General features: G+C 68.0%; 55 protein-coding genes (1 of these 55 running past the window's edge). 29 read left to right on the top strand and 26 right to left on the bottom strand.

Going from position 1 to position 56,411, the window contains the following annotated elements; translation table 11 throughout:
- Positions 1–1,353, bottom strand: partial view of an acyl-CoA dehydrogenase gene (locus tag ACWEH3_RS10515; protein WP_450025310.1) — the 5' portion only. It extends 483 nt beyond the left edge of the window; the window shows 1,353 of its 1,836 coding nt (coding positions 1–1,353); the start codon lies at positions 1,351–1,353; the stop codon falls past the left edge of the window.
- Positions 1,354–1,569: 216 nt separating this feature from the next.
- Positions 1,570–2,799: a TetR/AcrR family transcriptional regulator gene (locus ACWEH3_RS10510; protein WP_450025308.1), complete on the bottom strand. Its 1,230-nt coding sequence runs from the start codon at positions 2,797–2,799 to the stop codon at positions 1,570–1,572.
- Positions 2,800–3,018: 219 nt separating this feature from the next.
- Between ACWEH3_RS10510 and ACWEH3_RS10505 the strand changes: the two genes are divergently transcribed.
- Both ACWEH3_RS10505 and gndA read left to right on the top strand, forming a co-directional pair.
- Complete coding sequence (locus ACWEH3_RS10505) at positions 3,019–3,531, top strand: MarR family winged helix-turn-helix transcriptional regulator (protein ID WP_450025306.1); 513 nt, start codon at positions 3,019–3,021, stop codon at positions 3,529–3,531.
- A 266-nt stretch (positions 3,532–3,797) separates the two neighbouring features.
- On the top strand, positions 3,798–5,243 hold the full coding sequence (gndA, locus tag ACWEH3_RS10500) for an NADP-dependent phosphogluconate dehydrogenase (protein ID WP_450025304.1): 1,446 nt from the start codon (positions 3,798–3,800) through the stop codon (positions 5,241–5,243).
- 55 nt (positions 5,244–5,298) lie between these two features.
- Here the strand turns inward: gndA and ACWEH3_RS10495 are convergent, their stop codons facing one another.
- Positions 5,299–7,257 (bottom strand): heavy metal translocating P-type ATPase, encoded by a 1,959-nt coding sequence (locus ACWEH3_RS10495; RefSeq protein WP_450025302.1) that lies wholly within the window; start codon positions 7,255–7,257, stop codon positions 5,299–5,301.
- Positions 7,258–7,351: 94 nt separating this feature from the next.
- Here ACWEH3_RS10495 and ACWEH3_RS10490 point away from each other — a divergent pair, with 94 nt between their 5' ends.
- Both ACWEH3_RS10490 and ACWEH3_RS10485 read left to right on the top strand, forming a co-directional pair.
- Positions 7,352–7,714 carry an ArsR/SmtB family transcription factor gene (locus tag ACWEH3_RS10490; protein ID WP_450025300.1) on the top strand — a complete coding sequence of 121 codons (363 nt, stop codon included), beginning with the start codon at positions 7,352–7,354 and terminating at the stop codon, positions 7,712–7,714.
- A gap of 94 nt (positions 7,715–7,808) precedes the next feature.
- Entirely contained in the window at positions 7,809–9,200 is a 1,392-nt protein-coding gene (locus tag ACWEH3_RS10485) for a DUF1214 domain-containing protein (RefSeq protein ID WP_450025298.1), read from the top strand.
- Between the two features lie 68 nt (positions 9,201–9,268).
- Here the strand turns inward: ACWEH3_RS10485 and ACWEH3_RS10480 are convergent, their stop codons facing one another.
- The gene (locus ACWEH3_RS10480; RefSeq protein ID WP_450025296.1) at positions 9,269–9,610 is read right to left on the bottom strand and encodes an ArsR/SmtB family transcription factor; all 342 of its coding nucleotides are present in this window, start codon (positions 9,608–9,610) and stop codon (positions 9,269–9,271) included.
- Between the two features lie 61 nt (positions 9,611–9,671).
- Here ACWEH3_RS10480 and ACWEH3_RS10475 point away from each other — a divergent pair, with 61 nt between their 5' ends.
- Both ACWEH3_RS10475 and ACWEH3_RS10470 read left to right on the top strand, forming a co-directional pair.
- Positions 9,672–10,010: a putative quinol monooxygenase gene (locus ACWEH3_RS10475; protein ID WP_450025294.1), complete on the top strand. Its 339-nt coding sequence runs from the start codon at positions 9,672–9,674 to the stop codon at positions 10,008–10,010.
- Between the two features lie 89 nt (positions 10,011–10,099).
- Positions 10,100–10,975, top strand: coding sequence for an LLM class F420-dependent oxidoreductase (locus tag ACWEH3_RS10470; protein ID WP_450025292.1), 876 nt, complete (start codon positions 10,100–10,102; stop codon positions 10,973–10,975).
- Between the two features lie 96 nt (positions 10,976–11,071).
- Here the strand turns inward: ACWEH3_RS10470 and ACWEH3_RS10465 are convergent, their stop codons facing one another.
- The 3 genes from ACWEH3_RS10465 to ACWEH3_RS10455 form a co-directional block, all read right to left on the bottom strand.
- Positions 11,072–11,554 carry an adenosine-specific kinase gene (locus ACWEH3_RS10465; RefSeq protein ID WP_450025290.1) on the bottom strand — a complete coding sequence of 161 codons (483 nt, stop codon included), beginning with the start codon at positions 11,552–11,554 and terminating at the stop codon, positions 11,072–11,074.
- Between the two features lie 78 nt (positions 11,555–11,632).
- Positions 11,633–12,400: a PP2C family protein-serine/threonine phosphatase gene (locus tag ACWEH3_RS10460; protein ID WP_452358301.1), complete on the bottom strand. Its 768-nt coding sequence runs from the start codon at positions 12,398–12,400 to the stop codon at positions 11,633–11,635.
- Positions 12,401–13,057: 657 nt separating this feature from the next.
- Positions 13,058–13,348, bottom strand: coding sequence for a hypothetical protein (locus ACWEH3_RS10455; RefSeq protein ID WP_450018878.1), 291 nt, complete (start codon positions 13,346–13,348; stop codon positions 13,058–13,060).
- On the opposite strand from ACWEH3_RS10455, the gene ACWEH3_RS10450 reads away from it, so the two are divergent.
- Together ACWEH3_RS10450 and ACWEH3_RS10445 are read left to right on the top strand one after the other, a co-directional pair.
- Complete coding sequence (locus tag ACWEH3_RS10450) at positions 13,347–13,532, top strand: hypothetical protein (protein WP_450018880.1); 186 nt, start codon at positions 13,347–13,349, stop codon at positions 13,530–13,532. The genes ACWEH3_RS10455 and ACWEH3_RS10450 overlap by 2 nt on opposite strands.
- A gap of 257 nt (positions 13,533–13,789) precedes the next feature.
- On the top strand, positions 13,790–15,157 hold the full coding sequence (locus ACWEH3_RS10445; RefSeq protein WP_450018882.1) for a hypothetical protein: 1,368 nt from the start codon (positions 13,790–13,792) through the stop codon (positions 15,155–15,157).
- Positions 15,158–15,176: 19 nt separating this feature from the next.
- On the opposite strand, the gene ACWEH3_RS10440 is transcribed toward ACWEH3_RS10445, so the two are convergent.
- The gene (locus ACWEH3_RS10440) at positions 15,177–15,515 is read right to left on the bottom strand and encodes an MmcQ/YjbR family DNA-binding protein (protein WP_450018884.1); all 339 of its coding nucleotides are present in this window, start codon (positions 15,513–15,515) and stop codon (positions 15,177–15,179) included.
- A gap of 216 nt (positions 15,516–15,731) precedes the next feature.
- Between ACWEH3_RS10440 and ACWEH3_RS10435 the strand changes: the two genes are divergently transcribed.
- From ACWEH3_RS10435 to ACWEH3_RS10415, 5 genes are all read left to right on the top strand, one after another.
- Entirely contained in the window at positions 15,732–17,282 is a 1,551-nt protein-coding gene (locus tag ACWEH3_RS10435; RefSeq protein WP_450018886.1) for an acyl-CoA carboxylase subunit beta, read from the top strand.
- Between the two features lie 75 nt (positions 17,283–17,357).
- Positions 17,358–18,815: a lipase maturation factor family protein gene (locus ACWEH3_RS10430; RefSeq protein ID WP_450018888.1), complete on the top strand. Its 1,458-nt coding sequence runs from the start codon at positions 17,358–17,360 to the stop codon at positions 18,813–18,815.
- Positions 18,816–18,975: 160 nt separating this feature from the next.
- Entirely contained in the window at positions 18,976–19,119 is a 144-nt protein-coding gene (locus ACWEH3_RS10425) for a hypothetical protein (RefSeq protein ID WP_450018890.1), read from the top strand.
- Between the two features lie 84 nt (positions 19,120–19,203).
- Positions 19,204–20,280 carry a mechanosensitive ion channel family protein gene (locus ACWEH3_RS10420; protein WP_450018892.1) on the top strand — a complete coding sequence of 359 codons (1,077 nt, stop codon included), beginning with the start codon at positions 19,204–19,206 and terminating at the stop codon, positions 20,278–20,280.
- Between the two features lie 60 nt (positions 20,281–20,340).
- Positions 20,341–20,832, top strand: a complete 492-nt coding sequence (locus tag ACWEH3_RS10415) for a methyltransferase domain-containing protein (protein WP_450018894.1) — start codon at positions 20,341–20,343, stop codon at positions 20,830–20,832.
- A gap of 52 nt (positions 20,833–20,884) precedes the next feature.
- Here the strand turns inward: ACWEH3_RS10415 and ACWEH3_RS10410 are convergent, their stop codons facing one another.
- Entirely contained in the window at positions 20,885–21,385 is a 501-nt protein-coding gene (locus tag ACWEH3_RS10410) for a metallophosphoesterase family protein (RefSeq protein ID WP_450018896.1), read from the bottom strand.
- 136 nt (positions 21,386–21,521) lie between these two features.
- Between ACWEH3_RS10410 and ACWEH3_RS10405 the strand changes: the two genes are divergently transcribed.
- A complete protein-coding gene (locus ACWEH3_RS10405) occupies positions 21,522–21,746 on the top strand; it encodes a hypothetical protein (RefSeq protein ID WP_450018898.1) in 225 nt (74 codons plus the stop codon).
- Between the two features lie 37 nt (positions 21,747–21,783).
- On the opposite strand, the gene ACWEH3_RS10400 is transcribed toward ACWEH3_RS10405, so the two are convergent.
- The 4 genes from ACWEH3_RS10400 to ACWEH3_RS10385 all read right to left on the bottom strand — a co-directional run bounded on the left by ACWEH3_RS10400 (position 21,784) and on the right by ACWEH3_RS10385 (position 25,265).
- Entirely contained in the window at positions 21,784–22,140 is a 357-nt protein-coding gene (locus ACWEH3_RS10400; RefSeq protein ID WP_450018900.1) for a hypothetical protein, read from the bottom strand.
- Positions 22,137–22,991 (bottom strand): DUF692 domain-containing protein, encoded by an 855-nt coding sequence (locus ACWEH3_RS10395; RefSeq protein WP_450019025.1) that lies wholly within the window; start codon positions 22,989–22,991, stop codon positions 22,137–22,139. Before ACWEH3_RS10395 ends, ACWEH3_RS10400 begins: the two co-directional genes overlap by 4 nt.
- Positions 22,992–23,004: 13 nt before the next feature.
- Positions 23,005–23,925, bottom strand: a complete 921-nt coding sequence (locus tag ACWEH3_RS10390) for a TIGR04222 domain-containing membrane protein (protein WP_450018902.1) — start codon at positions 23,923–23,925, stop codon at positions 23,005–23,007.
- A 113-nt stretch (positions 23,926–24,038) separates the two neighbouring features.
- Positions 24,039–25,265 (bottom strand): PucR family transcriptional regulator, encoded by a 1,227-nt coding sequence (locus ACWEH3_RS10385; RefSeq protein WP_450018904.1) that lies wholly within the window; start codon positions 25,263–25,265, stop codon positions 24,039–24,041.
- A 170-nt stretch (positions 25,266–25,435) separates the two neighbouring features.
- Between ACWEH3_RS10385 and ACWEH3_RS10380 the strand changes: the two genes are divergently transcribed.
- From ACWEH3_RS10380 to ACWEH3_RS10360, 5 genes are all read left to right on the top strand, one after another.
- Entirely contained in the window at positions 25,436–26,905 is a 1,470-nt protein-coding gene (locus ACWEH3_RS10380; RefSeq protein WP_450018906.1) for a class I adenylate-forming enzyme family protein, read from the top strand.
- Positions 26,906–27,005: 100 nt separating this feature from the next.
- The gene (locus tag ACWEH3_RS10375; RefSeq protein WP_450018908.1) at positions 27,006–28,826 is read left to right on the top strand and encodes a DUF3556 domain-containing protein; all 1,821 of its coding nucleotides are present in this window, start codon (positions 27,006–27,008) and stop codon (positions 28,824–28,826) included.
- A 28-nt stretch (positions 28,827–28,854) separates the two neighbouring features.
- A complete protein-coding gene (locus ACWEH3_RS10370) occupies positions 28,855–30,285 on the top strand; it encodes a phytoene desaturase family protein (RefSeq protein WP_450018910.1) in 1,431 nt (476 codons plus the stop codon).
- 85 nt (positions 30,286–30,370) lie between these two features.
- Positions 30,371–30,691, top strand: coding sequence for a hypothetical protein (locus ACWEH3_RS10365; RefSeq protein WP_450018912.1), 321 nt, complete (start codon positions 30,371–30,373; stop codon positions 30,689–30,691).
- Positions 30,692–30,775: 84 nt separating this feature from the next.
- On the top strand, positions 30,776–31,348 hold the full coding sequence (locus tag ACWEH3_RS10360; protein WP_450018914.1) for a GNAT family N-acetyltransferase: 573 nt from the start codon (positions 30,776–30,778) through the stop codon (positions 31,346–31,348).
- Between the two features lie 16 nt (positions 31,349–31,364).
- Here the strand turns inward: ACWEH3_RS10360 and ACWEH3_RS10355 are convergent, their stop codons facing one another.
- Genes ACWEH3_RS10355 through ACWEH3_RS10330 form a run of 6 tightly spaced genes read right to left on the bottom strand, consistent with a single transcriptional unit; the run spans position 31,365 to position 37,535 of the window.
- On the bottom strand, positions 31,365–31,538 hold the full coding sequence (locus ACWEH3_RS10355) for a hypothetical protein (RefSeq protein WP_450018916.1): 174 nt from the start codon (positions 31,536–31,538) through the stop codon (positions 31,365–31,367).
- 55 nt (positions 31,539–31,593) lie between these two features.
- Positions 31,594–32,571, bottom strand: coding sequence for a short-chain dehydrogenase/reductase (locus ACWEH3_RS10350; protein ID WP_450018918.1), 978 nt, complete (start codon positions 32,569–32,571; stop codon positions 31,594–31,596).
- Positions 32,568–34,034, bottom strand: coding sequence for a flavin-containing monooxygenase (locus tag ACWEH3_RS10345; protein ID WP_450018920.1), 1,467 nt, complete (start codon positions 34,032–34,034; stop codon positions 32,568–32,570). The genes ACWEH3_RS10350 and ACWEH3_RS10345 overlap by 4 nt, the downstream gene beginning before the upstream one ends.
- Positions 34,031–35,533, bottom strand: coding sequence for an aldehyde dehydrogenase family protein (locus tag ACWEH3_RS10340; RefSeq protein ID WP_450018922.1), 1,503 nt, complete (start codon positions 35,531–35,533; stop codon positions 34,031–34,033). Before ACWEH3_RS10340 ends, ACWEH3_RS10345 begins: the two co-directional genes overlap by 4 nt.
- Positions 35,534–35,592: 59 nt before the next feature.
- Positions 35,593–36,645: a PDR/VanB family oxidoreductase gene (locus tag ACWEH3_RS10335; RefSeq protein ID WP_450018924.1), complete on the bottom strand. Its 1,053-nt coding sequence runs from the start codon at positions 36,643–36,645 to the stop codon at positions 35,593–35,595.
- Positions 36,642–37,535 (bottom strand): metal-dependent hydrolase, encoded by an 894-nt coding sequence (locus ACWEH3_RS10330; RefSeq protein WP_450018926.1) that lies wholly within the window; start codon positions 37,533–37,535, stop codon positions 36,642–36,644. The genes ACWEH3_RS10335 and ACWEH3_RS10330 overlap by 4 nt, the downstream gene beginning before the upstream one ends.
- Positions 37,536–37,631: 96 nt before the next feature.
- Between ACWEH3_RS10330 and ACWEH3_RS10325 the strand changes: the two genes are divergently transcribed.
- Entirely contained in the window at positions 37,632–38,264 is a 633-nt protein-coding gene (locus ACWEH3_RS10325) for a TetR/AcrR family transcriptional regulator (RefSeq protein ID WP_450018928.1), read from the top strand.
- A gap of 455 nt (positions 38,265–38,719) precedes the next feature.
- On the top strand, positions 38,720–40,246 hold the full coding sequence (locus ACWEH3_RS10320; RefSeq protein ID WP_450018930.1) for a flavin-containing monooxygenase: 1,527 nt from the start codon (positions 38,720–38,722) through the stop codon (positions 40,244–40,246).
- Positions 40,247–40,274: 28 nt separating this feature from the next.
- On the opposite strand, the gene ACWEH3_RS10315 is transcribed toward ACWEH3_RS10320, so the two are convergent.
- Genes ACWEH3_RS10315 through ACWEH3_RS10300 form a run of 4 tightly spaced genes read right to left on the bottom strand, consistent with a single transcriptional unit; the run spans position 40,275 to position 43,568 of the window.
- On the bottom strand, positions 40,275–40,655 hold the full coding sequence (locus ACWEH3_RS10315; RefSeq protein ID WP_450018932.1) for a VOC family protein: 381 nt from the start codon (positions 40,653–40,655) through the stop codon (positions 40,275–40,277).
- A gap of 34 nt (positions 40,656–40,689) precedes the next feature.
- Positions 40,690–41,637, bottom strand: coding sequence for an alpha/beta hydrolase (locus tag ACWEH3_RS10310; protein ID WP_450018934.1), 948 nt, complete (start codon positions 41,635–41,637; stop codon positions 40,690–40,692).
- 18 nt (positions 41,638–41,655) lie between these two features.
- A complete protein-coding gene (locus ACWEH3_RS10305) occupies positions 41,656–42,414 on the bottom strand; it encodes a glucose 1-dehydrogenase (RefSeq protein ID WP_450018936.1) in 759 nt (252 codons plus the stop codon).
- Positions 42,415–42,440: 26 nt separating this feature from the next.
- The gene (locus tag ACWEH3_RS10300; protein WP_450018938.1) at positions 42,441–43,568 is read right to left on the bottom strand and encodes an LLM class flavin-dependent oxidoreductase; all 1,128 of its coding nucleotides are present in this window, start codon (positions 43,566–43,568) and stop codon (positions 42,441–42,443) included.
- Between the two features lie 218 nt (positions 43,569–43,786).
- Here ACWEH3_RS10300 and ACWEH3_RS10295 point away from each other — a divergent pair, with 218 nt between their 5' ends.
- From ACWEH3_RS10295 to ACWEH3_RS10280, 4 genes are read left to right on the top strand one after another with little or no spacing between them, the layout of a single operon-like run.
- A complete protein-coding gene (locus tag ACWEH3_RS10295; protein ID WP_356965835.1) occupies positions 43,787–44,542 on the top strand; it encodes a glucose 1-dehydrogenase in 756 nt (251 codons plus the stop codon).
- A 14-nt stretch (positions 44,543–44,556) separates the two neighbouring features.
- Complete coding sequence (kstD, locus tag ACWEH3_RS10290; RefSeq protein WP_450018940.1) at positions 44,557–46,266, top strand: 3-oxosteroid 1-dehydrogenase; 1,710 nt, start codon at positions 44,557–44,559, stop codon at positions 46,264–46,266.
- On the top strand, positions 46,266–46,997 hold the full coding sequence (locus tag ACWEH3_RS10285; RefSeq protein WP_450018942.1) for a glucose 1-dehydrogenase: 732 nt from the start codon (positions 46,266–46,268) through the stop codon (positions 46,995–46,997). The genes kstD and ACWEH3_RS10285 overlap by 1 nt, the downstream gene beginning before the upstream one ends.
- A 58-nt stretch (positions 46,998–47,055) precedes the next feature.
- On the top strand, positions 47,056–47,874 hold the full coding sequence (locus tag ACWEH3_RS10280) for an SDR family NAD(P)-dependent oxidoreductase (protein ID WP_450018944.1): 819 nt from the start codon (positions 47,056–47,058) through the stop codon (positions 47,872–47,874).
- Between the two features lie 36 nt (positions 47,875–47,910).
- On the opposite strand, the gene ACWEH3_RS10275 is transcribed toward ACWEH3_RS10280, so the two are convergent.
- On the bottom strand, positions 47,911–48,114 hold the full coding sequence (locus ACWEH3_RS10275; RefSeq protein ID WP_450018946.1) for a hypothetical protein: 204 nt from the start codon (positions 48,112–48,114) through the stop codon (positions 47,911–47,913).
- 898 nt (positions 48,115–49,012) lie between these two features.
- Here ACWEH3_RS10275 and ACWEH3_RS10270 point away from each other — a divergent pair.
- Together ACWEH3_RS10270 and ACWEH3_RS10265 are read left to right on the top strand one after the other, a co-directional pair.
- The gene (locus tag ACWEH3_RS10270; RefSeq protein WP_450018948.1) at positions 49,013–50,461 is read left to right on the top strand and encodes a hypothetical protein; all 1,449 of its coding nucleotides are present in this window, start codon (positions 49,013–49,015) and stop codon (positions 50,459–50,461) included.
- 11 nt (positions 50,462–50,472) lie between these two features.
- Entirely contained in the window at positions 50,473–50,868 is a 396-nt protein-coding gene (locus ACWEH3_RS10265) for a hypothetical protein (protein ID WP_450018950.1), read from the top strand.
- A gap of 49 nt (positions 50,869–50,917) precedes the next feature.
- Here the strand turns inward: ACWEH3_RS10265 and ACWEH3_RS10260 are convergent, their stop codons facing one another.
- On the bottom strand, positions 50,918–52,549 hold the full coding sequence (locus tag ACWEH3_RS10260) for a FadD3 family acyl-CoA ligase (RefSeq protein ID WP_450018952.1): 1,632 nt from the start codon (positions 52,547–52,549) through the stop codon (positions 50,918–50,920).
- A 356-nt stretch (positions 52,550–52,905) separates the two neighbouring features.
- On the opposite strand from ACWEH3_RS10260, the gene ACWEH3_RS10255 reads away from it, so the two are divergent.
- On the top strand, positions 52,906–55,068 hold the full coding sequence (locus ACWEH3_RS10255; protein WP_450018954.1) for a pyruvate, phosphate dikinase: 2,163 nt from the start codon (positions 52,906–52,908) through the stop codon (positions 55,066–55,068).
- Complete coding sequence (locus ACWEH3_RS10250; protein ID WP_450018956.1) at positions 55,058–55,843, top strand: tyrosine-protein phosphatase; 786 nt, start codon at positions 55,058–55,060, stop codon at positions 55,841–55,843. Before ACWEH3_RS10255 ends, ACWEH3_RS10250 begins: the two co-directional genes overlap by 11 nt.
- A gap of 46 nt (positions 55,844–55,889) precedes the next feature.
- Here ACWEH3_RS10250 and ACWEH3_RS10245 read toward each other — a convergent pair whose 3' ends face one another.
- On the bottom strand, positions 55,890–56,090 hold the full coding sequence (locus ACWEH3_RS10245; protein ID WP_450018958.1) for a DUF7489 domain-containing protein: 201 nt from the start codon (positions 56,088–56,090) through the stop codon (positions 55,890–55,892).
- Positions 56,091–56,411 lie beyond the last annotated feature (321 nt).

Raw genomic sequence — 56,411 nt, 5'->3', positions numbered from 1 at the left:
CGCGGTGGTGCCCTCGTAGAGCGAGTCGATCTTCGCGTCGCGGATGTACTGCTCGATCGGGTAGTCCTGCAGGAAGCCCGAACCGCCCAGAGTCTGCAGCGACTCGGTCAGGTACTGGTAGGCCCGCTCCGAGCCGACGCCCTTGACGATCGGCAGCAGCAGGTCGTTGACCCGCGCGGCCAGGTCGGCGTCCGCCCCCGAGATGTGCTGCGCGACTACGGCGTTCTGGTGACCGGCGGTGTACAGGTACACCGCGCGCAGGCCTTCGGCGTAGGCCTTCTGCATCATCAGCGACCGGCGCACGTCGGGGTGCCGGGTGATGGTCACCTTCGGTGCGGACTTGTCCGCCATCTGGGTCAGATCGCTGCCCTGCACCCGGTTCTTCGCGTATTCGAGGGCATTGAGATAGCCGGTCGACAAGGTGGCGATGGCCTTGGTGCCCACCATCATCCGAGCTTCCTCGATGACGTGGAACATCTGCGCGATGCCGTTGTGCACCTCGCCGACCAGCCACCCCTTGGCCGGGATGCCGTGGCCGCCGAAGGTGAGCTCACAGGTGGCGGACGCTTTCAGGCCCATCTTGTGCTCGACGTTGGTGACGAACACGCCGTTGCGGTCGCCCAGCTCACCGGTCTCGTGGTCGAAGTGGAACTTCGGTACGAAGAACAGCGACAGGCCCTTGGTGCCCGGTCCGGCACCCTCGGGGCGAGCCAGCACCAGGTGGGCGATGTTGCCGAACAAGTCGTCGGCGTCGGCGGAGGTGATGAACCGCTTCACGCCCTCGATGTGCCAGGTGCCGTCTTCCTGCTCGATCGCCTTGGTGCGACCGGCGCCGACGTCGGAACCGGCGTCGGGCTCGGTCAGCACCATGGTGGCGCCCCAGTTGAGTTCGGTGATGAATCGCGCCCAGCGCCGCTGCTGCTCGGTGCCGATGCCGTCGATGATGTGGGCCATCATCGGCCCGGTGAGATACATGTAGGCCGCGGGCTGCGCCCCGAGCACGAATTCGCTGATGGCCCAGCTGACCATCGAGGGGGCGGGCACTCCGCCGACCGCCTCGGACTTGCCGACGCGCCACCATTCGGCGTCGTACCAGGCGCGCACCGCCTTCTTGAACGACTCCGGCAGGCTGACCGAGTGGGTGGCCGGATCGAAAACCGGCGGGTTGCGGTCGGTTTCGGCATACGGTTCGGCGACCGGCCCTTCGGCCAGGCGCGCGGCCTCCGCCAGCATCGATCGCACGGTGTCGCCGTCCAGGTCCCCGAACGCTCCGGTCCGCAGGATGTCGTCGAGTCCGTACACCTCGAACAAATTGAACTCGAGGTCACGCACGTTGCTCTTGTAATGGCTCACGAGCCAGGGCCTTTCGAGAAACGGCCGGTGTACCGGCGAGGGATTCGGCGGGCGCACGGATAGGTGCTCACCCACGGCACACTGTGCGGCACCGATGACGCGAAAGCAATCTTATGTTAATAACCACTAAGTAGATGGTCGGATGTCCAACGGCGTTCAATCCGCTGCTAGCACGTAATTGGCGCAGCTAAGTTAATGTTCGCTAAGTGGTGCAAATCACTGCGCGGGGGCGCGGCCGGGATTTCCCGCCGTTTCGATCCGCTCCCCGATGGCCACGAGGACGTCGACGAGATCGGCGCGCCGCCGGAAGCGGGGATTGCGTACGGCATCGATGACGACGGTGACGATCGCGCGGCTGAGCACCCGCGCGACGGGCGCGGATAGATCCGGCCGCACCGCCTGCAGCATGCGGGCCCACTGGGCGATGCCGTCGAGGCGCACCCTCCGGTAGCGCTGCACCCCGTCGCCAGGAAGATGCCGGGTCTCGCTGACCGTGATCGCCAGGAGGTCGGGTTCGTCGACGCCCAATTGCGCGAAGCTGCGCATGAGCGAGCGCAGGGACTCCTCGGCGCTGCGGCCCTCGGCGATCGCCCGGGCGAGCAGCAGTCGGAGCCACTCGTCCTGACGCCGGACGATCTGGTCCAGCAACTCCGCCTTGCTGGAGAAATGGTGATACAGGGCGGGTCCGGTGACGCCGACGGCCGCACCGATGTCCTCGATGCCCACCGCGGCATAACCGCGGGTGCTGAACAACCGCGCCGCCTCGGCGAGCATTCGCTCCGAGCGCAGCGCTCGGTCCAGTGCGGTGTTGCCGATCTCGGTGCGCGGTGGCCGGCTCGGCGCGTGGCCGTCCGGGTGTTCGGGCATCCGGGTCGTGATCACCGCCGCGACGGCCGCGTCGAGCACTTGCGCGGCGGCAGGCGCGGGCAACTCGGCGCGGTGATAGGAGGGGCTGACCGCGATCGACAGCACGCACCAGCTCAGCAGTTCGACATCGGCCGCGCTCAGTTCGGGTCGGCGTAGGTGGATCGTGTGTCGTAGGTAGCGGGTGAGCCGCGCGGCGCGGAGGAGCACCGCGGTCTTGTCGGCGGCGGTCAGATTGCGGAACTCCAGTTGCCACAGCCGCGGCAGGCCGCGCAACTCCAGCGCGACCCGGACCAATTCGGCCGTTACCGCGGCACCGGAGTCATCGGCGCGATAGGCGGCGTCCAGCCGGTTCAAGGTGTCGTCGAGGCCAACCAGCAGGCATTGGCCCAAAAGTTGCTGTTTGTTGCGGAAGTGTCGATACAACGCCGTCGCCGAGATGCCCACCGCCGCCGCGATGTCGGCCATCGTCGTGCCGTAATAGCCCCCGTGCGTGAAGGCGTCGACCGCGGCGTCCAGGATCATCTCGCGCCGACGAGGTGGTCTCCGCCGTGGTTGTCCGCTGTTCGCCTGTGTGCCCATCGCGGTCAGTGTCGCGCATCGGACGGTCCGCACCGGCTATCGGGTCGACCGGGGAGGCCGACCCGATAGCTGGTGCGCCGTGGCGATCGGTCGCGGCCACCGGTCCGTATGACGATTTCGTCACGGGCCACGCCGATGTCCTACTGTCGAGTAGGCTTCCCGCAGCTATCACCAGCCCGGGGATCGTTGTCCCACCAGGTAAGCAGAGGGAGCCCGCCCGTGAGCGCTGACACCGCGGACGCCACAGCACTGTCCACCATCGCGGCCCGCCTGCGCATTGCGACGACCGTCATCCTGCGGCGCGCCCGGAGAGATCCCGACGAACGGCGGCTGTCCGCGACGCAATGGGCGGTCCTGGGACGGCTGCATCGATACGGCGCCATGGCCGCGATCGACTTGGCGCGGCTGGAGATGCTGCGGCCGCAGACGATGCGCAACGTGGTCGACGGCTTGCGCGACCAGGGTCTGATTGTCGGTGTGCGCGACCCGAACGACGGACGCCGGGTGAATCTGACCCTCACCGACGAAGGTCGCGCGTGGGTGTGCGGACATCAAGCGTCCGCAAACGACGCGCTGGCGCAAGCGTTGTCGGAGAGTTTGCGGACGGGTGAGTTGCACAAGGTCGGCGAGGCGCTGGATCTGCTCGAGCGCATCGCCTACGGTGACCGGGGAGCGGATGCGCTGATCGCGGGCGGTCTCGGCGCCGGGTCACTGGTGGCCGACTCGCGATGACTCGGCCGCCGCCCGGCCGTTTCCAGCAGCGCCCGGGAGGCGTGCCGCAGGTGCCGTTCGGCGAGTGAGTAGAGCAGGGCGTCCGAGCACCTGGTCATGGCGCGGCCACCGAGTCCACATCGAGCGGGTGAGCGGCTCGTGATGCGCTCCGAGCCCGCACCGGCGGGGTGGGTAAGGTCTGAAGCGTCGTGGAACGGACGCCACGATGCCGCCGCCGAACAGCTTCGCGCGGACGCGCCGCCCTGTCGAACGAAGAGAGCTGATTGATGCCGACCTCTACAGCGCGCGCACAGATCGGGGTCACCGGTCTGGCGGTCATGGGTAGCAACATCGCACGGAACTTCGCCAGGCACGGCTATACCGTCGCGCTGCACAACCGCAGCATCGCCAAGACCGACGCACTGCTCGAGGCCCACGGCGACGACGGCGACTTCGTGCGAACCGAAACGATCGAGGAGTTCGTCGCCGCGCTGGAGAAGCCGCGCCGGGTGCTCATCATGGTGAAGGCAGGCGCCCCGACCGACGCGGTCATCGAGGAACTCGCGGACGCGATGGAGCCGGGCGACATCATCATCGATGGTGGAAATGCCCTCTACACCGACACCATTCGGCGGGAAGCCGCGATGCGCGAGCGCGGGCTGAACTTCGTCGGAGCGGGCATCTCCGGTGGCGAGGAGGGCGCCCTCAACGGCCCCGCGATCATGCCCGGCGGCCCCGAGGAGTCCTACGACTCGCTCGGGCCGCTGCTGGAATCCATCGCGGCGAAGGTCGACGGAACGCCCTGCTGCACCCACATCGGCCCGGACGGCTCCGGACATTTCGTCAAGATGGTGCACAACGGCATCGAGTACGCCGACATGCAGCTGATCGGTGAGGCCTACCACCTGTTCCGCGACGCGCTCGGTTTCGACGCCAAACAGATCGCCGACGTGTTCACCCAGTGGAACTCCGGCGACCTGGAGAGCTACCTGGTCGAGATCACCGCCGAGGTGCTGAACCAGGTCGACGCGAAGACGGGCAAGCCGCTGGTCGACGTGATCGTCGACGCGGCGGAGCAGAAGGGTACCGGGCGCTGGACGGTGAAGTCCGCGCTCGACCTCGGCGTGCCGGTGACCGGAATCGCCGAAGCGGTGTTCGCGCGGGCGCTGTCCGGTTCGCGCGAGCAGCGCAAGGCCGCGCGGGGTCTGGCTTCCGGGCGGCTGGCCGACAAGCCCACCGACGTGGAGCGGTTCACCGAGGACATCCGGCAGGCGCTCTACGCCTCGAAGGTGGTCGCCTACGCGCAGGGCTTCGACCAGATCGCCGCGGGCAGCGCCGAATACGACTGGAACCTGCGCCCGGGCGATCTCGCGACGATCTGGCGCGGCGGCTGCATCATCCGCGCCCGGTTCCTCAACCGGATCAAGGACGCCTACGACGAGAACCCGGCGCTGCCGAGCTTGATTCTCGCACCGTACTTCCGTGAGGCGATCGAGACGGCCATCGACAGCTGGCGCCGCGTTGTGGCCACCGCGACACTGCTCGGCATTCCGGTTCCCGCGTTCGCGTCGTCGCTGTCCTACTACGACGCCCTGCGCGCCGAGCGTCTCCCGGCCGCGCTCACCCAAGGGCAGCGTGATTTCTTCGGCGCGCACACCTACGAGCGGGTGGACGCCGAAGGCAAGTTCCACACGCTGTGGAGCGGGGACCGCAGCGAGGTTCGCGCCGACTAGCCGGACGCGCTGTCGCAGTGCGGGATTCGCTTCCGCACTGCGACAGCGGTCGCTGTTACTCCCGTGATCCGGCAGCTCGCTCCCACGCACCCCGGCGGAGCAGGCGTAGCCCGTTGAGCCCGACGAGGACGGTGGATCCCTCGTGCCCGGCGACGCCGAGGGGGAGCGGCAGGGTCCCGGCGAGGTCCCAGACGACCAGCACGCCGATGCAGGTGGCGGCGATGGCCAAGTTGGCGCTCACCACCCGTCGCGCCTGCCGGGACAACGCGATCACCGCCGGGATCGTGGTCAGGTCGTCGCGCACGACGACGGCGTCCGCGGTCTGCAAGGTGAGGTCGGATCCGGCGCCGCCCATAGCGATGCCGACCTCGGCCGCGGCGAGCGCCGGGGCATCGTTGATGCCGTCACCGACCACGGTCAGTTTCCGCCCGTCTGCCTGCAACTCGCGCACCGCGATCATTTTGTCGCCGGGCAGCAGCTCCGCCCGGACGTCGCTGATGCCGACCCGCGCGGCGAGCCGATCGGCGGTGGCGGTGTTGTCGCCGGTCAGCAGTATCGGCGCGCTGCCGGTCAACGCGGTCGTCGCGCGCACGGCCGCCACCGCTTCGGGCCGGAGCTGATCGGTCAGTGCGAGCACTCCGATCGGTTCGTGCTCGCAGGTCACGACCACGGCGGTGTAGCCGCTCGCGTGGAAGGCGTCGACAGTTGTGTGGGCCTCGCGGGCGGGTTCCCACGCGGCGGGGGAGCCGACGCCGATGAGACGGCCACCGACACGGGCGGTCACGCCGCGACCGGGGTGGGCCGTGAACTCGGTGACCTCGGGCAGCCGCAGCTCTCGGTTGCGGGCCGCGCGCACGATCGCCGCCGCGAGGGGGTGCTCGCTCGGGTGCTCGGCCGCCGCGGCGAGCCGAAGCACCTCGGCGTCGGTGAATCGCTGGTCCAGGCAGCGGATCTCGGCGAGTTCCGGGATGCCGCGGGTCAGGGTGCCGGTCTTGTCGAAGGCGACGTGCGTGGTGGCGCCGAGCTTTTCCATGACCACCGCGGACTTGACCAGGACACCGTGACGCCCCGCGTTGGCGACGGCCGCCAGCAGGGGCGGCATGGTGGCCAGCACCACCGCGCAGGGGGAGGCGACGATCATGAACGTCATCGCGCGCAGCAGCGCTCGCCGCACGTCGTCACCGAGCAGCAGCGGGATCGCGAACACCGCGAGGGTGACCGCGACCATGCCGACGGAGTAGCGCTGTTCCACCTTCTCGATGAAAAGCTGGGTGCGCGCTTTGGTTCGGGCCGCCTGCTCGACCAAGGCGGCGATGCGCGCTACCACCGAGTCCCGCGCGCGGCGCACGACACGGATGCGCAGGGCGCCCGTGCCGTTGAGGGTGCCCGCGTACACCTCGTCGCCCTCGGTTTTGTTCACCGGCAACGGTTCGCCGGTGATGGTGGCCTGATCGACCTCACTGCCGCCGGAGAGGACGGTCGCGTCCGCGGCGATCCGCTCGCCGGGCCGCACCACGAGGACGTCTCCGACGCGCAGTTCGGTGGCGTGGACCGTCTCTTCCTCGCCGTCGCGCCCGACCCGGGTCGCGGTGTCGGGTGTGAGGTCGAGCAGTCCGCGCACCGAGTCCTCGGTCCGGGCGGTGGCCAGGGCTTCCAGTGCGCCGGAGGTCGCGAAGATGACGATCAGCAACGCGCCGTCGGTGATCTGGCCGATGGCCGCCGCACCGATCGCCGCGGCGACCATGAGCAGGTCGACGTCGAGCGTCTTGTCGCGGAACGCCTGTAGGCCGGCCCACCCGGGTTCCCAGCCGCCTGCGGCGTAGCAGGCCAGGTACAGGCCCCAGCGCAGCCACTGGGGGCCATCGGTCAGCTGCACCGCCAGCCCGGCGCAGAAGAAGACCACGGCCACTGCGGCCCAACGCGCTTCGGGCAGGGCGAACAGCCTGGTCCGGCGCACGGGCACGCGACCGGAGGGCGGAGTCGGACGGGTCGGCGCGAGCGTCGGCGCGGCCACGGGTCACCTCCAGAACGGCAACGAACAGACGGCCCGAGCCATACCAGAACACATGAACACGTCTTCATTTGTTCCTAGAGTATGCTGTTCAGTCATGGGACACGGCGTCGATGGCAGGGACCGCCCCGCCGTGCGCTTGGATCCCGAATCGGCCACCCATGTGGCGACCACATTGCAGGCGCTGGCCACACCGAGCCGCTTGATGATCCTCACCGAACTGCGCCAAGGGCCGCTGCCGGTGAGCGCGCTGGCCGATGCCATCGGCATGGAACAGTCCGCCGTCTCCCACCAGCTTCGGCTGCTGCGCAATCTGGGTCTGGTCACGGGCACTCGCACCGGCCGCAGCATCGTCTACAGCCTCTACGACAACCACGTCGCTCAACTGCTGGACGAGGCGATATACCACAGCGAACACCTGCGCCTCGGCTTGTCCGACCGTCCTGAGGCCGCGGTCTGACCTACCCTGCGCACTGGCGATCCCGGCTGCTCGGCAAGTCTTTCACCCGCTTCGGGTGATGTCGGCCCGGTACGGCGGTGGCACCGTCCAGGAAATGACGGCCCCGGCGATGGTGGACACCCGGTACGAGTTCGCGAATGGCTATCCGATCGAGTCTTCCGCGACTCGGGCCTGGGACGACAGCGTGTTCCAGCGCGCCGTGGTCGCGTACCGGTTCTGGTATCCGACCGTGTCGATGGAAGGAATCTTCAACGGCAACAGGGAGATCGGACTGAACGACAACCGCGCGGTCGGAATCGCCTCGACCGGGCCGCGGCATATCGGGTTCACTCTGAATTCCGATACCCCGTATGGTGCCGCGGTGCTGGATCTGTCGGCGGGGCCGATGGTGGTCGAGCTGCCGCCGGGACCCTATATAGGCCTGGTCGACGATCATCATCAACGGTGGATCACCGATCTCGGCATTCCCGGGCCCGACCGAGGGCAGGGCGGCACTTACGTCATCGTTCCTCCCGGCTACGCGGGGGCGCTGCCGGATCGGGCGCACGTCGGGCGATCCGCGTCCTTCAAAGTGCTGCTCGTCGTGCGCGCGCTGCCGCTCGGTGGCGACCTGGCCGAGGCGATGGATGCGCTGCGGGCGGTCCGGGTGCGTCCGCTCGAGGAGGCGGGCGCGGTGCTGGACATCATCGACACCACCGAGGTGGCCATGGACTCCACCTGTTTGTGCTGGGAAGCCGACATCTCCTACTGGCGGGTGCTGCACGGGATTCTCGAGACGGAGCCGGTGGTGCCGGAGTTCTTACCGATGTACGGGCTGCTCGGGGCGATCGGTCTCGAGCGAGGCGCTCGGTTCGCGCCCGACCGCCGGTCCGCGGCGCTGTTGACGGCCGCGGCGCGGACCGGGCGCGGTCAATTGCTCGTCTCCGCGTTCGCCAGTGGCCGGCCGGACCGCATGGCCTGGCCGGACCGTCGCTGGGAATGGGTGGGACCGGTCACCGACAACGGCGACTTCCGGACCGCCTCCGGTCTCGACCTCGAAGCGCGCGACCGGTGGTTCGCTCAAGCGATCATCGCCTCACCGGCCATGTTCCGGCGGCAGGTGGGCGGCGGATCGCTGTATTGGCTCGCCGTGCGGGACGGGCGAGGGGATTACTTGGACGGCAGTGCCACTTACACCCTCGATATACCGCGGCCGGTGCCAGCCGGGCTGTTCTGGTCCGTGACGGTCTACGACGCGCAGACCCGCTCGCAGGTCCAGGCCGACCAGGGCAAGGCCGCCCTCCGGTCGCTGTTCGAGTTGCGCGACCTCCCGCCCGACGGCCCCGTACGGCTGCACTTCGGCCCCATTCCTCCTGACGGCGCGGAGACCCGCTGGCTGCAAACCGTCCCCGGCCGCGGATGGTTCGCCTATCTGCGCATCTACGGACCCGAGGAAGCGGCGTTCGACCAGACTTGGCGGCCCGGCGATTTCGAGCGCACGAGCTGATCGAGTGTGGGCGACGGCCTCGTCGCTCGGCCTATGGGGGCGGGAGGGCAGCGCTTGCGTCTCATCGATCAGGCCGATGTCTCCGGCGAAGATCGGCGGTCCGGGATTTCCGCGCGGAGCAACTCGATCAAGCCAGGGAATCGGTGCTGGAGTTCGGCTCTGCGTAGTTGGGCCATATTGCTGTTGCCGCGATCGACCTGACGGATCAGCCCGGCCTGGCGAAGAATCCGAAAGTGATGTGTGAGTGTCGCTTTCGACACCGGGAGGCCGAATGAACTGCAATGGCGCTCGGTGCCGTCGGGCTCGGCGAGGAGCGTGAGGATCACCTGGCGGCGATGCCGATCGGCGAGCGCGGCGAACACCGAACCGAGTTCCATCTCCTCCGGTTCGGGCTGATCGCTGCCGGGCACGGTGAACCTCCTCCATAGGTACGTCTTGCATCGTACCTCAGTGGCCGCTAGCGTCCGAGGTATGAAAAATCTCGTACCTGATGACGCGCCCTACGTCCTCGTCGGTTTCGCCCACCCCAAACCGGAGCGCGCGGCGGAGCTGCGTGAGCTGCTGCTGTCCTTCGTCGAGCCGACGCGCGCCGAAGAAGGTTCGTTGGAGTATCACTTTCACGAGGACAAGGACCGGCCGGGCACGTTCGTCTTCTACGAGGTATGGCGGTCCAAGGAGGATCTCGATCGCCATTTGGCCCTGCCGCGCATGCGGGCGTTCTGGGACAACCGCATGGACTACCTCGAACGGGATCTCGACATCCGCTGGCTGTCGATGCACAGCGCGTATCCGCGCCCGGTCGCAGGCTGACAACCTGATCGATCCGCTGCTTGACCTGGAGCGCGCTCCAGCACTTAGGGTGCGCTCATACAGGGTTGACCAGCAGAAGGGATCACTTCATGGAGCTCGGTTTTCACATACCAATCTTCGATATCGACGGTGGCACCACCGCCATCGCCGGTGAGCTGGCAAGGGTGGGCGCGGCGGCGGAGGAATCCGGCGCGACGTGGCTGTCGTTCATGGACCACTACTTCCAGATCGAGCCGACCGGCCTGCCCGCGGAGGCGAACATGCTGGAGGGGTACACGACCCTCGGCTACCTGGCCGCGCACACTTCGCGCATCGACCTCGGACTGCTCGTCACCGGCGTGACCTACCGTCATCCCGGTCTGCTCGCCAAAATCGTCACCACCCTCGACGTCCTGTCGGGCGGCCGGGCGGTCCTCGGGATCGGCGCCGCGTGGTTCGAGCGCGAGCACCGCGGGCTCGGTGTGCCGTACCCGCCGACCGCCGAACGGTTCGAGCGGCTGGAGGAGACGCTGCGCATCTGCCGCCAGATGTGGGACCCGCAGGACAACGGGCCGTTCGACGGGAAGTACTACCAGCTGGCCGAGACGCTGTGCTCGCCGCAGCCCATCAACCGGCCGAAGGTGCTCATCGGCGGCGGGGGAGAGCGCAAGACGCTGCGATTGGTCGCGCAGTACGGCGACGCCTGCAACCTGTTCGGCTCATCGCCTGCGGACGTCGAGCACAAACTCGACGTGCTGCGCGGGCATTGCGACGACGTCGGTCGCGACTATGACGAGATCCGCAAGACGATCATCGCCAACAACCCGCGGCCGAGCCCGGAAAACCGCGACGAATTCGTCCGGCAGATGGCGGACTACGCCGAACTCGGCATCGAGACCGCCATCGTCACTCCGACCACCGGCTCACCGGCGGCATGGATCGATGGCATGGCGCCTGCCGTCCCGCAACTGGCGGAACTCGGCTGAGGTATCCGGCGCGGGCCCGGATCGTTTCCGGGATTCCAGGCCCAGCCGGTGCGCCGATCATCGGTGCGCGCCGTACGAACCGGCGGGGCAGCGGTCCTACAATTTGTAGCCGATCTGACGCAACAGCTGCTTCCGGGCCGCCTGGTCGTCGGCATCTTCCACGCCGAGCGGCGCCGAACCGTCGATCACTCCGATGATTCCTCTGCCGAGTTCGGTTTCCGCGATCAGAACCTCGACGGGATTGGCTGTGGCGCAGTAGATTCCGCAGACCTCCGGGACCTGCTGCACGGCGTTCAGCACGTTGACGGGGTAGCCCTCGCGGAGAAAGACGATGAACGAGTGTCCCGCACCGATGTCGACCGCGTTCTTGGTGGCGAGCTCGACGAGTGCGTCGTCGTTGCCGGAGCGGCGGACCAGGCGCGGTCCGGAGGCCTCGCAGAACGCCAGTCCGAAGCGCAGGTGCGGACCGACTCCGACCAGCGCCTCGTGCAGGTCTTCCACGGTCTTGATGAAATGGGACTGTCCGATGACGACGTTGAGATCATCCGGTTTGTCGATGCGCACGGCTGTCAGCTCCACAGCGACATACTGCGCCCCGACGGCGTCGATTCATAGCATTTCGACATTTGTTCCGCGCGTCGCGAACGGGTCCCGTGATCACCCGCCGTGGGTGCCCCCCGGCCGGAAAGGCAGGTCCACGACCAGGGCGGTGGCGTTGTCCCTTCCACCGGCCAGGAGGGCGGCATCCACCAAAGTGTTCGCGATCGTGGGGGCCGCGTCGCCCTGCGCGAGGATGGCTTTGACCGCGGCGATGCCGAGTGGCTTGTGTACGCCGTCGGTGCTCAGCAGCAGTCTGCCCGTGCTCGACCCGGTGGCGGCGTATCCGATCGCGTCCGGCCGCACGGTGCGCGCCGAGGTGGTGACCAGATGATCCATTCGCGGGGTGGAGGCGAGCCCACGGGTGCGGTACAGCTCGGCGACGGTGTGGTCGGTCGTGATCTGGTGCAACACCCGCCCGTTCCAGCGATACGCGCGACAGTCGCCGACCCACGCCACCTCGCAGGGTCCATCGGGCTGATCGGCGGCCGGAAGCACCGCGACCACGAGCACGCTGTCGGCCGAAGGCTCCGGGACCTCGCGCAGGAGTTCCTCCTGGGCCGCGAGAATTCCCGCGCGCGCTCCGTCGGCGGCGGCGGAGCGCGCCGCCGCGGCGGCGACCGTGCGTGCCGCGCGGGCTCCGAGCAGATGATCTCCGATGCCGTCGGCGACGACGTACGCCGTCGCTCCGGTCACGGCGTCGGTCTCGATCGCCACCGCGTCGGCGTTGATCGACCGTGACGCGCGCCGACTGGCCGAAGCGCCGGTCGGGCCGCCCAGCCGCGGTGTCGGGATCCGCGGCATGCTCGCGGTGGTACCGGTAAACACGAACTGGTCTCCTCGTTGCTGGGCTCTGAGTGCTGCCGGCCAGCACCCTTCAAGGACACCGCATCAGTATTTGGACTTGGCGAGAGTCCGTTGTGTGAACGCTGAGAATTCGCTTTCGATCAGGTCACGACGGGCGTCCCGCCCGGTGGCGCCGCCCGCCTTCCGGCCGGAGCAGACGCTGCCGCCGGTGGGTGGACGAAGGGCGCATTGACCGATCACCGCTGTACCTTGTGCCGCAGTCCACAGCGCGGGATGCATTTCGCAACAGTGTTTCTGGATTCCGGCAATCGCTCGGCTCACTGTTCGTTGCTCGGCGCATTTACGTTCTCGGCTGTGCAGCAGGGGTGCGCGCAGCGCACAAATCACCGAAGCCGGTCACTTTTGTCCGGTTTGTTCGGCTCTCGCCGCGCAATTCGACGGATATCTGCGGCGACCGCAAATTCGGAGCCGTCGGCTCGTTACGTCCCAGCGCGGCTGCCGGACCGGTGCGTGTCCATGTCTGTTCGGCGCTGACGCAGCCGACAACCTTTCTGCCACAGATCAATCGACGCGCCGAGTCGGGTCGTGCAGCGGATCCGCCGGCGTCCGGCAACGCGCGCCGCCCCATGCGAAGGGGTGTTCAGGAACGGAGTACCACGTGGTCATCAGTCCGCTGGCCTACGATTCGCGCCGCGGCTGGTCCCGCCGCGCGGAGGTGTGCCCACCCCGGTGCTCGTGGTCGCCGCGATGGTCGGCATCCAGCTCGGCGCGGTCATCGCCGAGCACCTGTTCACACTCGCGTCGCCGGTAACGGTCGCGTGCGGCCGGATCATGCTCGCGGACGTGTCCGCCGTGCTGCTGTGGCGGCTTGGCGGCCGAGGCGGCGTCGGCCGTGCACTCGTCGCTGCTGCCGCATGCCGTCGAGATGGCGGCCGTGCGCCGGATCACGCCCGCGGTGTTCGGCGTCATGATGAGTTCGGAGCCCGTGGTGGCCGCGGGCGTCGGGCTGCCGTTGCTCGGCGCGCAGATGCGGGCGGCGCAGTGGTCGGGTATCGGCCTGGTGGTCGTGGCGTGCGCAGGAGTGGCGCGGGGTTCCCGTGCCGACGCCGTCGCGATCGGGCGTATGCCGAAATGGCGGTGTCCAGCGCTGTAGACAGGACAACACAGGTTTTCCGGATGTCGGCATCGTTCACGTGTTTCCGTCGCGGCTACCCACAGACATGATGACTAGGCAGAATGCATTCCGCACGCGACGATTTCGCTAGCGGGAGAAGTTGTCGGTGACGTAGACAACATCCGAAACTCGGTTGATTTCCCCGCATTACCGGCGGGTACGTGATCGAATGCTCTGCAACTGATGTCGCGAACCCATGTGATGCACCGGGTTCAGTAATCCGGGAGGTTGTGGCTGTGGCCGACGCAAGCGTGCCCACGCTGCGTCCGTCCGAGCTGGAGAGGTTGGCTCAGCTCGACGAACACAACGAACTTTCCGCCGACCAGGTGCGATCGAGTTCGCAGCGGCTGGGCGTGCCGGAGGAGGACCTGTGGCGGTGGCTGGAGGACCGCCGCAGTGCGTCCGCGCCCACCAGACGCATCGATGTCCCCGACCCTCCGACCGCCCACGTCGATGTTCCCGACCCGCCCACCACACGTGTCGATGTTCCCGACCCGCCGACCACGCGCATAGATGTCCCTGATCCGCCGACCACCCGGATCGATGGCCCTGAGCCACCGACCAGGCACGTGGGGTATGGGGAGAGCAACCACCGGCAGTCCCGCATCATCACGCTTCCCGAAGCGGCCGGAGGCGGGCTGCTTCCGCAGATCTCCGACGGGGACGTCACCACTTTCCGGGCCGATGCCTACCGGAGCCTGCCGTCGGAAGAATTCGCGCGCATCGACGCCGTCTACGCCGACGGGATCCAGCTGGCCTGCCGGTGGCTGGCCGAACACACCGGGCGACCGTGCAGGCACGACCTGAACCAGAACGGCGTCGGCAGCTGGCTGGGACCGCGCGGGGCCGGCCTGGCCGAATACATGCTCTCGGTGCTGCAACCTCGCCTCAGCGTGCCGGACCGCTTCCAGCAAGGCGCCGGTCTGGTGGACGAGTGGAACGACATTCTGAGCCTGTACCGATTCCTCGGCGGCCTCGTCGCCGACAGCCCCAGCCGCGGGCACACGATCACGCGCCTGCGCGGCGCGCAAGCGGCGTTCCTGTTGCACGGAATGCGCCTGGATCTGCCGCCGGACCTGGCCTACTCGGTCGGGCCGGGGCTGACGACGGTTCCGATCGACGACGACCTGGTCGCCCGGGTCCGGGCCAGGACCGCCGATCCGGTGGACGCGGCGGCGATCGTCACCGCGCTCTTCACCGGCGCCACCGCGATGGAACTCAACGCGATCCCCTGCGTCGCACTCGCCGCGGACGCGCTGATCTTCAACGGCCCGATCGGTTACACCCACGCTCCGGACCTGTACGTGTGGGTGATTCCGCCGTCGGCGCGCCCTCTGCTGTACGAAGCCCGCATCCACCAGGAATCACGCCCCACACCGAACACCAAGCTGTTCGCCGGCGCCATCGGCGGAGCCGGTTTCCGCCTCCGCAGGCTCGCCGCGGCGTGCGAGGTTACGCTGCCGGATCTGTACCACTGGCATCACAGCTGGATCCGCGAAGCCGGACTGCTCCGGAAGTCCGAACAATCCACACCGGTCCGGAATACCGATCTGCTCTTCGGCCTGAAACTCGCGCCACGGCCACGCCGCCGCCGCGCACGCTGACGCCGGGGCGTCGAGCAGGTCACCCGGCGTCGTCGAACAGATGCCGTGGCGCGGCCTGCCGCCACGAGTCCTGCACGATGGCTTCGAGTTCCTCCCGGTCGTCGAGGGCGGTCAGCCGCGCACGGACCCAGGCGTTGCCTGCTTCGTGCGCGGCGATCCAGAACTTGTCCGGTTCGGCGACGACGAGTTCGTCGCGGTCGGCGATGGGGCAGCGGACCGCCATCGAGGTCTCGGACTCGGGAAGGGTGAGGAACAGCTTGCCCGCGACCCGGAAGGTCGGCATCCCCCAAGTGAATTGTTCGGATGTCTCCGGTAGTGACAGCGCGAAGGCCCGGACATCGTCCCCGGTGAAACTCATGCACCGAATCCTGCCAGCTCGCAAGGGAAGTCTGGGATGCGGTCGGATCATGTGCGGAGATTGCCCACGCGATGCCGGGCCGATCCATAGGGCACCGTGCCAACGCGGCCGTCCGCGCGTTGTGAGCTACCCAGTAATCCCCTCGGCGCCACGGCGTTCGCCGTCCAGCCCCCTATCGTCTGCGCAACAGCCAGTGAGGTCGAGAGGCAGTTTCGGATGGTCGGCACGCGCGAGAAGTTGGAGCAGTTGCGGGGCACCCTCGCGATCGCCGAGGAACCTGCCGGTGCGTCCGGCATCGCGAAACGACAGAACAAAGGCATCCCCAGTGCCCGCGAGCGGGTGCGATCGCTGCTCGACCCGGGAACGTTCGTCGAGATCGGCGCACTCGCGCGCACGCCGGGAGCGCCGGACGCGAAGTACGGCGACGGAGTGGTCACCGGGCACGGTCGCATCGACGGACGGCCGGTCGTGGTCATCGCGCACGACCAGACGGTCTACGGCGGCTCGGTCGGCGAGATGTTCGGCCGGAAGGTCGCCCACATCCTGAAGTTCGCCTTCGAGAAGGCGTGCCCGGTGGTGGCGATCAACGATTCCGGTGGCGCCCGGATCCAGGACGCGGTGACTTCGCTGGCCTGGTTCGCGCACATGAGCCGGCGCCAGGAACGGCTGTCCGGGTTCGTTCCGCAGGTCTCCATCATGCTCGGCAAGTGCGCCGCCGGTTCGGTGTACGGCCCGGTGAACACCGACGTGCTCGTCGCGACCGAGAACTCCTACATGTTCGTCACCGGACCCGAGGTGATCAAAACGGTGACCGGCGAGGACGTGACCGCGGAGGAGTTGGGCGGCGCCCACGTGCAGGCGCGCAACGGCACGATCCATCACGTGACCGCCACCGAGCAGGAGGCGTTCGACTGGGCCCGCAAATACCTGAGTTACCTGCCGTCGAGCTGCCTGGAGGAGGCTCCGATCGTGAACCCGGGCCTGGAACCCGAGATCACCCCCACCGATCTCGAGCTCGAGTCGATCATCCCGGACTCCGACCGCGAGGGATACGACATGCACGAGATCCTGCTGCGCATCTTCGACGACGGCGATTTCCACGAGATCCGTTCGGCCACCGCGGCGAATCTGATCACCGGCTTCACGCGGGTGGACGGCCGCAGCGTAGGTGTCGTCGCCAACCAGCCGCTGGTTCTCGGCGGCGCGGTCGACGCGAAATGCTCCGACAAGGCAACGCATTTCATCCGGCTGTGCAATGCCTTCGGCATTCCCTTGGTGTTCGTGGTCGACACTCCCGGCGTGCTCCCCGGTGTGGAGGAGGAGCGCAACGGTGTCATCGTCCGCGGCGGTCGCGTGTTCCGCGCGATCATCGAGGCGACCGTGCCCATCATCAACGTGGTGGTGCGCAAGTCCTACGGCGGCGCGTACGGCTTCATGGCATGCAAGCAACTCGGCGCCGACATCAGCTTCGCCTGGCCCACCGCCCGCATCGCGGTGATCGGTGCGGAGAGCGCGGTCGACATCGCGGGCAGGCGTCAGCTGTCACAAGTGCCGGAGGAACAGCGCGCGGCCGTACGAGAGTTCATGATCGACCAGTACAACGCTACCGTGGCGACGCCGTGGATCGCGGCGGAACGCGGATACATCGACGCCGTCATCGAACCTTCCCGGACCCGGCTGGAAATACGGCACGCGCTGCAGCTCCTGCGGGAAAAAGAGGCGGCTGCCGAACACAACCCGCGCAAGCACAGCCTGTACCCGATGTAGTAGCGGTTTCCCTGCCGCCGGGCCGGGTATGCGCCCGGATGGGAACGAAGGTCCGCGGTCGGAGGAGTTGCGGGCATGGACTGGTTCACCGCATCCGAATATTGGTTGAGCAGGCAGCTGCTGACTCGCGGTGTCGCAGCCGTCTACCTGATCGGCTTCGTGGTCGCCGCCCGCCAATTCCGGGCGCTGATCGGGGAGCACGGCATGCTGCCCGTGCCGCGCTGGCTGGCCCGGCGCTCCTTCCGGCGCACGCCGAGCATTTTCCATGCCCACTACTCCGACCGGTTCTTCGCCGTCGTGTCCTGGTTCGGTGCGGCGTTGGCCGCGGCGATGGTGGCCGGCGCCGCCGATCTGGTGCCGCTATGGGCAGCGATGCTGATGTGGGCGCTGTTGTGGGTGCTCTACCTGTCGATCGTCAACGTGGGGCAGGACTGGTACGCGTTCGGGTGGGAGTCACTACTGCTGGAATGCGGGTTCCTGGTGATCTTCCTCGGCAACGACCGCACCGCGCCGCCGGTGCTGGTGCTGTGGCTCGCCCGCTGGTTGCTGTTCCGGGTGGAGTTCGGCGCCGGACTGATCAAACTGCGCGGTGACCGGTGCTGGCGCGATCTGACCTGCCTGTATTACCACCACGAGACGCAGCCGATGCCGGGGCCGCTGAGCTGGTTCTTCCACCATTTGCCCAAGCCGCTGCACCGGGCGGAGGTACTGGGCAACCACTTCGCGCAGCTCGTCGTGCCCTTCGGGTTGTTCGCGCCGCAGCCGGTGGCGAGTATCGCTGCGGCGGTCGTGGTAATCACCCAGCTGTGGCTGGTGCTGTCGGGCAATTTCGCCTGGCTGAACTGGCTGACGATCGTTCTCGCGTGCGGCGCCGTGAGCGGGTCCGCGGCCTCGTCGGTCCTCCCGGTGCCCACGGCGCCCTCGCTGCCGGGACCGCCGGCTTGGTTCACCGGCCTGGTCATCGCGTTCGCCGCGTTGGTGGTCTTCCTGAGTTACCGTCCCGCCCGCAATCTGATCTCGAGTCATCAGGCCATGAACCGGTCTTTCGACCCCTATCACTTGGTCAACACCTACGGAGCCTTCGGCAGTATCGGCCGCACCCGTTACGAGGTGGTCGTGGAAGGCACCGACGAGCCGGCCGTCACCGACCGGACGCGGTGGAAGGAATACGAGTTCAAGGGCAAGCCCGGTGATCCGCGCCGGCTACCGCGCCAATGGGCCCCGTACCATCTGCGGCTGGACTGGCTCATGTGGTTCGCCGCCGCCTCACCGCGTTACGCGCAGTCGTGGCTGGGCGCCTTCTTGATACGACTGCTGGAAAACGACGCGGCCACGCTGCGACTGCTACAGAACAATCCGTTCCCGCAGGCCGCCCCGCGCTTCGTCCGGGCGCAACTGTATCTCTACCGCTTCACCACACCTCGCGAATTGGCTCGCACCCGAGCGTGGTGGGACCGCACGCTGGTGACCCGGTACGTTCCGCCCCTCTCCCTGGACGACCTGCATTACGGCAGCCGTTCCGGTCGGCAATAACGCGTTGGTCGGCTCCACCGCGGGCCGAGAATCCCTGCCGGACAGCGGCTTGCGCTCGAAGCGCACGCCGCGGGTGGCATTCGCCACAACGGGCGTGGCGAAGATCGACAGAGAAACCGGGTATGCGCCCGAAAGACGCAATCGACCGAAGGAGGATGTCATGTCCATCTCGGCCTCGCGCTCGCAGTATCGCACCCGACGCGCCGGCAGCGGCTATCCCGGCACGGAGCTTCCCGTCGAATGGACCATCGCGGCATGGGTTCTGGTGCTGACGGTGCTCACCATCGCGCTGGCGCTCCTGTAAGACACCGTCTCGGCCCGGCTGAAGGGCCGCTTCACCGGAGCCGGAATCGAAGCATCGCATTGCATTCAGAAGGAGTTCGATCCGTTGGAGGAAATACTACGGCCGCTCATCGTGGTTCTCGGCACGGTGGCCATCACCGTGACGGCCGGTCTGCTGATCGATCGCTTACTGCGTTACAGCGCCCGCCGACGTCCGGGCAACCAGCTTCCCACCCTGTTGCGCCGGGTGCAGCTACCGATCCAGGTGCTGCTCGGCGCGATGGCCTTGCACGCCACCTACCCGTTGGCCCACCTGGATCTGCGCCAGGACGCGATGATCGGGACCGTCCTGGTGACGGCGGCGATCATGGCAGCGGCATGGAGCGTCATCCGTGCCGCCGACGCGGTCGCGGAGAACACCCTGCGCTCGTATGCCCGGCGCACCCAGGACATCACGCGGGTGCGGCAACTGCGCACCCAGCTCGGCCTGGTCCGCCGGATCGTCACCTCGGTGCTGGTGGTCACGACCGCCGCCGTCGTGATCCTGCTGCTGGTGCCGAGCCTGCGGACCCTGGGCACCTCGCTGCTGGCCTCGGCGGGGGTGATCGGCATCATCGCCGGTGTCGCCGCCCAGTCGACACTGAGCAACCTGATCGCCGGATTGCAGATCGCGTTCGGGGACTCGGTCAAGATCGGGGACACCGTTGTGGTGGAGGGAGAGTGGGGCATCGTAGAGGAGATCACCCTCGCGTTCCTCACCGTCCGGATCTGGGACGACCGCAGGCTGACCATGCCGGTCTCCTACTTCAACAACAAGCCGTACGAGAACTGGTCGCGTGGCGGGCCGCAGATCACCGGGACGGTTTTCCTGTACCTGGACCACAGCACACCGGTGCCGCTCTTGCGTGAGCACTTGCAGGAGTATTTGCGAACGCGCGCGGATTGGGACGGTCGCGCCTGGGGTCTGCAGGTCACCGACAGCACGCCGACGAACATCGTGGTGCGCGCGACGATGTCGGCCGCCGACGCCGACGACGTGTGGAACCTGCGCTGCGCGGTCCGCGAGGAAATGCTCGACTGGCTCGGCCGCAACCACCCCTACGCCCTGCCCAAGATCTCCACCGCGATCACCGAGACCGCCACCGATCGTCATCTGGCGCTGGCGGGCGACCGCGGCGACTGAGGTTACTATCGAGTTTCCGTGTCGGTCCCGGACGAGTTCCGGGACGAAGGGGGGCCGATCATGACCGAAACCGCCGACGGGGTCACAGACGACCTGTTCGCCGGAGCCACTTGGCACTACGCACGCTACCGGCCGGACTCTCCGCGGCGGTTCTTCGATGAGCTCGTCCGGCGCCTGCGTCTCGACGGCGCCGGACGCCTCCTCGATCTGGGCTGCGGCACAGGCCAACTCACCGTCCCGCTCGCGCGGCACATGGCCGACGCGGTGGGCATGGATCCCCGAACCCACGGTGCTCGTCGAAGCCACCCGCCGTGCGGAAGCCGCCGGGATTGCGAACGTCGCGTGGACGCAAGGCGGTTCGGCGGATCTACCCGCTGGGCTCGGCCGCTTCCGGCCCTCGTGACCATGGGCCGGTCGTTCCATCGGATGCTTCTCGGTGACCGGCGGACCGCTTTCGAACAGCTGGTCACCGACACATCGCTGGCGATCGACCCGGGCGGATGTTTCATCGAACGGGTGACCCTGGAAGTGCTGACCGCGACCAGACGCTGAGGCGAGTGCGCACCGTGGGAAGCCGGCGATCGGAGTGCGGTGCGCCGAGAGGTCAGCGGTTCGGGACGGTGTGCAGCGTTACCCTGCTCAGCCGCCCGGATTGTATTCGCGCGGTGAGATAGGTGTGTTCCGGTTGGCGGCGGCGGTCGGTCGGCGAGCCGGGATTGAGCAAGCGCAACCCGCTGTCCGCGACGCTGTCCCACGGAATGTGGCTGTGGCCGAAGACGAGTACGTCGGTATCCGGGAAGTTCCGGGCACAGCGTTCCTCCCGGCCCTTCGCGGATCCGGTTTCGTGTACCACCGCCAGCCGGAGTCCGTCGAGTTCGGCACGGGCGACCTCGGGCAGCCGCGCACGCAGCTCCGGACCGTCATTGTTGCCGTACACGCCGACGAGGCGCGCGCTACGTGCCTCCAGGCGGTCCAGCAAGGCGGCCTCCACCCAGTCGCCCGCGTGCACGACCACGTCGGCGGCGTCGACCGCGCGCCAGAGCAACTCCGGCAGATCCCGCGCACGCTTGGGCACGTGCGTATCGGAGATGATGAGCAACCGCATGGTGACCGGTCTACCACGGTTGCGGCGGAGCGCCGATTGTCCCGGTCGTTCGACAGGCGACGTGGCAGATCGCTAGTGTGATATCTATCACACCATCTCGGGCTGCCCGGTCGAGATTGGACCTCCGGTCGTGGGTATGCCGGGCGTGACGGTGACGCAGTACAGCGCACCGGTGCGCCAGTTTCCATCGCGTTGTCCGGGAGGGCTTGTGTCTTCGATGCTTTCGTTTCTCATGCTCATGCTGATGCTGCCGGGGATGGCGACCGTCGCTGCGTATGTGACGGTGGCGATCAGTGTGTGGCTCGAGGAGCGTCGCGATGCCGCCGACCCCGTGGTCGCGGTCGAAGCGCGCCGCTCGTAGGCCGGGCCGGTCCGAACTCAGGGCAGGCCTGTCCGCGTCACCGGCGCAACCAGCGCGTTATCACCGGGCGGCGAGGTGTGGGCCTCCAGTCGACACCGGTGGCGGTCGCGAAGGCGGCGGCGTCGGCGGAGGTGGTCGTCTTCGGATGATTCCGTGCCCATGCCGTGAAACGGGCGGTGAAGTCACCCTCGCACGCGTGCACCAGCAGCGGGAAACGGCGTGCCACCTCGCCGGCGCGCTTGCGCAACAGGGTCTCCGCCGCGGCGCCGACGGCCTCGGCATCGAATCCGGGCGGCACCGTGGCTCCCGCGACGAGCGCACGCACCAGCGCTGCTTGCCGCTGGGCCAGCGTCGCGTCGTCAGGCGGCCACGCCGGTCGGGACGCGGCGCTCACGCCAGTACCGCCCTGGCGCCCGCGGTGATCGGCGGCCGGTCGACGGCGGCCGCGATGGCGTCCAGCTCATCGAGCAATTCGGCCGCGCGCGGATAGTTGCCGTCGCGCTCGAGCATGATCGGCGCCGAACGATGCGCGGTGTATTCCGCAACGAGCGCGAGAACTTCGCCGGGAACCGGGTCGGTGTGCGTGTCGTGATAGCGGCCGCCGGATTCGTGCCCGCCCGCGACGTGGCAATACGCCACGCGTTCGGCGGGCAGGCGAAGGAGCTCGGCGAGCGGGTCGCGACCGCGGTTGCGGGCGTTCGCGTAGACGTTCGCGAGATCGAGCAGCAGCCATACCCCGGTGCGTTCGACGAGTTCGGACAGGAACTCCGCTTCGGTGTATTCGTCGTCGGGCCAGTCGAACAGCGTCGCGATGTTCTCCACCGCGAGCGGGACGTCGAGCGCCGCCTCGGTCCGGGCGATATTGCGGGTGAGTGCGTCCAGCGCTTCCCGGGTCCGCGGTACCGGTAGCAGGTGACCTGCCTCCAGGCCGCCCGCGCGGACGAAAGCGACATGCTCGCTCACCAGCGGAGCCGCCACCGCCGCAGCGCAGGCCGCCAAATGCTCGACGCGATGGCCCGCGACCGGCTCCGCGCCGCCGAGCGACAGCGAGATGCCGTGCGGCACCACGGCGACGCCGCGCGCCCGCAGAGCGGCCAGTTCCTCGGGGACGGCGAGCTGCCCGGCGCGGCGGGGGTCACGTGGTAACGACTCCGCGATGACCTCGCAGAATCCGAGCCCCGCCAAGGCGGCTATCACCCCGCAGATCTCGGGTCGCCAGCCGATACCGAGCGCGTCCGGTGGCAGCGGGCCGGGGCGCTCATCCACCGCAACCGCCGCAGCCGCCGCCACAGCCGCCGCCGCATCCGCCTCCGTCCCCGCCACTGTCCCCGCCGCTGTCGCCCCCGCCGTCCCCACCGCCCGACGCGCTCGGCGGCGCGACTGCCTGGGCAAGTCCGGGATCGAGCGCGACGAGCGCGCCGATGCCGAAAACAGCTGCCGCGAGTGCCGCGCTCTCGGCGCCATAGGTCGCGTAGGAAGGCGAATTGCTCGGCCGCAGATGCCGATTGCGCTCCGACGCGGTGTCGCGGGCACGCACACCCAGCGCGGTGAGCCGGGGCTTGCGTACCACCAACCAAAAGCCGAGCGCCTGCGCGATCACCAGCACCACCAGCACCCCGACCGGGTTCCCGTGCGAAGCGCCCGCGATGATCCGCACCACGCCGAGCGCGCCGGTGACGAGAAGAGGCATGCCCGCGTCACGCAGACCGTGGCGCATGCCGGGCCCGGGGAAGTACCCGAGGTCGACCATCCTCGTGCGCAGCGCGTCGAGCGACCCGCCGACGATCGCGCCGACGGTCTTGCGCTGCCCCGCCGCCAGCCGGTCGTACACCGACAGGGTGAACGGATCCAGCTGCCCACGCTCCTGCGCGGTGAGGGCGCGAACCGGCGCGGCGCCCGAATCGATCGCGTCGACGCCGCGCAACCGCGCCATCGCCGCGAGTACGGCGTTCTGGTCGCCGTAGAGCATTCCCAGCTCGGGTGAGGTCAGTTCCGCGCCCGGCGCGGCGACCGTGTCGGTTTCCGGATCCGCGCCCGTCACCCGTGACCGCAGCCAGATCCCCACGAACAGGGCCACCAGCACGAGCGGTATATAGACGGCGAGGAACTGCGGCCCGGAAATACCCCAGGTATCACCGGCCGCGACAAGTCCGTCCGAGCCCACCCCGATCACCTTCATCTCCCACCTCGGAATCGGTCCAACCTGCTCCAAGTATCGGGCCGCCGCGGCTCACACGCCACAGCGAATCGCCGTGGCGCGCATGGGCAGCGGTCGTGACTCGACGGCCCGGCTCACTTCACGCGGCCGAGGCCGAGTTGCTCGCAGAGCATCAGGGCGACTTCGGTCTCCAGCCGATTCACCGTCAACGGATGACCGAGCACCTCTTCGGCCCTGCGTATCCGGTAGTGGACGGTGTTCTTGTGGACGTGCATGCGCGCCGCGGCGTCGGTGAGGCTGCCGCGGGCCTCCAGATACGTCTGCACCGTCTCGCGCAGACGAGCGGCGGTCTCGTCGTCGCGCATGAGATCGCCGAGCACCCGATGGACCCACGCTCTCGTGTCGGGCAGATGGTCGATGAGCAGGCTCGCCAGCGCCACCCGGGAGTGCACGGTCAGCGGACGAGCGGGATCGGCGAGCAACGCGAGGCCACGAGCGCGCTGGGCATCGCGGAAGGTCTGCCGGAAGCCTGCCAGTCCGGCGCCGGGATCGCCGATCGCGACGCGAATTCCCGGGTGGCGGCGGAGGTCTCGCTCGAGCCGGTCGGCATCCAGTGCAGGTTTGCCGACCGACGATATCCACGCCCAGCAGTTCTGCTCGTCGACCAGGACCGTCAGCGGGTGCTTGCCGGTCGCGGTGGCGAGTACCGAGGTTCCGGCGCGCAACAGCTCGATCGATGACGCGACGGGTTCGCGAACCCAGAGGACGGCGGCCATATGCCACCCCCGCAGCGAGGCGGACAACATCTCCTCCGCGGAGGCCACGTCGAGATTCTCGGTGTCGAGCACCGCGCGGATCTGGGCCGCGCGGGTGGTGTCCGAGCGCGCGTCCCAGCGGCGTCGTTCGCTCTCGTAGATGTCGATGACGCCTTCGATGACCTGGTCGATGTAGCTGTTGACCAGCACGGCGACCCGGCTGGTGGTCGCCAGGGCGAGGTCGGCGGGTGTCTCGGCGCGCCGGAGTACGGCGATGGTCTGCTGCATGAACATGTGTTCGCCGAGGCGGTACGCACGCAGCAGGGCCTCCAGGGACATCCCGTGCTGAGCGAACCGGCGAGCGTACTCGGCGGCGGCGGGCGGCACGGTGATGTCGTCGCGCGAGATGCTCAGCAGGAGCATGTCGAGGATCGCGGTGAGGTTGGACGCGGTGCTGGCGATCATCAGCCGCCGGACTTCGTCGTCGTGGCGGAATTCCGGGATCACCTCGGTGAACATCGCGGTCATCTCGGTGGTCAGCCGGTCCAGATCGGCTTTGACGCTTCCGGCGACATCGCGGATGGTCGTGTCCACGTCAACGCTCATGCCGGGACCGTACCGGAACCGGTGCGGCGGCTCCGACGCATTCCGCCTTCTTTTGTGCCATCGGTACAAAGCCCGCCGAAAACTCTGGGATGCGGGCCCGTAGCCGGGGTGTCGCACCCGATCTAACTTGGACTGTAATCCCCGTCACCCCGAAATAGGTGAGGACATAAGTGCAGCACGTTGTAGAAATTCCGGAGGTCAGGGCGACATGGAATCCGTCCGGCCCCTGTATTGCGGACGACCGCGAGCAACTCGACAATCAGGCTTTCGTGAAACGGGTCCGTACGGCCGCCGCCGTCCTGTACGCGAATGGCGTTCGTGAAGGCGACGTCGTCGCGGTCGTACTGTCGAATCGACTCGAATTCGTCGTCATTCTTTTCGCGGCATGGCGGCTGGGTGCCGCGGTCAGCCCCGTGAAGCCGGATTCGACCATCGAGGAGGTGCGTTATCAGGTCGAGGACTGCCGGGCGAAGGTGGTCGTGACCGAAGGTGGACGCGGAGGTGCGACGCTGGATGTGACCGAGGTGGCCGGGCTGGGCACCGAGGTCGCCGGGCCCGAACCGGCGCAGGTGGATCCCGGCGCCGCGGCGCTGATCATCTACACCAGTGGTACCACCGGGCAGCCGAAGGGCGTGGTGCTCGACCACGCCAATATCGCCGCCATGTGCGAGATGCTGCTCGGGGCACTGGCGTTGAACGACACCGACCACAGCCTGCTGATCCTGCCGCTGTTCCACGTCAACGGGATCGTGGTGAGCGTTCTGTCGCCGCTGCTCGCCGGTGGCCGGGCCACCATCGCGGGCCGATTCTCGGCTTCGGCGTTCTTCGGCATCGTGGAACGTGTTCGCCCGACCTATTTTTCGGGCGTTCCGGCGATCTACGCGATGCTCGTCGCGCAGCCGGAGAGTTCGGCGCCGGACACGTCGTCGTTGCGCCGTGCGATCTGCGGAGCCGCGCCGATGCCCGCGGAACTGATCGCGCGGTTCGAAACGCGTTTCGGTGTTCCGATCGTCGAAGGCTATGGACTGTCCGAGGGTACCTGCGCGTCGACGCTGAATCCGCCCGGCGGACCACGGAAGCCGGGCACGGTCGGGCGACCACTGCCAGGGCAGACCGTGGCGATCATGGATGCCGACGGTCGGGTCGTGCCCGCCGGGACGAGCGGGGAAGTGGTCATCCGGGGTGCGAACGTGATGCGAGGCTATCTCGGCCGACCCGAGGCGACCGCGCACACGGTGGTCGACGGCTGGCTGCATACCGGTGACGTCGGCTATTTCGACCCGGACGGATACCTGGTGCTGGTCGACCGGATCAAGGACATGATCATCCGGGGTGGCGAGAACATCTATCCCAAGGAGATCGAGAACGTCCTGCACGCCCATCCCGCCGTTTTGGAAGCCGCGGTGGTGGGGGCGCCCGAGCCGGTCCTCGGCGAGGTCCCGGTCGCCCATGTGGTGACGATGCCCGGCGCTCGGGTCGAGGCCGCGGATCTCGTAGAGCACTGCCGGAGAAGTCTCGCCCGCGCGAAGGTTCCGGTGTCGATCGAACTCACCGAAGCGCTGCCGCGGAATCCGGTCGGCAAAATCGACAAACGAAAGCTCCGCGCGCTGGTCGCCGACGCGATCGCCACTACCGCATAGAAACAGTCCGCTCGGCGGTGAGCGGAAACTTCGTGATCCGAACCGCATTCGGCCGGGTCCTCGCATGCGCTTTATTCATCGGATAAGAAAGGTCCGAACAATGGGATTCAAAACAGCGGATTTCCCGCCCGTCGACGTGACGACTTTCCTCGATCAGCCGTTGCGGGAGCGGATGAGAACTTTGGCCCTGCATTGGGTCGAATTCGGTTTCGGCTCGCCGAGGATGATTCACACCATCTATCTGCTCAAGGTTCTGCTGGTCTCGGCGCTGGGCGGTGTCGCCGTGGCGACCTGGAGTTCCGGGGTCGGCCCGTTCTGGGATGTCGCGGCCTGGTGGAACGAGCCGATCGTCTACCAGAAGTTGGTGCTGTGGACCGTCTTGATCGAGGCGCTCGGCATCGCCGGGTCGTGGGGGCCGCTCGCGGGCAAGTTCAAGCCGATGACCGGCGGAATCATGTTCTACGCCCGCCCCGGCTCGATTCGCCTGCGGCCGTGGCGACGGGTGCCGTTCACCGGCGGTGACACCCGCACGGTGGCAGATGTGCTGCTGTATCTGGCGTTCCTCGGGAGCCTCCTGGCGGCGATCGTGCTGCCAGGCGTGCCGAGCGCCTCGCTCAGCGCGGCGCTGCCGGACAACACCTCCGGCCTGGTGAATCCCGCGCTGCTCGTCGCTCCGATCGTGCTGTACGTACTGTGCGGCTTGCGGGACAAGACGATCTTCTTGACCGCGCGCGGCGAGCAGTACCTGCCCGCACTGGTGTTCTTCGCGGCGCTGCCGTTCGTCGACATGATCATCGCCGCCAAGTTGCTGATCTGCGCGGTCTGGATCGGAGCGGGCGTGTCCAAGTTCGGGCAGCACTTCACCAACGTGGTACCGCCGATGATCTCCAACAGCCCGGGCGTGCCCGCGAAGTGGATCAAGCGGCTGCACTACCGTGACTTCCCCAGGGACATCCGGCCGTCGAAGATCGCCTCGTTCATGGCCCATGTCGGAGGCACGACCGTCGAGATCGTCACGCCGCTGGTGTTGCTGTTCTCCACCAACCACTGGCTGACCCTGGCCGGAGTGGTGCTGATGGTGGTCTTCCACGCGTTCATCATCTCGACGTTCCCGCTGGCGGTGCCGCTGGAGTGGAACGTCCTGTTCGCCTACCTGAGCATCTTCCTGTTCCTGGGCTTCCCCAACGGGGGCGGCTACGGTCTGGCCGACATCTCCTCGCCGTGGCTGGCCGTGGCGATCGTCGCGGCACTGGTGTTCTTCCCGATCCTCGGTAATCTGCGCCCCGATCTGGTGTCGTTCCTGCCGTCGATGCGCCAGTACGCGGGCAACTGGGCCTCGGCCCTGTGGGCCTTCGCGCCCGGTGCGGAGGAGAAGCTGAACACCATCGCGCACCGGCCCACCGTGAACCAGATCGACCAGCTGCGTGCGATGGGTTACCCGCCCGAGGTCGCGGAGATCACCATGCAACAGACGATCGCGTGGCGCTCGATGCACAGCCAAGGCCGCGGCCTGTTCTCCCTGCTGTACACCCACATTCCCGACATCGATCGCTGGACCGTACGGGAAGCGGAATTCGGCTGCAACTCGCTCATCGGGTTCAACTTCGGCGATGGTCACCTGCACAATCTGGACCTGATCGAGGCCGTGCAGTCCCGAGTGGGATTCGCCCCGGGAGAATGGATCGTGGTGTGGGTGGAATCGCAGCCGATCCACCGCGGCGTCCAGGAGTACCAGGTCATCGACGCGGCGCTCGGCGTCGTCGAACGCGGCACCTGGCGAGTGCGCGACGCGGTCGAGGCGCAGCCGTGGCTGCCCGACGGCCCGATCCCGCACGAGGTGACGTGGCGGCGCGCGGGCTACACCGTGCCGACGCCGCTGGAGGAATCGACTCGGGTGCTCGCGCCGCAGACGGTCGGCTGACGGTCAGCCACGAGGGACGGAGAGCGACATGAGCAGCGCAGTCGTGGTCGGCGGCGGCCCCAACGGTTTGGCCGCGGCCATCACCTTGGCCCGAGCCGGTTGGGACGTCACCGTGCTGGAGGCCGCCGACGAGATCGGGGGCGGCACTCGCACCGGTGCGGCGATCGTGCCCGGTCTGCTGCACGACCACTGCTCGGCCATCCACCCGATGGCGGTCGGCTCTCCATTCCTGCGCGGTCTCGACCTGGAGCGCTACGGATTGACCTGGGCGTGGCCGGAGATCGACTGCGCCCATCCGCTCGACGACGGCACCGCGGGCGTGCTGCTGCGCTCGGTCGCGGAGACCGCGGCCGGGCTCGGCGGCGACGGCCGAGTGTGGCGACTGCTGTTCGAGCGGACGGCGGCGGGCTACGACCGGATGAGCCCCGACATCATGCGGCCACTGCTGCGCGTGCCGCGCCACCCCATGCGGCTGGCGCGGTTCGGGATTCCCGCTGTGGTCCCGGCCACGCTGCTCGCCGGACTGTTCCGCACCGAGCAGGCGAGGGGGTTGTTCGGCGGCGTCGCCGCGCATGCCTTTCATCCGCTGCATCGGCCGCTCAGCGCGAGCATCGGCCTGGGCATCCTCACCGCGGGCCACGCCTACGGTTGGGCGGTCGCCGCGGGTGGATCGCAACGGATCACCGACGCCATGGCGGCGGCCCTCGGCGACCTCGGCGGAAAGATCGAAACGGGCGTGCGGGTGCGGTCGGTGTCCGATCTGCCGCCGGCGGAACTGACCATGTGGGACCTGGCCCCGACCGCGGTCGCGGAGATCCTCGGCGACCGCCTGCCGTCTCGAATCCGGAAGTCGTACCAAAAGTTTCGTTACGGCCCTGGTGTCTGCAAAGTTGACTTCGCGGTGCACGGCGGCGTGCCGTGGACGGCGGAGGCGGCGCGCCGGGCGGGGACGGTGCACCTCGGCGGCACGTTCGCCGAGATAGCCGCCACCGAACGCGAGATCCATCGCGGTCGCATGCCCGAACGGCCTTTCGTACTGGTGGGGCAGCAATATCTCGCCGATCCGCAACGTTCGGCGGGCGACATCCATCCGATCTGGGCATACGCCCATGTCCCGCACGGCTATCCCGGCGACGCCACGGCGGAGATCACCGCCCAGATCGAACGCTTCGCCCCCGGTTTTCGCGACCGCATAGTCGGAACCAGCGTGCGCAGCGCGGTGGAATTCGCCGAATACAACCCCAACTATGTGGGCGGCAACATCATGACCGGCGCGAAGGACATCACACAGCTGCTGTTCGGTCCGCGTAGGACGCTCCAGCCCTACGACGTAGGCGTGCCGGGTCACTACCTGTGCTCCGCGGCCACACCGCCGGGCCCGGGGGCGCACGGGATGTGCGGCGTGAATGCCGCGCAGCGGGCGCTCCGGCGAGAGGCGCGGCAAGAAGAGCTGTCGTAGGCCCGGCCATCGTCTCGATCCTCGCCCTGCCTGACGCTGCCGCGGCGACACCACCGGCTGGTACGGGGTGACCAGCCGGTTTCCCATGGGATCACCCGGGCAATCGGTCACCATGGATGCGGAGAACACCAATGCGGCAGACACGTCGTCGAGCAGCGCACAGCGTTTCGGCCGAGTCACGGCGGATGATCTACGCCGGTTGCTGGCCACCGGCCAACCGGACGCGTACCTGGTCCTAGAGGAAGGGCAGATCAGAATCGAAGGCGCCTTCGGGTCCGAGCCGCAAGGAATGCTCATCCTGTCCCGGGCCGAACTGGCCGCCCGGATCGGAGAGGATCCGGACGCCGCCGCACTGACCCAGACCGCCGCCGAGCTGGAAACCGAAGTTCGTCTCCGGGGTGCCTGAACCGTCGGCGGCCCGCTCGGCTGGCTATGGGATCTGCCGGAAATCGCTTTGCACGGTCACGTGCCGGATGGCCACGATATCGGTATGAGCATCGAACCGTGCTCGGCCCTCGCGCCGGGCGTCGTGCCACCGGAACGGGTCGAACTGGACGAGCTGCTGTTACGGCGATGGCAGCCGGAGGATCTGCTGCCGCGACTCGAGGCGATCAACGCCTCGTTCGACGAGATCCACCCCTGGATGGACTGGCTCGCCGAACCGGCGACACTGGAGAGTCAACGCGCTTTCGGCCGGGAGACGGACGAGAGCTGGCCCAGCGCCGCAGGCAGTTTCAATTTCGGCATCTTCGCCGCCGACGGGAGCGTGCTCGGCGCGGTCGGTCTGCACGATCGGCTCGGCTCGCGAGCTGTGGAGATCGGCTACTGGTGTCACACCGCGCACTCCGGCCAAGGGGTGATCACTCGCAGCGCAGCTGCTTTGACCCGTATCGCATTGGCACTGCCGGGCGTCGATCGGGTGGAGATCCACTGTGACGAGGCGAATGTCCGCAGTGCCGCGGTAGCCCGGCGGCTCGGCTACCGGCTGGACCGGATCGAGCCACGCGAAAAACGTGCGCCCGCGGAGTCGGGCCGCGGGATGTACTGGGTCAAGGAGCGATGATCAACCGCCGGTTCGCTCAGCCGGTGGCAACCGAGGCGGCGACAGGCCCGGCGGGTTCGTGGACATCCGGTCCGAGGTCGGGTGCGTAGAGCCCGGCGATTTCGGTGGCATATTTCTCGGCGATCACCCGGCGCTCGAGTTTCATCGTCAGGGTGACTTCGTCGCCGCCCGCTTCCCAGAAGGTGTGCAAGACACGGCCGCGTTGTGCTGGAAGGCGGCGGGGAGCGTGTCGAAGCGTGGAGTGCTCACGAGAGGGATTCCTTCGGGTCGGACGGCGCATGTTGCGGCCGGACCGTGCTGAGTGGAGATGCGATGGGCGAGCTGGAGTCGTCGTGACCGGCATACGGCGACGGTGTCGCGCGCGCTTCGACCCTGCGCAACAGGTCGTGCACGCGGCTGTCGTGAGCGAGTGCGCTGTCGAGTACGACATTGACCGCCCCGCGCAGCAGCGCGTAGGGCTCCCACCCTGCCGGTGCGATGGTGCGCGCGGCGCGACGCTCGATGCCGTCCGCGATGGTCCTGGCCGCTTGCGCCGCCGAGATGCGCGTGTTCAACGGCCACGGCAGCAGGTCGTCCAGCTCACGGCCGAGTTCGTCGTGATCGAGGGTGTCGTGCGTCATCCGGGTGTCGACGATGCCGAAATAGGCGATGCCCGCCGAAGCGCCGAAGGGCGCCAGTTCCACACGCAACGCCCGACCCAGCTGTTCGACCGCGGCTTTGCTGATCATGTACGAGGCTCCCGCCATGCCGGGAGCGAACGCCGCGCACGACGACACCACGACCACATGACCTTCGGCGGCGACGACGTGGTCGAGCGCCGGGCGCACGGTGTTGAACACACCGGTGAGGTTGATGTCCATCACCCGGTCGAAGTCCTGCCCGTCGAGCGTGCGCACCGTCGCCGGGCGGGGCACCACGCCCGCATTGGCCACCACCACGTCCAAGCGGCCGAAATGGTCGGCGGCCCGGTCGATGACCGCCCGCATCGCCGAGCGGTCGGCGACGTCGGCGGCGATGGCGAGGGTTCGGTCGCCCAATGCGGCGGCGGCCGCGTCGACCGCGTCCCGGTCGAGATCGACCAGCACGACCGAGGCCTGCTCGCGGTGCAGTAGCGCCGCCAGTTCGCCGCCGATGCCGCGCCCCGCGCCGGTGATCAGCACGACCTTGCCCGCGACCGAATACCCGCGCCGCCCCCTGGCGATCCGGAGCATGTCGCCGATCATCGGGTCACCTCGTAGGCTGCGGTGTCGAATCGGCTGGTGCGCTGCCGGTATTCGAAGCTCCAGTTCGGGTAGAGACCGGCATTGAGCCCGTCCGGCGTCTGGTAGTAGCTCTGGCATCCGCCCGTGAGCCATACCGTCGACGAACTACGGCGAGCCATCTCCGCGACGAAATCGGCCTGTGCTGCCGGTCGCACCTCGATCCGGCGTGTTCCCCGGGAGCGCGCGTCGCGCAATGCGTCGACGATGTAGGCGATCTGGGATTCGATCATGTAGATCGCGGACTGGTTACCGGCGGCGCCGAACGGACCGAGCGTGCAGAAGAAATTGGGGAACCCGGACAGCGCGACACCGAGATAGCTTTGCGGTCGTTCCCGATAGAGCTGCGCCAGCGTTCGCCCGTCGCGCCCGACGTAGCGCTCGTAGGCGGTCGGAATCGAGGTGAAACCGGTTCCGAAGATGAGGGTATCCACCGCGTGCTCACTGCCGTCGCGCAGCAGAATCGAGTGCGGCCGGATCTCGGCGATCGGCTGGGTGACCACGTCGACGTTCGGCTGGGCGAGTGCCGGTAGGTAGGTGTCGGAGAAGATCGCTCGTTTGCAGCCGATGACGTAGTCGGGGGTGAGCTTCTTGCGCAGGTCCCGGTCGCGGACCTGCCGCAGCAATTGCAGTCGGCCCAGCGCTTCGTACGGGTGCCGGAAGCGCTGATCGACCAGCGAGATGAGCCCGAAGGTCTCGATGGCCGCGTAGAACCCGCCGCGAATCGCGCGCTGCGCCAGCGGGATACGGCGCAGCAGCCGTCGCTCGAGTTCGAGGGTGCGGCGATCCATGCGCGGGACGATCCAGGGGGCCGAGCGCTGGAACAGCAGCAGCTGGGCCACCTTCGGCTGGATCTCCGGCACGAACTGCACCGCCGAGGCGCCGGTGCCGATCACCGCGACCCGCTCGCCGGTGAGATCGTGGTCGTGGTTCCAGTGCAGCGAATGGAAGGACGTGCCCGCGAAGGAATCGATGCCGGGCAGCCGGGGATACTTCGCCTCCGCGAAGAGCCCGGTGGCCGAGAGCAGGAAGTCCGCGGTCAGGGTGCCGCGCGAGGTCTCGATCCGCCAGAGCGAACCTTGCTCGTCCCACCGGGCGTCGAGCAGTTCGGCGCCGAACCGGATGTGGCGGACGACGTCGTGCTCGATGGCCACCGAGCGGATGTAGTCGAGGATTTCGCGCTGCCGCCCATAGGTGCGCGACCACTCCGGATTGGGCGCGAAGGAATAGCTGTAGAGGTGGGACGGCACATCACAGGCACAACCGGGATAGGTGTTGGCCCGCCAGGTGCCGCCGAGGTCGTCGGCGCGTTCGAGGACCACCAGATCGTCGAATCCGGCCTCGCGCAGTTTGATCGCCAGGCCGATGCCGCCCAGACCCGCGCCGACGATCGCGATGGGGGTGTGTTCGATCGGATCGGAGGTCACTGGCGCTTCCTTCCGTGCAGGACCGCGATGAGCAGGTCGACGACCATGTCCACGCGGTGGTCGCGCCGGAACGAGGTGAGCGGCAATGGGGACGGGAAACGCTGGCGCGTGGTGGCTTTGGCGTAGGTGAATTCCTTGAGCCCATCCGGCCCGTGCACGCGGCCGAATCCGGAGGCGCCGACGCCGCCGAGCGGCAGCGCGGGAATGGTGGCGTGCGCGACGAACGCGTTGATGGAGGTGCCGCCCGCCCGGATGCGGTCGGCGATGTCGCGCCCGTTGCGGCGGGCGAACACGGTGCCGCCCAGCCCGTAGGCGCAGCGGTTGACCAACTCGACGGCCTCGTCCATGTCCCTGACCTTGGTGACCGTCAGGGTGGGACCGAAGGTCTCCTCCGTCACCGCGGGCGCGTCCTCGGGGACGTCGACGAGGATGGTCGGCTGGACGAACTGGCGATCGATGGCATCCGGGCCGCCGAGCACCGCCCTGGCGCCGCGTGCGACGGCGTCCTCGAGGTGGCGGCGAATGATCGACAGTTGCTTCGGCATGGTGATCGGGCCGATCTTCGAATCCGCCCTCCCGGCGTCGATCTGTCCCGCCGCCGCAACCAGCTCGTCGAGGAAGGCGTCGTAGACGTCGGCGTGGACGTAGACGCGCTCCACGGCCAGACAGGTCTGCCCCGCATTGGACAACCCGCCCCACACCGCCGCGTCGGCGGCGGCGGAGAGGTCGGCATCGGCGTCGACGATCAACGCGTCCTTGCCGCCGCACTCCATCAGCACCGGCGTGAGGTTCTCCGCGCACGCCGCGAGGACGAGTTTGCCGGTGGCGGTGGATCCGGTGAACCCGATTTTGCCGACGCCGCTGCGGCACAGAGCGTTTCCGGTGTCGCCGAGCCCGGTGATCACTTGCAGCACCGGCTCGGCGGGCATGGTGCGTGCGAACGCCTCCGCGAGCCACAGCCCGACGCCGGGGGTGTACTCGCTGGGTTTGAACACCACCGCGTTCCCGGCGGCCAGCGCGAAGGAGATGGAGCCCAGCGGAGTGAAGACCGGGTAGTTCCACGGTCCGATCACCCCGACCACGCCGAGGGGAAGGTATTCGACCGTGGCCGCGTGGTTGAGCGTCAGCATGCTCGACGGCACGGAGCGACGGCCGAGCACTTTCTCGGCGTTGCGGGCCGCCCATCGCAAGTGTTCGAGGGCCATCGCGATCTCGAGTTTGGCGTCGGAGACCGGCTTGCCCATTTCCCGGTGGATGATCTGGGCCAGTTCGTTACGGCCGGTGGCGATCTCGGCGCGCCAGGCGTCCAGATGCCGAGCGCGTCCGGCGAAGCCCAGATCGCGCCACCAGGCCGCGGCCTCGTAGGCGGCGGCGACGGCGGTGTCCACGGCATGGCGGTCGTGGACCGGGTAGGTTCCGACCACCTCGCCGGTAGCCGGATCGTGCACGTCGAAGGTCGACACGACCGACGGTGCGTGGTTGTTTGTGGAGACGCTCATCGGGTCGTCTCCCTCGATCGGCAACGCATAGACAACGCTGTCCCTTTCGTATGACGGTCTCAGAGGTCGACGACGAGGTGATCGCCCGCGGCGCGGGAGACGCAGACCAGCATCTGGTTCTCGCGTTCGGCCGCGGTGAGCACACGATCCCGGTGGTCCACCGTGCCGGAGACGACCGCGACTTTGCAGGTGCCGCAGAAACCCTGTCGGCAGGAGTAAGGAGTGTCCGGCAGTGCGCGGTGAATCGCCGTGAGCGCCGTTTCGTCGGCCGCGACCCGGACGGTGGTCCCCGTGCGCGCCAGAGTGAGGTCGAATTCCGCGCCGTCGACGACCGGGAGCGCGGAGAACCGTTCGGTGTGCAGCGAGGCCGTCGGGTCGAGTTCGAACAGGCACCGCTGCGCCGCCTCGAGCATCGGCGGCGGCCCGCACACGTACACCGCCGCACCGGGTTCTGCGCGCGCCAGCAGTGCGGCGACATGCGGAGGGCCGAATTCGTCGTCCGGCCTGACGTCGGCGCCGGGCAGGTCGGCCAGGAACGGCATGGTCTCGCGTGAGCGGCCGACGTACACCAGGCGTCCACGAGCGCCCGCGGCCTCGACCATCGGGATGATCGGGGTGATGCCGATGCCACCGGCGAGGAACAGATACGACGGCGCCTCGACGAAGGTGAACGCGTTGCGCGGCCCGCGAATGCGCAGACGGTCGCCGGCTCGCAGCGAATGATGGATCTCGCGGGATCCGCCGCCCCCGTCGGGAATGAGCCGCACCGCGATGCGATACCGGAACCGGTCGTTCGGGTCGCCGCACAGCGAGTACTGGCGCTGCCGTCCCGAGGGCAAGAAGACATCCACGTGCGCGCCCGGCCGCCACGTGGGCAGCGGACTGCCATCGGCCGCGCGCAATGTCAGGCTCACCACGTCGGCGGCTTCGCGTTCGACCCCGGCGATCGTGACATCCGTATCGAAGCCGGTGCGGCGCACCGTGTTCGGGCGGGACAGGAGTGCGGCGGTGCGTCCGGTGACGAACACCTTCCGATAGATGTCCATGACATCGCCGATCAGGCGCAGTCCCCCGGGCGCTGAGCGCTCGGCCAGGGTGGGTGATCCCTTCATCGGTGCGCCGCCCGCGCGGCAGGCGAGTGCGCCAGATAGCGCAGGGCCTTGTCCATCGGACCCAGCTGGGACGGATGGAAACCCGGCCGCAGGTACCGCGGCATCTCGGTGACGAAGACCGTCCACTTCGGGATGACGCCCCGCCGGGTCGCGCTCCAGAACTGCAGGCCCCAGAACCGGCCCTTCTGCGCCGACGGATCCTTGCGGTAGAGATAGGCGGTGGAGACGATGAACAGCGGCAGCAACGTTGCGCTGGCCAGGATCGCCGTGCGGGCTTTCCGTGCGTAGCTGCCGTCGATATGCATGAAAGCGTCGTAGACGACGCTGCGGTGCTCGACCTCTTCGGCGCCGTGCCACCGGACCAGGTCCAGCATCGCCGGATGCATGCCCTTCTCCGCGAGGATGTCCGCGTTGAGCAGCCATTCCCCGAGTACCGCTGTGTAGTGCTCCATGCCCGCGAACAGACCCAGCCGTTCCTTGAGCCACTCCTCCCGCGCCCGGCCGGTCAAGCCGTGGTCACCGAGGATGCGATCGACCAACCAGGCGACTTTGCCGACGTAGGAATCGACGTCCAAGCCGATCGATCGCAGGTGGGCGCGCGCGGCTTCGTGACTGTTCGCGTGCATGGTCTCCTGCCCGATGAACCCCGTCACCTCCTCCCGCAATCGTTCGTCGTCGATGTGCGGCAGGGCTTCGGCCAGCGCCTGCGCCATGGCTCGTTCCCCTTCGGGCAGGACCAGGTGCATCACATTGACGATGTGGGTGGCCAAGGCCTCGCCCGGCACGTAGTGCATGGGCACGGAGTCGAAATCGAAATGGACGTCGCGCGCATGGATGGCATGCGCTTCGTCGCGATACCGGCGCTGCGTCGCGCCTGCCTGCTCAGCCATGACCCGACCGTACAGAACAACAAATCGCATTGCAATGTTGCAGCAACAACTCGGGCTGAATGTTGCACGATGGATCCGTTTTGCTAGCGTTGGCCCATGCCCACCGCGTCGAAGGCCACTGCGAGCAGCGAGAATGTCGCCGGTACCCTCGTCACCCGGATCTTGGACGCGGCTCTGGTCCTCTTCGAGCAGGTCGGCGTCAAGAAGACGACGATCGAGGAAGTGGCGCGGAAGGCGGGCGTGGACCGGGTGACGGTCTATCGCCATGTCGGTGGCCGCGACGATTTGGTGCAAGCCGTGATCAGCCGGGAGGTGGCCGCGGTGCTCGCCGAGATCACCGAGATCGCCGACCGGCACGACGAGCTCGGCGATCTCGTCGCCGACATCTTCGTCACGGTGATCACCCGCTGGCGCACGAATCCGCTGGTCGACCGCATGCTGGCGCTGGAACCGGCGCGCGTTGTCCTGAAACTCACCGTCGATGGCGCGGTCCCGTTCGCGATGTCCGTCCACGCGACGGTCACCGCGCTCGAGCGTGCTGTCGAACGGGGAATCCTGCCGCCCGCAACGGATCTGACCACTCGTGCGGAAATCGTGTGCCGGATCGTCCACTCGCTGATCCTCGCGCCGCACGGACTCACCGAACTCCGGACCGACGGGCAGCTCGACGATTTCGCGCGCACATACCTGGTACCGGTGGTGGCCGGACCGAACGTCGCGCCCCGCTGACGGTGGAATGCCGCGCGCGGGTATCACGGAAACCGCTGCGCCGCAATTTGTTCAGAAGACGCCTTTGTCCACTTAGCGATCCCGGATGTGCCGTTGACCAGCGCCACGTCGAATCCGGCGCGTTCGGCGAAACGGTCCTCGGCATCTCCCGCGCTCTCGTTGCGACGGGACGCTCGGCCGTACCGGCGACAAGGCCCGGCTAATAGCGGAGAGTGTGCTATTCGACGGGCGATCGAGCGCGAATGACCGCGTGGTGACTGGTGCCCGCGACCGTCAGCGGATCGTCGAACATCGTCCCGTTGGTCATGTGATGCGCGGTGTTTCACTGTGGCCCCGTACTTCTGGCTTATACCGCCCGGCAGTCAACCGATCGGAGGTCTTTCCATCCAGAAGCCTTCAGCCAACGAAGAGATGAGGTAGCTGCACGTTGACTGCGTGATGATGAAGGAGGACGGGTGGCGATCGCGATGACCTACAAGGTGGCTGTCGTCGGAGCGGGTTTCGGCGGCATCGGGATGGGAGTCGGATTGCGGCGGGCCGGAATCACGGATTTCGTGATCTTCGAGCGGGACGGCGACGTCGGCGGGGTTTGGCGAGACAACACCTATCCGGGCTGCTCCTGTGATGTGCCGTCCCACTTGTATTCGTTCTCGTTCGCGCCCTACCGAAGTCGGCGCATCCGATATCCGCGCCAGGCGGAGCTCCTGGAGTATCTGCGCCGGGTCGCCGCCGACCACGGTTTGGTTCCGCATCTGCGATTGGGCACCGAGATCAGGGAAGCCAGGTATCTGGAAACCGAGGGCGGGTGGGAACTGACCACTTCCGACGGGCGGCGTGCGGTCGCCGAGGTGGTGATCTTCGCCGTGGGCCAGCTGCACCGGCCGAGCATTCCCGATCTCGCGGGCCGGGCGGATTTCGCCGGACCGTCGTTCCATTCCGCGCGCTGGGACCACGACCAGGACCTGCACGGCAGGGACGTGGCGGTGATCGGCACCGGCTCCAGCGCAGCACAGATGTTGCCGACACTGGCCACGAAAGCCCGGCGGGTCCGCGTCTTCCAGCGCACGCCGCACTGGGTACTGCCCAAACCACCCGCCGACTTCGGGCCGCTCGCTCGAACGGCGCTGCGGCTGCCCGGCGCTCACCATCTCTATCGCCGAGTCCTGTACTACGGCTCCGATGCCGTGCTCGCGCCGATCATGCGCCGAGGTTGGTCGGCGCGGCCCGCCGAATGGGCTGCCCGGCGGTACCTGCACAGCCGGATCGCGGACCCGCGGCTGCGGGCGAAACTCACCCCCGACTATCCGATCGGGGGCAAGCGCATCATCTTCGACAGCCACTATTATTCGGCCTTGGCCCGCGAGAACGTCGAGCTGATCACCGACCCGATCGCCCGGATCACCCGCGATGGACTGCGCACAGCCGATGGTGCACACCATGCCGCGGATGTGATCATCTACGCCACCGGTTTCCGTGCTCCGGAGTTCCTGGTCCCGATCACCGTGCGTGGACGCGGGGGCGTGGTGCTGCACGACCAGTGGCGTTCCGGAGCGACCGCGCTACTGGGCATGGCGGTTCCCGGCTATCCGAATGCCTTCCTGATCGCCGGGCCGAACAGTTTCAACCCCGCGGGCAGCAATCCGGGAATGAAGGAGTGTCAGGTGGACTACATCGTCCGTTGCCTGCACTGGCGTGACCGGATCGGCGCGTCCGCCATCGAGGTCAGGGAAACCGCGATGCGGGCACATCAACAGTGGCTCGAGCAAGCGGTCACCAAGACGGTGTGGCCCGCGATGAGACCGAACTGCTGGTACAAACACGCCAGCGGGCGCGTCACCAACCCGTGGCCCGTCTCGGCGCGTGCCTTCGATCGCGCATTACGGCGACCGCCGTCCGAATCGTTCCGTGCGGTTCCCCCCGATCCGGCGAACCCGGCAGATCCGGCCGCATCGGAACCGGCCGCCGGAATCCACTCCGAGTGACAATGCCCGGCCGAGCCGTATTTCGTTGCTACTCGGATGTTTCCGGTCGCTGGGCCGGATTCGCACCCGAGATCGGTTCATAGAGGGCGATGTGCCAGGCGGAGCCGGGCGTCGGCCGTATGACGGCGCGGCGTTCGTGCGGTCCGATGACCGGCTGCGCGGCTTCGAAACCTCCGGCGCGCAGCCGGTTCAACGCGGCATCCAGGTCGTCCACCTTGATCGCGAGGAACGGGCTGTCATCCTCGCGGTCGGTGCCCGCGAGCATCACGCGGACGCCATTGCTGTCGAACTGGGCCCAGCGGTCGCCGTCGACGACGGTGGGTTCGGTAGCGAGGACGGCGGCCAGCAGTGCCACCGTGGCGGGCAGGTCGTCGGTGGGGTAGGCGGGGCCGATCCGTTGGATCGTCATGGGTGGGTCCTAACAGTGCGTGGTGCGGGCTCGATCAGGAACGCCGCTCGGCGTGGGCGGCGCGTACGACCTCGTAGGCGGCGGTGTTGGCCCGGACCGCCTCGGGCAGGTCGTCGGCCATGCTCAGGAAGCCGTGGAACATGCCGTCGCAGCGGTGGATCGCCGCCGGGACTCCGGCTTGCCGCAGCCGCTGTCCGTAGTCCTCGCCCTCGTCGCGCAGCGGATCGAACTCGGCGGTGACGATGTATGCGGGCGGGAGCCCGGACAGGTCGGCGGTGAGTGGGTTGGCGTACGGATCGGCGCCGTCGTGGGAGCCCAGGTACTGACGCCAATACCAGCGCAGGTGGGCGGCGGTGGTGAAATAGCCGTCCGCGTTCTGGCGGTAGGACGCCGTGGCGCAGGCCGGATCGAGCATGGGATACAGCAGCAGTTGCCGGGCGATCTCGGGGCCGCCTCGATCGCGTGCCATCAACGTGGTCACCGCGGCGAGGTTGCCGCCCGCGCTGTCCCCGGCCACGACGAGGCAGGCGGGATCGCCGCCCAGCGTTTCGGCGTGGTCGGCGACCCAGCGCAGCGCCGCGTACGCGTCCTCGGCCGCCGCGGGGAACCGGTGCTCGGGCGCCTGCCGGTAGTCCACCGACACCACGATCGCCTCCGCCCCGACGGCCATGGCCCGGCAGAACCGGTCATGGCTGTCGAGGCTGCAGATCACGAATCCGCCGCCGTGGCAGAAGATCACGATCGGAGGCGGCTGCACCGCCGCGGCGGGACGATAGATGCGGACCCGGATCTCGGGTGCGCCCGGCGGACCGGGAACCAGTCGATCCCACACCTCGGCGACGGGTATCGGATCGACGAGGGGCGCGGGGCGGGCGGCGAGCAGCCGCCGCGCCTCGGCGGCATCGAGCACTTCGGTCCCCAATTTCGGGAACGCGGCGCCCGCGGTCTCGACGATCGCCCGCGCCTGTGGTGTCAGCGGCATCGCGGCTCGCTCCTTTCGCTACTGCTCGAGGTCCGGTGGCAGGAACTTGCCCGCCGCCAGGCCGCCGTCGATCGTCACCTCGGCGCCGGTGATGTAGGCCGAGGCATCGGAGGCCAGGAACGCGACCAGTTCGGCGACCTCCTCCGGCGCGCCGGTGCGTTGCAGCGGCAGGGACGGGAAGCTGCCGGGGCCGGTGGTCAGGTACGGGACCATCGGGGTCGCGATCGGGCCAGGATGCACCGAGTTGACCCGGATTCCGGCCGGACCCAGCTCGAGCGCGGCGGTCTTGGTCAGCCCGCGCAGTCCCCACTTCGAGGAGCCGTAGGCGGAGTGGCCCATCAGTCCCTCGAGGCCCGCCTGCGAGGAGATGTTGACGATCGAGCCGCCGCCCGCCCGCGTCATCGGCCCGATCGCCGCCTGGATGCCGCGGAACGGGCCGACCAGATTCACGCGCAGGATTCGCTCCAACTCCTCCGGCGCGGTGTCGGTCAGCGGCTTCGCGGTGTAGATGGCGGCGTTGTTCACCAGGACGTCCAGCTTGCCGAACGCCGAAACGGCCGTGCCGACGGCGGCCTCCCAGCCGTCATCGCTGCCGACGTCGTGCCGGACGAAACGCGCGGCGGCGCCCAACGATTCGGCCAGTTGCGTGCCTTCGGCTTCCAGCACGTCGGTGATCACCACGCGGGCGCCGCGCTCCACGAACAGCCGCGCCTCGGCGGCGCCCTGTCCCCGGGCGGCGCCGGTGATCAGGGCGACCTTCCCACTCAGGTCAACCATGTCGAACTCCTCGATGTCGTGGCGGGTCAGCTGTTGCGGAAGTGGGGGATGACCTTCTCGCCCCAGTGCCGGATGGTTTCCAGGCAGGCCTCCTGCGGCACGGTGCCCATCTGGATGAGGCAGAGGATCTCGTCGGCGCCCGCGGCCTGCAGACGCTCGACGTAGGCGATGGCGTCCTCGGGGCTGCCGTAGGCGTGCTCGACGTTGAAGACCGAGGTGGCGCCGGTCTTCACGGGGATCTTGGCCTCGTGCAGGTAGGCCACGTGGTCGTCGGCGGCCTGCTTGATGGCGGCGACTTCGTCCGCGTTCGGGTCCACGGCCTCGTCGGGAGCCGGACCCGCGCCGTAGTAGTGCTTGATGGACTGGGCGAAGAAGCGCTGTCCGCGGGCGCCGATCTGCTGGGCCTTCTCCCGGTCGTCGAGGACGATGGTGGGGCACAGCGCCGCGAAATGATCGTTCACGACGGTCGAGACGAAACGCTCACCGGTGCGCGCGGCGATCGCCTCGTCATAGGTGCGCCGCAGTTCGGCGATCTCCTCCACGCCGGCGAAACCCAGCACGAGCGCGCCGATTCCGTAGTCGGCGGCCATCTTCAGCGTGTCCTTCTTGGTGCACGCCATGAACAGCGGCGGATGCGGCAACTGTTGTGGCCGCGGCAGCAGCGAATGCGGCGAGACCTGCAAGAGTTCGCCGTTGTACTCGAATTCGGCTTCGGGATCCTGCCACGCCTTGCCGATCATGCGCAGCGACTCCTCGACCTCCTGGTAGGTGCGCTCGGGGTCGACACCGCACATGGAGGTCTCCACCGGCGTCGCGCCGCGGCCCGCGCCGAGGTTGAGCCGGCCGCCGGACAGCACGTCGAGCATCGCGGCGCGTTCGGCCGCCCGCACGGGGTGGTTGAAGTTGAACGGCATGCACACCACGCCGTGCCCGATCCGGATCCGTTCGGTCTTGGCGGCCACCCAGGTCAGGAAGACCTCAGGGGTGCTCATGTGCGCGTACCACTTCAAGCCGTGGTGCTCGACCGCCCAGACGGTGTCGAATCCCATCTCGTCGGCGAGTACCGCCTGCTCGACACAGTCGCGCAGCACCTGGTGCTCGTGCTCACGCGAGGGGTCGGCCATCTGGGCCTCGAAGATCATCGAGAACTTCATCCGGTCTCCTTCTCGATCGCCCGATCGGGCGTTTCCGGTTTCGTCGGGGTGCTTCGTCCCGCTGCGCGACAGTCGGAAGCTGTATGCCTAATCGAAATATGACCGCTGGAACTTCTCAGGTCAGGAGCTAGTCCCGCTGGCCGGGACCGTCCGGTGCCGCGCCCCGGTGGGCGACCTAGCGTCGGTGCGCAAGGGACGGTCAGAGAGGACGGAAATCGGTGGGACAACTCGACGGCAAGGTGGCGCTGGTCACCGGCGGGGCGCGCGGGATGGGCGCCGAGCACGTACGGCAGTTCGTGGCCGAGGGCGCGCGGGTGGTGTTCGGTGACGTGCTGGATCACGAGGGAACGGCGCTGGCCGCGGAACTGGGTGACGCCGCGCGGTACGTACACCACGATGTGACCAGCGAGGCCGATTGGTCCGCCGCGGTGTCGGAGGCGGTCGGCCACTACGGGCGGCTGGACGCGGTGGTGAACAACGCGGGCATCCTGCGGTTCGTCCCGATCGCCGAAATGGCTCTGGCGGATTTCACCGCGATCATGTCGGTCAACGTGACCGGCACCTGGCTGGGCATCAAGACCGCCGCACCGGCGCTCGCCGAAACCGGAGGCGGTGCGGTCGTGAACGTCTCCTCGGTGGAGGGGTTCGTCGGCGCCGCGGGCCTGTCCGCCTACAGCGCGAGCAAGTTCGCGATCCGCGGCATCACCAAGTCCGCCGCCCGCGAGCTCGGCCACTTGGGTATCCGGGTCAACTCGCTGCACCCGGGCGGCATCGCCACGCCCATGACCGCGGCGGTGTCCGGTGCGTCCGGCGTCGACGGTGACGGCTTCTTCGCGAGCCTGCCGATCCCGCGCTGGGGGCAGCCCGTCGAGGTCTCCCATGTGGCGGTGTTCCTGGCTTCGGACGCGGCGAGTTATTGCACCGGAGGCGAATTCGTGGTCGACGGCGGCATGCTCACCGGCTGCGGCTACTGACGGGAAGCGACGCGATGACTCAGGAATTCGAATTCGACGTGGTGGTAGTCGGTTCCGGCGCCGCCGGCATGACCGCCGCCCTGACGGCCGCCTACCGTGGACTTTCGGTGACGCTGATCGAGAAAGGCCGAGCGTTCGGCGGCTCCACGGCACGGTCCGGCGGCGGCATCTGGATTCCCAACAACCCGGTACTGCAGAGCGAAGACGTGCCCGACAGCCCGGAACTGGCCCGCACCTATCTCGCGGCCGTGGTGGGCGATCGGGTACCGGAGGCCAGGCAGCGGGCGTTTCTCGAGCGCGGACCGGAGATGATGCGCTACCTCGGCGCTCGCAGCAAATATTGGGAATTCGTCTACGACCGCGGCTATTCCGACTACCACCCCGAGTTCCCCGGTGGTCTCGCCCAGGGACGCAGCATCGAGCCCGCCCCGCTGGACGGACGGCTGCTCGGCGGCGACCTGCACAAGATCAACCAGCCGACCATGTCCGGTCCCAAAGGCATCGCCTTCACCGTCAGCGACTTCCACGATCTGAACATGATCGCCCGCACCTGGGCCGGGAAACGCACCGCGATCAAGGTCGGTATCCAAGCGGTGGGGAACAAGCTGCGCGGACGGCTGCCGCTGAGCCTGGGCAAGGCGCTCGCGGCCCGGCTGTGGCTGTCGCTGCGCGACGCCGGGGTGCCGGTGTGGCTGAACACGCCGCTGACCGAACTGATCACCGAGGGCAACGCGGTGGTCGGCGTACGCGCCGAGCGCGACGGGACGCCGGTGGTGATCAAGGCGCGCCGCGGCGTGGTGCTGGCGGCGGGCGGCTTCGAGCACAACCTGGAGATGCGTCGGCAGTACATGAGCGGCCCCCAATCCACCGAATGGACGGTGGGCGCCACCGAGAACGTCGGTGAGGGCATCGTCGCGGGCCAGAAGGCCGGTGGCGCGGTCGATCTCATGGACGACGCCTGGTGGGGGCCGTCCGTGCGCAATCCCGACGGGCCGCCGTTCTTCTGCCTGGCCGAGCGCTCGCAGCCCGGCGGCATCATGGTGAACCACGCGGGCGAGCGGTTCGTCAACGAATCGGCCCCCTACGTGAACGTCGTGCACAAGATGTACGAGCAGGAAGCGGCGGGCGTCGGGCACATCCCGGCGTACTTCATCATGGACCAGCGCTTCCGGGACCGGTACCTGTTCCTCGGCAACTTCCCCAAGCGTCCGCTTCCGCAGAAGTACCTGGATGCCGGGATCATCCAGCAGGCAGACACTTTGGCCGAGCTCGCGGCGAAGATCGGCGTGCCGCCCGCGGCGCTCACCGCGACGGTGGAGCGGTTCAACGGATTCGCGCGTGCCGGTCGTGACGAAGACTTCCGCCGTGGTGATTCCGCGTACGACCGCTACTACGGCGACCCGACGGTGCGCCCGAATCCGTGCCTGGCACCGATCGAGCAGGGCCCCTTCTACGCCGTCGAGATGGTGCCGGGCGATCTGGGCACCAAGGGCGGTCTGGTCACCGACGAGCACGCGCGCGTCCTCGACAGCGACGACCAGCCCATCCCCGGCCTGTACGCGGCGGGGAACAACTCGGCCTCGGTGATGGGCAACGACTACGCGGGCGCGGGCGCGACCATCGGTCCCGCCATGGTGTTCGGCTACATCGCGGCCGGTCATATCGCAGGAAACCAGCCGGGAACGACCGAACAGCGGGCGCGGACATCGGAAGGAGCGCGTTGATGGGACGCGTCGAGGGTAAGAACGTGATCGTCACCGGCGGCGCCCGGGGAATGGGTGCGGCCTTCGCGCGGCGGCTGGTCGCCGAGGGCGCCAGGGTGGTGATCAGCGACGTCCTGGTGGACGATGGCGTGGCTCTGGCCGCCGAGTTGGGCGACGCGGCGACCTTCCTCCCGCTCGACGTCACCGACGAGTCGGCCTGGAACGACGTGGTCACCTACACCGAGAAGGTCTTCGGGCCGGTCTCGGGCCTGGTCAACAACGCGGGGATCGTCCATGTCGATCCGATCGAGAAGCTGTCGGAAGCCGATTTCCGCAGGGTGATCGACGTCAACCAGGTCGGGGTCTTCCTCGGCATGAAGGCGGTGCTGGGGTCGATGCGCCGGGCCCGAGGCGGCTCCATCGTGAACATCTCCTCGATCGGCGGCATCATCGCCTTCTCGAACATCCTCGGCTACACCGCGTCCAAATGGGCCGTGCGTGGCATGACCAAGACCGCCGCGCAGGAGTTCGCCGCCGACGACATCCGCGTCAACTCGGTGCATCCCGGTGTCGTGGTCACCGAGATGACCGCGGATTCCGCACGCTCACAGGGCATGTCGGGCAACCAGCCGATCCGCAGGCCCGGCCGTCCCGAGGAGCTGGCGAACCTGGTGCTGTTCCTGATCAGCGACGAGTCGAGCTTCAGCACCGGCTCGGAATTCGTGGCGGACGGCGGCTACACGTGCCTGTGAGGACTTCCGGCAGGGCAAACCGGCGGGCCGACCGCCGAGCGAGACAAGGAAATCGACCGTGAAGAATTTCGAGGGCAAGACCGCGGTGATCACCGGCGCGGGCGCGGGCATCGGCCGGGCGTTGGCGGTCGAACTCGCCCGCCGCGGCGCTCGGCTGGCGCTGTCGGGCCGCAACATGGACAACGTCGCCGAGACCGCGGCGCTGTGTAGCAAGGAAGGCGCGCAAGCCCGCGCGTACAAGCTGGACGTGACCGACCGGGCGGCGGTGTACCGCCACGCCGACGAGGTGGCCGAGGACTTCGGCGGGATCAATCTGGTGGTCAACAACGCCGGAGTCTCGCTGACCGCGAACGTGGAAGAACTCAGCTGGGCCGACTTCGAATGGATCGTCGGCATCAACTTCTGGGGCGTCGCCTACGGCACGAAGGCGTTCCTGCCTCATGTCATCGCCTCCGGTGACGGCCACATCGCGAACGTGTCGAGCATGTTCGGCCTGGCCGCCTGCCCCAGCCAGGGCGCCTACAGTGCGACGAAATTCGCCATTCGCGCCTTCACCGACGCGCTGCGGCAGGAGATGACCATCGCCGGGCACGCGGTGGGCGTCAGCAGCGTGCATCCGGGCATGATCAAGACCGAGATCGCCTGGAAGGCGCGGGCGGGCGGCGATCGCGATCGCGACGCGCTGGCCGCCAACTTCGACCGCCTGGCCAAGACCACCCCGGAGCGCGCCGCGCGGGTCATCGTGAGCGGTATCCGCAAGAACAAGGCGAAGATCCTGATCGGCGCGGATGCCCACGTGATCGATTGGCTGCCGAGGCTTTTCGGCGCCGGTTACCAGAAGATCCTCACCGCCCAGATGAGGAACGAGGTCGCCTGACGGCACGTCCGGCGGTGGTCCACCACCGCCGGACACTCAGTCGTCGTCCTCGATCAGCAACAGACAACTTGCCTCCAGGTGCACGATGCACTCATCGGGGCGATGCAGGCGGTGGATGTACCTTAGCTCGCGCGCGCGTTCGAGCGTCAGGTCGAGTAAATGGACCTGGCACATGAATTCGGCAAGCATGCCGTCTGCTTGGACAAAAACTCTGTGTGGCAGATGATCCGGCGACGTCACGGCGACACTCCTGCTTGCGGTGACATAGATCCTGGAAGAAGGGCAGTGCTGCCTCCTCGGTAGTCCGGACGCTGGGCGACATGGTGATGTCTCTTTCGCATTCGGGTACATGGCGACCCTCCATGAATGAGCGACAAACAGAGGTCAGTCCCACAACCTGGCGCACGGCAGTGGCGGTAGGTCGCTACTCACGTCGTCGTCGACCGTGACTACGAGCCCTCGGTAGTTCCGCACCAGCGTGTCTGCGATGCTCTGCGCTTGTTCGGCACTGGCCTGGTAATCCAGCGTCAAAGCGCCTATTTCGATGTGGAGGTGACGGATGCGCCGGAACGAGCGAGGAACCGCACGACGGATCACCGCGGCGGGGCTACCGGGACAGTCACGTTCGATCCATGTGGGACTGCGTCGCCGTGTGCGTCCGGTCGACGATGCGGGGGAGGTTCGGGTGTATGGAGGACTTCGGGCGGAGTCAACGTGGCGAGCTGGTGGATAGCGAGGGTCATATAGGGCATCGGTCATCGCCTTCCTGCGGAGCACAATTGATGGGGAAAGCGCCCGACACCAAGGGCTTTCGCCACCGGCCCCGGCTCACCGGAGTGGGTGCGCCGCCTCGAGTGATACGGCGTCGGCTTGGTACCGGGCACGGTCCAACAATGCCCATGTGGCCCTTTTCGGCGCGATCGCGTAATGGTTGGGTATCGTCGGGTCATCGGGGGCACTTATCAGGTCATCAGGCGTGTAGTGGCCGCCAACTGGTGGTTGGGATGCGACGGACTCGTCGGTACGCGCAGCATGTAGTCCACTGCATCGGGGGCTGGCGTCCCCGCCTGGAAGTCGGCGTGCGCTACGCTAGCGTGAGCTTTCTTCCCAGGTCAGGCGATGTAACGTAGGTGGGGCGATGGTCAGGGGATGGCAATGGACCGGATTCGAGGCGGCGGCGCTCCAAGAGGCGATGCGGCGGTCGGTACGTGACTTCGCACTGCTGCTCGGTGTCGAAACTACGACGGTCGTCAACTGGCGCACTGGTCTGAGCGCTGTGCGTCCGCGCTCGAACACCCAGGCGATGCTGGACACGACTCTGGACCAACGGGCCACAGTCGATGATCGTGCCCGGTTCGAGCAAATCCTCAGCCAAGGGGAAGCAGCTTGGCGGGAGCGTCACCCGGTGACACCGCGCAGAGAGGCGAAGGGCGCTCAGGGTACGGGTCTGCTCCAAACCTCTGCGGCCCGATCCGGCGGGACCTTGGCTGCCTCATCTTCGAGTCGGAAGACGCGGACTACTGTGGATCGTGGCCACCCCGCCGGGCACGGCGGTGACTACCCCACGGAGATCACGGACATGAACCGGCGCGAGTTGCTGCGGCTACTAAGTATCGCCACAACTGCGCTCCCGGCTCTAGGAGCCGTCGACTGGGATCGGGTGCACTTCGCCGCAGCATCTGGCCGTGTGGACACGACTATCCTTGATCAATACGGCCGCTTGAATCAGATGCTCTGGAAGAGCTATGGGGAGGCAGAGACGAAGGCCGCGGTCTTCGTCGCAGCACGTGAGCACTTGGCGCTGCTGATCGAGAGCCTTCGCAGTTGCAGGAGCGCAGAGCTGCGACGTCGTCAGCTCGAACTGATCGCTAATGCGCTTCAGTTGACCGGCGAAATTCTATTCGACAGCAGTCACTTCGCTGAGGCTGCCCACTGCTACGCCCTGTCGGGTACATTCGCGGCCACCGCTCGCGCGTTCGACCTATGGGCCTGCGCGTTGACGCGACACGCTTACGTCGGCGTCATCGACAACCGTTTCCGAGACGCGTTGCCACTGGTCGATGAGGCAGCTGGGGTTGCTCGTCGTGGCGATGGTCTTCTGCCAACGCGCTACTGGGTGGAGAGTGTCCGTGCGCAAGTTGAAGCAGGCCTCGGCAATGCCAGCGAATGCGAACGATGGTTCGACGCCGCCCGAGGCGTACTCGGCTTGGAAGAGACACCTCCGCTGGGCTGGCTGCGATTCTCCGGGGAGCGCATCGACGAGGAAAAAGCCAGCTGCCTTATTCGGCTCCGTCAACCAGAGCCCGCCGAACGCATCTTGACGCCATTGTTGGATCGTCCCTTGTCCACTCGTCGCCGTGCCAGCGTCTTGGTCGACCTCGCCGCAGCCGGAGCACTACGAGGCGATCCGATCCAGGCAGTGTGGTACGGCGGTACAGCCGTCGATATCGCCCGCCGAACCCGTTCCGGATATCTTGAGCGACGCCTGACTCAGTTGCAGCCGCATCTGGCACGCATGCGGGGAGATCGTCATGTGGCGCATCTCGAGCACCGGATCACTACGCTGACCACGTCGACCGCACATTGATGAGGAGCACTGTGAGTAATGACGACGACCATGGCGGCAGGGTCTTCCGCGAAGCCTGGATCGCCGGCGTCACCGCTTACTATCCGGGTACGCCGAAGGACGGTTACATCGCTCCTTGGGAGGACATGCCGGACTGGGAGCGGGCCAGTGCGGCGGCGGTCTACGGTCAGGTGGTCGCCTTCCTCGAACTCACGGGGAACGCGGCTGCGCGCCTGAGTCCGGAATTGAAAGGGCAATTCGTGGCGATCTGCTGGATCGGGCAGATCTTGGCGCGGATACCGAACCCGAAGCCTGGTTATATCGCGCCATGGGACCAGTTGCCCGATTGGCAGAAGAAGACCGATATCGGGATTTTCGAAGCGATTGAGCGCCGAGTGGAAGTCTCCGGGTCCACCGCCGCCTCGTAGGGCACACCCAACGGGCACCTTTGTAGGCGTGGGCAGGTCTCTGAGGTGCTCAGGACTGGGATCCCTGCGAGCGTAGGACGCGTTTGAGGACTTTGCCGCTGGCGTTTCGAGGTAGTGCGGCTACGACCTCGATGTGGCGTGGGGTCTTGTATCCGGCCATGCGGGTGCGGGTCCACGTGAGGATCTCTGTGGGGTCGATTTCGGTGCGGCCGTTAGGGACGACGTAGGCGTGGGCGACTTCGCCGAGACGAGCGTCGGGGACGCCGACTACCGCGGCCTCGGATATATCGGGGTGGGTGCGGAGGATTCGCTCGATCTCGGCGGGGTGGACGGTGAAGCCGCCAACGATGAACATGTCCGTCTGGCGGCCGGTGATGCGGAGGTAACCATCGGTGTCGAGGGTGCCGATGTCGCCGGTGTGCAACCAGCCGCCGGAATCGATGGCGGACCTTGTGGCCGCGGGGTCGTCGAGGTAACCGTGCATCACGGTGGGGCCGGAGATCACGATCTCGCCGGGCGCTCCGACCGGTACCGGTCGTCCGGAATCGTCCACGACCCGAATATGGACGCCGGGCAACGCCTTTCCTACGGTCTCGGCGAGGAGTCCGGCGGGGGTGTCGGGGGTGCAGACCGTGGCGACGCCGGTGGATTCGGTCAACCCGTACCCGGTGAAGACCTGTTCGGCGCCCAGTTCCCGGCGGATCCGCTCCACCGACTCGGTCGGCACACTCGAACCGCCCGTGCCCGCCAGTCGCAGCGAACTCAGATCGCGGCCGACAAGACCGTCGTGCGCGAGCAGGTCGTGGAAGAGGGTCGGAGGGCCGGTCAGCACGGTGATCCGCCGTCGCTCGATCACATCGAACACTTGCTCCGGCTCGAATCGGTCCATCGGCGCCATCGTGGCGCCGCGCAGCAGGCACGCGATGATCCCTGCCTTGTAACCGAAGGTGTGCGAGAAAGGGTTGACCAGCAGATATCTGTCGTCGCCGGACAGGGTGACCGCATCGGCCCAGTGGCTGAACGCCTCGATCGTCTGCCGGTGGGTGGACGGCACGCCTTTCGGCACTCCGGTGGTACCGGAGGTGAAAAGGATGTCGGAGACCGAATCCGGGTGTACGGACCGGCTCCGGGCACATGCCTCCGCGACGGATACTTCGTCGCCGAGCGCAAGAAAACGCGACCACGAGGAATCCTTGGACGCCTCGTCGAGCAGGACGGTGGTCCGCAACTCCGGCAGCGGGCGCCCGGCCTGACGCAGCATTTCCGGGTAATCGACGCCGAGGAATGCACCCACGGTCAGGAGCATGCGGCAGCGGCTGCGCGCGAGGATGTCGGCGGCCTCTGGACCGCGCAGGCGGGTACCGATAGGCACGAGCGTCGCGCCCGCGCCGAGCACGCCGAGCGCGGCGACTATCCATCGCGTGGTGTTGGGCGCCCAGATCGCCACCCGGTCACCGGGCCGCATCGATCGCGCCAGCACCGCCCGGGTGACGCGCTGCGCCGCCGCAGCGAGTTCGGCGTAGGTCAGCTGCCCCTGCGGCGCTATCACCGCGAACCGCGCGCCGTCCCGGCGTGCCCGGTCGGCCAGCACTGCCGGAATCGTCGCGGAGTCGTGCTGTGGACGGTCGGGCGCGGCAGCCGATGGTGATCCGAGCCCACCGGCCGCCCGCCGTCGATTCATGCCCCGATCGTGCCGCACCGGCAGCTCGATACGGTCCGATCGCGGCGGGACATCCCGCTGACCGGGAACCTGATTCCGGTCGAGAGATCGCGCGGCGCCGCCCCGCGCGGGTATCGGCACCGGCGCGGCGCTGCGCGCCGAGGGCGACGCCCAGCAGCTTCGGACAGCGTGCCGGCCGGCTCGTGCGGTGCCGGTCGTCCTGCTCAGCGGGACCACGGGTACGGCAGGTGACCAGTGGCACGGCAGGCTCGAATCGAGCGACAGTTGTGCGCCGCGGTTCGCGCCGGGCACGGTCCGTCGCAGGAGATGCGAATCGCGCTGGAGCGCAGCACGTTCAGTGATTGCTAAGGAGTGACATGACGGCCGGAGCAGAGCTAGTGGAGCGAAACGACGAGGCAGCGGGCGCGGGGCCGGTCGTCGAACTCGACGGCGCCTGTTCGCTGTCCCGGGACCGCATCGGCGGGAAGGCGTGGAGCGTCAACCGCATGCGCGCGCTCGGCCTGTCGGTGCCGCCCGCGTTCGTCATCACCATCGAAGGCTGGGCCGACTTCTCGGCGCGCGGGGAGATCGGCGAGGACATCTGGCACGGTGTCCGAGCGGGCATCGCCGCCCTGGAGCGCGGCACCGGACGTGTTTTCGGCTCAGGCACCCGTCCGCTACTGGTATCGGTCCGCTCGGGCGCCGCGGTGAGCATGCCCGGGATGATGGACACAGTGCTGAACCTCGGCATGAACGAGGCGGTGGCGCGAGCGCTGGCGGCGGAGACCGGGAATCCGGGCTACGCGGCCGATACGCGGGAGCGGTTCCGTACCCAGTATCGCGAAACGGTGCTGGGTGATCCCGCCGGTGCGGTGCCGGAGGACCCCTGGGAGCAGTTGCGGGCGGCCATCAGTGCGGTGTTCCGGTCCTGGGATTCGCCCCGGGCGCAGACGTATCGGCGCAATCGCGGCGTGTCCGCAAGCCTCGGCACGGCGGTGACGGTGCAAGCCATGGTGTTCGGCAATCTCGACGAGAAGTCCGGTACCGGTGTGCTGTTCAGCCGCAACCCGAACACCGGAGAGCGCGCGACGTTCGGCGAGTGGCTGGTCGGCGGACAGGGTGAGGACGTGGTGTCCGGCCGGACTACTCCCCGGCCGCTCGACGAACTGGCGACGCTGTCGCCGCAGGTGCACGCCGAACTCATCGCGGCGGCCGACCTGCTGGAACGCGACGGTCGCGATATCCAGGACATCGAATTCACCGTCGAGTCCGGCGCTCTGTGGCTGTTGCAGTCGCGGTCGGCCAAGCGCTCGGCGCGAGCGGCGGTGCGTGCCGCGGTCGCGATGGCCGAGGAAGGGCTCATCGGCACCGACGAGGCACTGAAGCGGGTCACCGCCGACCAGGTGCGCACCGTGCTGCGTCCGGCGACCGGGGAGTACAGCGGGACACCGCTGGCTCGCGGCGAAGCGGCGTGTCCCGGCCTGGCCTCGGGTGTCGTCGTCACCGATCCGCACGAGGCCGAGCGCCGCGCGGAGGCGGGCGAGGACGTGATCCTCGTACGCCCGACCACCAGCCCCGACGACCTGCACGGCATGATCGCCGCCAAGGCGATCGTCACCGAATTGGGCGGAGCCACTTCGCATGCCGCGCTGGTCGGTCGCGAGATCGGCAGGCCGTGCGTGGTCGGTTGCGGCCCCGGCGTCGTCGCGGCCCTCGCCGGTCAGGTGGTGACCGTGGACGGCGGTGCGGGCAGCGTCTGGCCGGGCCGGGTCGAAGGCAAACCCGTCGATGCGAGCACCCTCGCGGACGTCGGCCGATTGGCCGGGTGGGCGGGCACCGATGCCGACCGGTTGGCGGCGTGGCTCGACGCGCGCGCGACCGATGTCTCGGTGAAAGTAGATGTGGCATCCCCGGCGACCGTGACGGATATTCCCGACCTCGATTTGCTGCGGCTGATCGGCATCAAGGGCCGGGCCGCCCATGACGCGCTGGCCGCGGGCGTAGGTGCGTCTGCCGAGACGGTCGCTGCTCGATGCGAACAGCTGGTAACCGCGGGCTGGTGCGCCGCGACACCGATCGGAGTGCGGCTCACACCCGAGGGTAGACAGCACCTGGACGGCCTGCTGGCGGCGGAGCGACGGACCGTCGACCGTGCCGCGATCGCCTCCGTCTACGCCGAATTCTGCGATTTCAACGGCGTTTTGAAAGAAGTCGTCACCGCCTGGCAGATGAAGGATCCGGCCACCGTCAACGATCATGCCGACGCCGACTACGACGGTGCGGTGCTGACCCGGCTGACCGACCTGCACGGCGTGGTGCAGCCGCTGCTGCGGCGGATCGGCGACGTCGCGCCAAGGCTGGCCCGGTACCGCGCCCGCTTCACCCACGCCGTCGAGCGGATCGCCGCCGGTGACCACGCGTGGGTCGCACGGCCGGTGCTCGACAGCTACCACACCGTGTGGTTCGAGCTGCACGAAGACCTGATCGGACTGTGCGGCCTGAGCCGCGCCGACGAGGCGGCGGCCGGCCGTGCCCACTGACAGCACGGGCGAAGCCACCGTGCCCGCCGACCGGTGGGTCGAGTTCGCCCAGATCGACAATGTCCGCGACCTGGGCGGGCTGCCCGTACAGAACGGCGGCACAACCCGTTTCGGCGTCGTCTACCGTTCCAGCACGCCGCAGAATCTCACCGAGTCCGACATGGCGAAGCTGCTCGGGCCGATCGGTCTGCGCACCCTGATCGATCTGCGGCTGCCCGACGAGGTGGAGCGCGAGGGCTACGGACTGCTGGCCGGCGCCGACGTGCGGCGGGTCTGCCTGCCGGTGCGGAAATCGCCGGAATCCTCGCTGGCCGCGCGAGATCTGGTCCCCGACTCGAGCCGGGTGGATCTGGTCGACTTGTACGACAAGCTGCTGGCGGGCAGCACCGAGTCCATCGTCGCGGCGGTCCGGCTCGTCGTCGACGCAGGCCGCCACTCGGTGCTGTTCCACTGCGCCGCGGGCAAGGATCGCACCGGAGTGCTCGCAGCGGTGCTGCTGGACGCGGTGGGCGTGCCGCCGGAGGCGATCGCGGCCGACTACGCCCTGACCGGCGAACGCATGCACCGGGTCCGTGACCGGCTCGACGGGCTTCCGTCCTACACGGGGCTGCCCCCGGTCAGCACCGGCATTCTCGGCGTCGAGGCCGAGGTGATGGGGCGTTTCCTCGCGAAACTGTCCGCTGATCACGGCGGCGCGGCCGAGTGGTTGCTGGCCGGCGGGCTCACCACAGGGGAGCTGGCACGACTGCGTGCAGTGCTGATCGCGCCGGAATAGGACATCGCGGCCCGGTCCGGCGCGCTCACCGAGCTGCTCCGGCAGGTCAGTCCTTGACCGGGTCGGCTCCGGCCCGCTTGATCACCGAGTCGCCGACCTCCAGCACCTTCCACAACGTCCGGTCCACACGGACCTTCATCGTGCTGCCATCCTGCAACCGAACGTGCAAGCGCCGATACAGATTCGCGCCGTCCAGCAACCCACGCGACTTCTTCACGACCGTCCCACGCCACTCCTGCTGTGTCACTGATCGACTCCTCACTCGACTGGACGCCGACGCCGTAGCGATTCCCCGACCGGCGTGGTTCCAGTGTTGCCACCCACCGCGCTGGAAACATCACCATTCAGAAGTAGATCCGCGTGCCGAAAGTCGCACACCCCGTCGGGCGGTCGGTTGATGCCGCATGCCACCGGAGGGTGACTATGGGTCCGGCGGACACCTCTGCGTGCTGATGGCGGCCCGATCCTCGAGCACGAACTGGTGACCCGCATCCGCTCAGCGGCGTGGTCGTCCGGTGGGTGCCGAAACGAATGAGCGGGTCGGGTGGATCACGATCCACCCGACCCG

The organism is Nocardia sp. NPDC004718 (assembly GCF_053601535.1).
Note: the sequence above shows the minus strand (reverse complement) of the source record. Positions and strands in the feature narration are given on the sequence as shown.

Excerpts from the sequence above, each read along its gene's own strand:
- ACWEH3_RS10510 (WP_450025308.1), bottom strand. The coding sequence starts at position 2,799 with ATGGGCACACAGGCGAACAGCGGACAACCACGGCGGAGACCACCTCGT.
- gndA (WP_450025304.1), top strand. The coding sequence starts at position 3,798 with ATGCCGACCTCTACAGCGCGCGCACAGATCGGGGTCACCGGTCTGGCG.
- ACWEH3_RS10490 (WP_450025300.1), top strand. The coding sequence starts at position 7,352 with ATGGGACACGGCGTCGATGGCAGGGACCGCCCCGCCGTGCGCTTGGAT.
- ACWEH3_RS10485 (WP_450025298.1), top strand. The coding sequence starts at position 7,809 with ATGACGGCCCCGGCGATGGTGGACACCCGGTACGAGTTCGCGAATGGC.
- ACWEH3_RS10475 (WP_450025294.1), top strand. The coding sequence starts at position 9,672 with ATGAAAAATCTCGTACCTGATGACGCGCCCTACGTCCTCGTCGGTTTC.
- ACWEH3_RS10470 (WP_450025292.1), top strand. The coding sequence starts at position 10,100 with ATGGAGCTCGGTTTTCACATACCAATCTTCGATATCGACGGTGGCACC.
- ACWEH3_RS10450 (WP_450018880.1), top strand. The coding sequence starts at position 13,347 with ATGATGAGTTCGGAGCCCGTGGTGGCCGCGGGCGTCGGGCTGCCGTTG.
- ACWEH3_RS10455 (WP_450018878.1), bottom strand. The coding sequence starts at position 13,348 with ATGACGCCGAACACCGCGGGCGTGATCCGGCGCACGGCCGCCATCTCG.
- ACWEH3_RS10440 (WP_450018884.1), bottom strand. The coding sequence starts at position 15,515 with ATGAGTTTCACCGGGGACGATGTCCGGGCCTTCGCGCTGTCACTACCG.
- ACWEH3_RS10435 (WP_450018886.1), top strand. The coding sequence starts at position 15,732 with ATGGTCGGCACGCGCGAGAAGTTGGAGCAGTTGCGGGGCACCCTCGCG.
- ACWEH3_RS10430 (WP_450018888.1), top strand. The coding sequence starts at position 17,358 with ATGGACTGGTTCACCGCATCCGAATATTGGTTGAGCAGGCAGCTGCTG.
- ACWEH3_RS10425 (WP_450018890.1), top strand. The coding sequence starts at position 18,976 with ATGTCCATCTCGGCCTCGCGCTCGCAGTATCGCACCCGACGCGCCGGC.
- ACWEH3_RS10415 (WP_450018894.1), top strand. The coding sequence starts at position 20,341 with ATGACCGAAACCGCCGACGGGGTCACAGACGACCTGTTCGCCGGAGCC.
- ACWEH3_RS10410 (WP_450018896.1), bottom strand. The coding sequence starts at position 21,385 with ATGCGGTTGCTCATCATCTCCGATACGCACGTGCCCAAGCGTGCGCGG.
- ACWEH3_RS10405 (WP_450018898.1), top strand. The coding sequence starts at position 21,522 with ATGCCGGGCGTGACGGTGACGCAGTACAGCGCACCGGTGCGCCAGTTT.
- ACWEH3_RS10390 (WP_450018902.1), bottom strand. The coding sequence starts at position 23,925 with ATGAAGGTGATCGGGGTGGGCTCGGACGGACTTGTCGCGGCCGGTGAT.
- ACWEH3_RS10385 (WP_450018904.1), bottom strand. The coding sequence starts at position 25,265 with ATGAGCGTTGACGTGGACACGACCATCCGCGATGTCGCCGGAAGCGTC.
- ACWEH3_RS10375 (WP_450018908.1), top strand. The coding sequence starts at position 27,006 with ATGGGATTCAAAACAGCGGATTTCCCGCCCGTCGACGTGACGACTTTC.
- ACWEH3_RS10370 (WP_450018910.1), top strand. The coding sequence starts at position 28,855 with ATGAGCAGCGCAGTCGTGGTCGGCGGCGGCCCCAACGGTTTGGCCGCG.
- ACWEH3_RS10365 (WP_450018912.1), top strand. The coding sequence starts at position 30,371 with ATGGGATCACCCGGGCAATCGGTCACCATGGATGCGGAGAACACCAAT.
- ACWEH3_RS10360 (WP_450018914.1), top strand. The coding sequence starts at position 30,776 with ATGAGCATCGAACCGTGCTCGGCCCTCGCGCCGGGCGTCGTGCCACCG.
- ACWEH3_RS10350 (WP_450018918.1), bottom strand. The coding sequence starts at position 32,571 with ATGATCGGCGACATGCTCCGGATCGCCAGGGGGCGGCGCGGGTATTCG.
- ACWEH3_RS10340 (WP_450018922.1), bottom strand. The coding sequence starts at position 35,533 with ATGAGCGTCTCCACAAACAACCACGCACCGTCGGTCGTGTCGACCTTC.
- ACWEH3_RS10335 (WP_450018924.1), bottom strand. The coding sequence starts at position 36,645 with ATGAAGGGATCACCCACCCTGGCCGAGCGCTCAGCGCCCGGGGGACTG.
- ACWEH3_RS10330 (WP_450018926.1), bottom strand. The coding sequence starts at position 37,535 with ATGGCTGAGCAGGCAGGCGCGACGCAGCGCCGGTATCGCGACGAAGCG.
- ACWEH3_RS10325 (WP_450018928.1), top strand. The coding sequence starts at position 37,632 with ATGCCCACCGCGTCGAAGGCCACTGCGAGCAGCGAGAATGTCGCCGGT.
- ACWEH3_RS10315 (WP_450018932.1), bottom strand. The coding sequence starts at position 40,655 with ATGACGATCCAACGGATCGGCCCCGCCTACCCCACCGACGACCTGCCC.
- ACWEH3_RS10310 (WP_450018934.1), bottom strand. The coding sequence starts at position 41,637 with ATGCCGCTGACACCACAGGCGCGGGCGATCGTCGAGACCGCGGGCGCC.
- ACWEH3_RS10305 (WP_450018936.1), bottom strand. The coding sequence starts at position 42,414 with ATGGTTGACCTGAGTGGGAAGGTCGCCCTGATCACCGGCGCCGCCCGG.
- ACWEH3_RS10300 (WP_450018938.1), bottom strand. The coding sequence starts at position 43,568 with ATGAAGTTCTCGATGATCTTCGAGGCCCAGATGGCCGACCCCTCGCGT.
- kstD (WP_450018940.1), top strand. The coding sequence starts at position 44,557 with ATGACTCAGGAATTCGAATTCGACGTGGTGGTAGTCGGTTCCGGCGCC.
- ACWEH3_RS10285 (WP_450018942.1), top strand. The coding sequence starts at position 46,266 with ATGGGACGCGTCGAGGGTAAGAACGTGATCGTCACCGGCGGCGCCCGG.
- ACWEH3_RS10270 (WP_450018948.1), top strand. The coding sequence starts at position 49,013 with ATGGTCAGGGGATGGCAATGGACCGGATTCGAGGCGGCGGCGCTCCAA.
- ACWEH3_RS10260 (WP_450018952.1), bottom strand. The coding sequence starts at position 52,549 with ATGAATCGACGGCGGGCGGCCGGTGGGCTCGGATCACCATCGGCTGCC.
- ACWEH3_RS10255 (WP_450018954.1), top strand. The coding sequence starts at position 52,906 with ATGACGGCCGGAGCAGAGCTAGTGGAGCGAAACGACGAGGCAGCGGGC.